General features: G+C 60.3%; 47 protein-coding genes and 1 riboswitch (2 of these 48 cut by a window edge). Of the genes, 12 read left to right on the top strand and 35 right to left on the bottom strand.

Annotated features, from left to right (window positions below):
• Positions 1-1,335: the 3' portion of an AhpA/YtjB family protein gene (locus ACM6IQ_RS23780; protein ID WP_414879987.1), read on the top strand. It extends 195 nt beyond the left edge of the window; only the last 1,335 of its 1,530 coding nucleotides appear in the window; the start codon falls outside the window, past its left edge; the stop codon is at positions 1,333-1,335.
• A gap of 234 nt (positions 1,336-1,569) precedes the next feature.
• Here the strand turns inward: ACM6IQ_RS23780 and ACM6IQ_RS23775 are convergent, their stop codons facing one another.
• The 9 genes from ACM6IQ_RS23775 to ACM6IQ_RS23735 form a co-directional block, all read right to left on the bottom strand.
• On the bottom strand, positions 1,570-2,283 hold the full coding sequence (locus tag ACM6IQ_RS23775) for a membrane integrity-associated transporter subunit PqiC (protein ID WP_017336236.1): 714 nt from the start codon (positions 2,281-2,283) through the stop codon (positions 1,570-1,572).
• Between the two features lie 177 nt (positions 2,284-2,460).
• Positions 2,461-4,728: a DNA topoisomerase IV subunit A gene (parC, locus tag ACM6IQ_RS23770; protein WP_017336235.1), complete on the bottom strand. Its 2,268-nt coding sequence runs from the start codon at positions 4,726-4,728 to the stop codon at positions 2,461-2,463.
• Positions 4,729-4,735: 7 nt separating this feature from the next.
• Positions 4,736-5,260, bottom strand: a complete 525-nt coding sequence (locus ACM6IQ_RS23765) for a TIGR02281 family clan AA aspartic protease (protein ID WP_414879986.1) — start codon at positions 5,258-5,260, stop codon at positions 4,736-4,738.
• Positions 5,257-6,246 carry an esterase-like activity of phytase family protein gene (locus ACM6IQ_RS23760; RefSeq protein ID WP_017336233.1) on the bottom strand — a complete coding sequence of 330 codons (990 nt, stop codon included), beginning with the start codon at positions 6,244-6,246 and terminating at the stop codon, positions 5,257-5,259. Before ACM6IQ_RS23760 ends, ACM6IQ_RS23765 begins: the two co-directional genes overlap by 4 nt.
• On the bottom strand, positions 6,246-8,150 hold the full coding sequence (gene parE, locus ACM6IQ_RS23755) for a DNA topoisomerase IV subunit B (RefSeq protein ID WP_017336232.1): 1,905 nt from the start codon (positions 8,148-8,150) through the stop codon (positions 6,246-6,248). The genes ACM6IQ_RS23760 and parE overlap by 1 nt, the downstream gene beginning before the upstream one ends.
• A 40-nt stretch (positions 8,151-8,190) precedes the next feature.
• A complete protein-coding gene (locus ACM6IQ_RS23750) occupies positions 8,191-8,799 on the bottom strand; it encodes a YqiA/YcfP family alpha/beta fold hydrolase (protein ID WP_017336231.1) in 609 nt (202 codons plus the stop codon).
• Positions 8,800-8,980: 181 nt separating this feature from the next.
• Entirely contained in the window at positions 8,981-9,796 is an 816-nt protein-coding gene (cpdA, locus tag ACM6IQ_RS23745) for a 3',5'-cyclic-AMP phosphodiesterase (RefSeq protein WP_031318314.1), read from the bottom strand.
• A gap of 103 nt (positions 9,797-9,899) precedes the next feature.
• Entirely contained in the window at positions 9,900-10,352 is a 453-nt protein-coding gene (locus ACM6IQ_RS23740; protein WP_017336229.1) for a DUF1249 domain-containing protein, read from the bottom strand.
• Positions 10,343-10,960, bottom strand: coding sequence for an NUDIX domain-containing protein (locus ACM6IQ_RS23735; RefSeq protein WP_017336228.1), 618 nt, complete (start codon positions 10,958-10,960; stop codon positions 10,343-10,345). Before ACM6IQ_RS23735 ends, ACM6IQ_RS23740 begins: the two co-directional genes overlap by 10 nt.
• A gap of 206 nt (positions 10,961-11,166) precedes the next feature.
• Here ACM6IQ_RS23735 and ACM6IQ_RS23730 point away from each other — a divergent pair, with 206 nt between their 5' ends.
• Positions 11,167-11,913, top strand: coding sequence for an RsiV family protein (locus tag ACM6IQ_RS23730; protein WP_414879985.1), 747 nt, complete (start codon positions 11,167-11,169; stop codon positions 11,911-11,913).
• Here the strand turns inward: ACM6IQ_RS23730 and cytX are convergent.
• Complete coding sequence (cytX, locus tag ACM6IQ_RS23725; protein WP_017336226.1) at positions 11,882-13,174, bottom strand: putative hydroxymethylpyrimidine transporter CytX; 1,293 nt, start codon at positions 13,172-13,174, stop codon at positions 11,882-11,884. The genes ACM6IQ_RS23730 and cytX overlap by 32 nt on opposite strands.
• 152 nt (positions 13,175-13,326) lie before the next feature.
• Positions 13,327-15,216 (bottom strand): phosphomethylpyrimidine synthase ThiC, encoded by a 1,890-nt coding sequence (gene thiC / locus ACM6IQ_RS23720; protein WP_150712245.1) that lies wholly within the window; start codon positions 15,214-15,216, stop codon positions 13,327-13,329.
• A gap of 168 nt (positions 15,217-15,384) precedes the next feature.
• Positions 15,385-15,490, bottom strand: a riboswitch (TPP riboswitch).
• A 192-nt stretch (positions 15,491-15,682) separates the two neighbouring features.
• Between thiC and ACM6IQ_RS23715 the strand changes: the two genes are divergently transcribed.
• Positions 15,683-17,116 carry a TolC family outer membrane protein gene (locus ACM6IQ_RS23715; RefSeq protein ID WP_414879984.1) on the top strand — a complete coding sequence of 478 codons (1,434 nt, stop codon included), beginning with the start codon at positions 15,683-15,685 and terminating at the stop codon, positions 17,114-17,116.
• Between the two features lie 174 nt (positions 17,117-17,290).
• Here ACM6IQ_RS23715 and waaA read toward each other — a convergent pair whose 3' ends face one another.
• Positions 17,291-18,571 (bottom strand): lipid IV(A) 3-deoxy-D-manno-octulosonic acid transferase, encoded by a 1,281-nt coding sequence (gene waaA / locus ACM6IQ_RS23710; protein ID WP_017336223.1) that lies wholly within the window; start codon positions 18,569-18,571, stop codon positions 17,291-17,293.
• Between the two features lie 11 nt (positions 18,572-18,582).
• Positions 18,583-19,485 (bottom strand): LysR family transcriptional regulator, encoded by a 903-nt coding sequence (locus tag ACM6IQ_RS23705; protein ID WP_017336222.1) that lies wholly within the window; start codon positions 19,483-19,485, stop codon positions 18,583-18,585.
• A 102-nt stretch (positions 19,486-19,587) separates the two neighbouring features.
• On the opposite strand from ACM6IQ_RS23705, the gene ACM6IQ_RS23700 reads away from it, so the two are divergent.
• The 4 genes from ACM6IQ_RS23700 (at position 19,588) to ACM6IQ_RS23685 (ending at position 22,977) form a co-directional block, all read left to right on the top strand.
• Positions 19,588-19,920 (top strand): DMT family transporter, encoded by a 333-nt coding sequence (locus ACM6IQ_RS23700; RefSeq protein WP_008027887.1) that lies wholly within the window; start codon positions 19,588-19,590, stop codon positions 19,918-19,920.
• A 72-nt stretch (positions 19,921-19,992) separates the two neighbouring features.
• Positions 19,993-21,168 (top strand): NAD(P)/FAD-dependent oxidoreductase, encoded by a 1,176-nt coding sequence (locus tag ACM6IQ_RS23695; protein ID WP_414879983.1) that lies wholly within the window; start codon positions 19,993-19,995, stop codon positions 21,166-21,168.
• Positions 21,165-21,977 (top strand): aldo/keto reductase, encoded by an 813-nt coding sequence (locus tag ACM6IQ_RS23690; protein ID WP_017336220.1) that lies wholly within the window; start codon positions 21,165-21,167, stop codon positions 21,975-21,977. The genes ACM6IQ_RS23695 and ACM6IQ_RS23690 overlap by 4 nt, the downstream gene beginning before the upstream one ends.
• Before the next feature lie 34 nt (positions 21,978-22,011).
• Positions 22,012-22,977 carry a hypothetical protein gene (locus tag ACM6IQ_RS23685; protein ID WP_017336219.1) on the top strand — a complete coding sequence of 322 codons (966 nt, stop codon included), beginning with the start codon at positions 22,012-22,014 and terminating at the stop codon, positions 22,975-22,977.
• Between the two features lie 12 nt (positions 22,978-22,989).
• Here the strand turns inward: ACM6IQ_RS23685 and ACM6IQ_RS23680 are convergent, their stop codons facing one another.
• From ACM6IQ_RS23680 to msbA, 5 genes are all read right to left on the bottom strand, one after another.
• On the bottom strand, positions 22,990-23,796 hold the full coding sequence (locus ACM6IQ_RS23680; protein ID WP_414879982.1) for a hypothetical protein: 807 nt from the start codon (positions 23,794-23,796) through the stop codon (positions 22,990-22,992).
• A 51-nt stretch (positions 23,797-23,847) separates the two neighbouring features.
• The gene (locus ACM6IQ_RS23675) at positions 23,848-24,552 is read right to left on the bottom strand and encodes a hypothetical protein (protein WP_031318311.1); all 705 of its coding nucleotides are present in this window, start codon (positions 24,550-24,552) and stop codon (positions 23,848-23,850) included.
• 2 nt (positions 24,553-24,554) lie between these two features.
• On the bottom strand, positions 24,555-25,529 hold the full coding sequence (locus tag ACM6IQ_RS23670; protein ID WP_017336216.1) for a glycosyltransferase: 975 nt from the start codon (positions 25,527-25,529) through the stop codon (positions 24,555-24,557).
• A 127-nt stretch (positions 25,530-25,656) separates the two neighbouring features.
• Positions 25,657-27,078 carry a bifunctional D-glycero-beta-D-manno-heptose-7-phosphate kinase/D-glycero-beta-D-manno-heptose 1-phosphate adenylyltransferase HldE gene (gene hldE / locus ACM6IQ_RS23665; RefSeq protein WP_017336215.1) on the bottom strand — a complete coding sequence of 474 codons (1,422 nt, stop codon included), beginning with the start codon at positions 27,076-27,078 and terminating at the stop codon, positions 25,657-25,659.
• A 176-nt stretch (positions 27,079-27,254) separates the two neighbouring features.
• Complete coding sequence (msbA, locus tag ACM6IQ_RS23660) at positions 27,255-29,057, bottom strand: lipid A export permease/ATP-binding protein MsbA (RefSeq protein WP_414879981.1); 1,803 nt, start codon at positions 29,055-29,057, stop codon at positions 27,255-27,257.
• 154 nt (positions 29,058-29,211) lie between these two features.
• On the opposite strand from msbA, the gene ACM6IQ_RS23655 reads away from it, so the two are divergent.
• A complete protein-coding gene (locus tag ACM6IQ_RS23655; RefSeq protein ID WP_017336213.1) occupies positions 29,212-31,074 on the top strand; it encodes a bifunctional O-antigen ligase/aminoglycoside phosphotransferase family protein in 1,863 nt (620 codons plus the stop codon).
• Positions 31,075-31,168: 94 nt separating this feature from the next.
• Here ACM6IQ_RS23655 and ACM6IQ_RS23650 read toward each other — a convergent pair whose 3' ends face one another.
• From ACM6IQ_RS23650 to ACM6IQ_RS23570, 17 genes are all read right to left on the bottom strand, one after another.
• A complete protein-coding gene (locus tag ACM6IQ_RS23650) occupies positions 31,169-32,053 on the bottom strand; it encodes a glycosyltransferase (RefSeq protein ID WP_414879980.1) in 885 nt (294 codons plus the stop codon).
• A complete protein-coding gene (locus tag ACM6IQ_RS23645; protein WP_017336211.1) occupies positions 32,050-33,204 on the bottom strand; it encodes a glycosyltransferase family 4 protein in 1,155 nt (384 codons plus the stop codon). The genes ACM6IQ_RS23650 and ACM6IQ_RS23645 overlap by 4 nt, the downstream gene beginning before the upstream one ends.
• On the bottom strand, positions 33,201-34,085 hold the full coding sequence (locus ACM6IQ_RS23640; RefSeq protein ID WP_017336210.1) for a DUF6625 family protein: 885 nt from the start codon (positions 34,083-34,085) through the stop codon (positions 33,201-33,203). Before ACM6IQ_RS23640 ends, ACM6IQ_RS23645 begins: the two co-directional genes overlap by 4 nt.
• Positions 34,086-34,138: 53 nt before the next feature.
• Complete coding sequence (locus ACM6IQ_RS23635) at positions 34,139-35,572, bottom strand: PIG-L family deacetylase (protein ID WP_414879979.1); 1,434 nt, start codon at positions 35,570-35,572, stop codon at positions 34,139-34,141.
• A gap of 8 nt (positions 35,573-35,580) precedes the next feature.
• Positions 35,581-36,477: an antimicrobial resistance protein Mig-14 gene (locus ACM6IQ_RS23630; RefSeq protein ID WP_017336208.1), complete on the bottom strand. Its 897-nt coding sequence runs from the start codon at positions 36,475-36,477 to the stop codon at positions 35,581-35,583.
• Entirely contained in the window at positions 36,477-37,607 is a 1,131-nt protein-coding gene (locus tag ACM6IQ_RS23625) for a glycosyltransferase (RefSeq protein ID WP_017336207.1), read from the bottom strand. Before ACM6IQ_RS23625 ends, ACM6IQ_RS23630 begins: the two co-directional genes overlap by 1 nt.
• Complete coding sequence (locus ACM6IQ_RS23620; RefSeq protein WP_017336206.1) at positions 37,591-39,348, bottom strand: carbamoyltransferase; 1,758 nt, start codon at positions 39,346-39,348, stop codon at positions 37,591-37,593. The genes ACM6IQ_RS23625 and ACM6IQ_RS23620 overlap by 17 nt, the downstream gene beginning before the upstream one ends.
• Before the next feature lie 172 nt (positions 39,349-39,520).
• Complete coding sequence (locus tag ACM6IQ_RS23615; RefSeq protein ID WP_031318309.1) at positions 39,521-39,856, bottom strand: YceK/YidQ family lipoprotein; 336 nt, start codon at positions 39,854-39,856, stop codon at positions 39,521-39,523.
• A 252-nt stretch (positions 39,857-40,108) separates the two neighbouring features.
• On the bottom strand, positions 40,109-41,560 hold the full coding sequence (locus ACM6IQ_RS23610) for a lipopolysaccharide kinase InaA family protein (protein ID WP_017336205.1): 1,452 nt from the start codon (positions 41,558-41,560) through the stop codon (positions 40,109-40,111).
• Positions 41,560-42,312 (bottom strand): lipopolysaccharide kinase InaA family protein, encoded by a 753-nt coding sequence (locus ACM6IQ_RS23605; protein ID WP_017336204.1) that lies wholly within the window; start codon positions 42,310-42,312, stop codon positions 41,560-41,562. The genes ACM6IQ_RS23610 and ACM6IQ_RS23605 overlap by 1 nt, the downstream gene beginning before the upstream one ends.
• Positions 42,309-43,043, bottom strand: coding sequence for a lipopolysaccharide kinase InaA family protein (locus ACM6IQ_RS23600; RefSeq protein WP_017336203.1), 735 nt, complete (start codon positions 43,041-43,043; stop codon positions 42,309-42,311). Before ACM6IQ_RS23600 ends, ACM6IQ_RS23605 begins: the two co-directional genes overlap by 4 nt.
• On the bottom strand, positions 43,043-43,849 hold the full coding sequence (gene rfaP / locus ACM6IQ_RS23595) for a lipopolysaccharide core heptose(I) kinase RfaP (RefSeq protein ID WP_017336202.1): 807 nt from the start codon (positions 43,847-43,849) through the stop codon (positions 43,043-43,045). Before rfaP ends, ACM6IQ_RS23600 begins: the two co-directional genes overlap by 1 nt.
• Positions 43,849-44,970, bottom strand: a complete 1,122-nt coding sequence (locus tag ACM6IQ_RS23590; RefSeq protein ID WP_414879978.1) for a glycosyltransferase family 4 protein — start codon at positions 44,968-44,970, stop codon at positions 43,849-43,851. The genes rfaP and ACM6IQ_RS23590 overlap by 1 nt, the downstream gene beginning before the upstream one ends.
• Positions 44,970-46,031, bottom strand: a complete 1,062-nt coding sequence (waaC, locus tag ACM6IQ_RS23585) for a lipopolysaccharide heptosyltransferase I (protein WP_414879977.1) — start codon at positions 46,029-46,031, stop codon at positions 44,970-44,972. Before waaC ends, ACM6IQ_RS23590 begins: the two co-directional genes overlap by 1 nt.
• 1 nt (position 46,032) lies before the next feature.
• Complete coding sequence (waaF, locus tag ACM6IQ_RS23580) at positions 46,033-47,067, bottom strand: lipopolysaccharide heptosyltransferase II (protein WP_414879976.1); 1,035 nt, start codon at positions 47,065-47,067, stop codon at positions 46,033-46,035.
• A 199-nt stretch (positions 47,068-47,266) separates the two neighbouring features.
• Positions 47,267-50,206 carry a bifunctional [glutamate--ammonia ligase]-adenylyl-L-tyrosine phosphorylase/[glutamate--ammonia-ligase] adenylyltransferase gene (gene glnE / locus ACM6IQ_RS23575; protein WP_414879975.1) on the bottom strand — a complete coding sequence of 980 codons (2,940 nt, stop codon included), beginning with the start codon at positions 50,204-50,206 and terminating at the stop codon, positions 47,267-47,269.
• Positions 50,203-50,595, bottom strand: coding sequence for a hypothetical protein (locus tag ACM6IQ_RS23570; protein ID WP_080995105.1), 393 nt, complete (start codon positions 50,593-50,595; stop codon positions 50,203-50,205). The genes glnE and ACM6IQ_RS23570 overlap by 4 nt, the downstream gene beginning before the upstream one ends.
• Here ACM6IQ_RS23570 and aceE point away from each other — a divergent pair.
• The 4 genes from aceE to ACM6IQ_RS23550 form a co-directional block, all read left to right on the top strand.
• Positions 50,590-53,235, top strand: coding sequence for a pyruvate dehydrogenase (acetyl-transferring), homodimeric type (aceE, locus tag ACM6IQ_RS23565; RefSeq protein ID WP_017336197.1), 2,646 nt, complete (start codon positions 50,590-50,592; stop codon positions 53,233-53,235). The two genes, ACM6IQ_RS23570 and aceE, sit on opposite strands and share 6 nt — an antisense overlap.
• An 11-nt stretch (positions 53,236-53,246) precedes the next feature.
• Positions 53,247-55,214: a dihydrolipoyllysine-residue acetyltransferase gene (gene aceF / locus ACM6IQ_RS23560; RefSeq protein ID WP_414879974.1), complete on the top strand. Its 1,968-nt coding sequence runs from the start codon at positions 53,247-53,249 to the stop codon at positions 55,212-55,214.
• A 270-nt stretch (positions 55,215-55,484) separates the two neighbouring features.
• Complete coding sequence (locus tag ACM6IQ_RS23555; RefSeq protein ID WP_414879973.1) at positions 55,485-56,879, top strand: alkaline phosphatase D family protein; 1,395 nt, start codon at positions 55,485-55,487, stop codon at positions 56,877-56,879.
• Positions 56,880-57,145: 266 nt separating this feature from the next.
• Positions 57,146-57,671, top strand: the start of a protein-coding gene (locus ACM6IQ_RS23550) for a putative bifunctional diguanylate cyclase/phosphodiesterase (protein WP_017336193.1). The gene runs 2,168 nt beyond the window's last position; the window shows 526 of its 2,694 coding nt (coding positions 1-526); its start codon is at positions 57,146-57,148; its stop codon lies off the right edge, out of view.

Here is a 57,671-nt window from a genome sequence, read left to right as displayed (position 1 = left end):
GGCGAAAGCCTGACCACGCAGACCGCCACGTCCGCCACGGAGCTGCTGGTGTCCAACGACATCCTCAGCCTCAACGTGCTGCTCAACAACCTGACCAAGAACAAGCTGGTGGCCCACGCCGCCATCTACAGCGTGGACAACCGCATCCTCGCCGAAGCCGGTCAGCGCCCCAAGCACAGCCTGCTGGGCGAAGCGGAGGGCATGTACCAGAGCAAGATCACCTTCCAGGACGTGACTGCCGGGCAACTGCGCATCAGCCTGGACATGGATCAGTTCCAGCAGCCGATGACCATCAGCCTGCAAAGCATGGGCATCTTGAGTGCAATCCTGTTGGCCTTGTCGTTGGCCTTGAGCCTGCGCCTGGGTCGGCACATCTCCACACCGCTGCTGCAATTGCGCGTGTGGCTGCGCAACATCGATGAATACACCCCGGCAACCGGGCGTCAGGACGAGATCGGCGACCTGGCTCGCCAGTTGCACGCCAACTTCGCGCCGGAGCCGGCCGAGCCAGAGCCTGAGCCGGAACCCGAGTACGACGAAAGCGATTACGAAGACGGCGACGACGAGCCGGCCTTCGAAGTGCGCAATCTGCGTGATCCGAGCTTCGACGAAACCAAGCCTGTCGCTGGCCTCAAGCCTGCGCCACGGCATATCGTCAGCACCGTAGAAGATGAAGATGACGACGATGCGTTTGCCGACCTGCGTGACGAGTCGGTAGCAAGCGCATCGAAGCCAGTGGTCAAACCGCAGGTATCGAACGTGCCGCAACACAGCGCGGTGCTGGCCGTGCAACTGGGCGCCCAGGATCAGTTGCGCCGCCTGCCGCGTGCGCGCCTGGAAGAATTGCTGAAACGCTATCGCGACTGCCTCGACCAGGCCGCGTCACTCTATGAGGGCGAACTGCATAGCCTGAACGATGGCAGCACGTTGATGGTGTTCCACACCGAAGACAGCGGTGACGACTACCTGACCAACGCCATTTGCTGCGGTGAGTTGCTGCGGGCGCTGGGCCATCAGTTGCAGATCGAAGTCGCGGACAGCGGCATCACCCTGCAATTGCAGTTGGGCCTGACCCTGGGCGACGAGTTGTTTGGCTTGAGCCAGATTGACCTGCTACTGACCGAAACCGCCCAGGACGCCCTGGCACTGTCGCAACACAGCCGCAATCTGCTGCTGGTGGAGCGCAAGATCAGTGACGACGCGCTGATTCGCCAGCGTGCGCGGATCCGTCCGATTGCCAGCCCTGAGGGTGCATGCTGTGTAGAGCGGCTGATGGAGCCTTATCCGTCGATGCTGGAGCGGCAACTGGCGCGGATGCATGAGCGCCGGGCGTAAACCTTAGGCCCTGATGTGAAGAAGCCCGCAGATGAGTGATTGTCTGCGGGTTTTTTGTTGTCTGTTCTGGCCCCATCGCCAGCAGGCTGGCTCCCACATTGGATCTATGGCGTCCACATGTCCCCTGTGGGAGCCAGCCTGCTGGCGATGAGGCCGGGGACAGGCAATGGAGATGAACCTGCAGAAACAACAAAGCCCGCATCTCTGCGGGCTTTGTGTTGGATCAATCCAGGCTTAGAACCTGAACACTTCCATATCGGTACGGATCGGCGAAGCCATCGGGATCTTCGGCTGCTTTTCCTGTTCCGTCGCTGGCGCCGCAGGTTTGGCAGCCGGTTTCTTTGGCGCTTCCGCAATCGGTGGCTGGTTAGCCAGCGGCTTGAGCGCTACCGACAACTGCTCGGCAAGTTTCTGCAACAACACACCCTGAGCCTGAACCTGCGCGGCAGTACCGCCGGCGTGTTGTTCCTGCAGATGAATGATGCGGTTATCGCGCACCTGACCACGACGGTCGATCAAACGCCATTGCGCATCAAGGATCGCCGGTTGCGACTCACCCGAGTCCAGGCGCGTGATGGTCAGCAGCACCTGAACGTCCGGCGTGAAGCCGAGCGTTGCCGGCGCCAGCACCACGCGTTGACTGTCCAGATGACCTGCCACCTGACGCAGCAACAGCTGATCGATGTCGGAAGACAGGCTTCCCGCCCAACGACCATCGGTCGAAGCCTGCAAGCTGCCATCCGGCTGACGCTGCAGCAATGTCTCACGTTGCAGATAGTCGGCGACCGTTACCGGGCCGAGCAATACCGCCATGCCCGCGCTTTGCGCAGGCTGAGCCGGACTTCCGCTGTCCAGCTGATACAGCGACACCGGTTGGTGAGTGCTGCAACCCGCCAGGCCAAGAACGCCGGCGAGCATCAAAATAAAAGGAAGGCGCAGAGCAGTCATCGTCCCATCCAGGTGGTTGCCACAAGGCTAACCACAGTGAAAATACTCAATAAATATGAAGAACGCTCGGCCACGCCGGCGCTTGGAAAGGCCATATCATCCGTGAATATGCGTTCCGACTCCAGCGGCAAAGCGTCGATCTACGCGTTAAATCGCAGATCGAGCGCTCTAGGACGCTTAATTGAGGTTTTCGACGAGCAGCGCATCTACCCTCTGGAAGCCTCGTGGAAGTTTGTTTCCACGCCGCCCACGCTCACCTTTGTAGTGTTCGAGGTCGTCCGCCTTCAGTGACAAGGTACGTTTTCCGGCCTGCAGCACCAAGGTGGCGCCTTCCGGCAGAACAGCGATGTCCGTGACATATTCTTCGCGACTGGCCACACGCTCACCGGAAATCCCGATGATCTTGTTGCCTTTGCCCTTACCTAATTGTGGCAGATCGCTGATTTTGAAGATCAGCAGGCGACCTTCGGTGGTCACCGAGGCCAGCCAGTTGTTCTCACGATCAGCCACCGGGCGCGGCAGAATGACCTTCGAGTTGTTCGGCAAGCTCAGCAATGCTTTGCCCGCCTTGTTCTTGGCCTGGAAGTCCTCACCCTTGACCACGAAACCGTAACCGGCGTCGGAGGCGATCACGTACAGCGAGTCATCATCCGGCATCAGCACGCATTCGAAACTCGCGCCGGGTGGCGGCGTCAGACGACCGGTCAACGGCTCGCCCTGACCACGGGCTGATGGCAAGGTATGAGCGGCCACCGAATAGCTACGACCGGTAGAGTCGATAAACACGGCAAACTGATTGGAACGCCCGGGTGCCAGGGCCTTGAAACCGTCCCCAGCCTTGTAGGAAAGCCCGGTGGCGTCGATTTCGTGCCCCTTGGCGGAACGAACCCAACCTTTTTCCGACAGCACGACGGTTACTTTCTCGTTCGGCAGCAGATCGTGCTCTGTCAGGGCCTTGGCTTCGGTGCGCTCGACGATCGGCGAGCGACGGTCGTCGCCATAGGTTTCGGCGTCCTTGATCAGCTCGGTGCGCACCAGTTTTTTCAGCTTGGCTTCGCTGCCCAACAGGGCTTGCAGCTTGGCTTGTTCCTTGAGCAGTTCATCCTGCTCGGAGCGCAACTTCATTTCTTCCAGGCGCGCCAACTGACGCAAACGGGTGTCGAGAATGTACTCGGCCTGGATTTCGCTCAGGGCGAAACGCGCGATCAGGGCGGCTTTCGGGTGTTCCTCGGTGCGGATGATGTGGATCACTTCATCCAGGTTGAGGTAGGCAATCAACAAACCGTCCAACAGGTGCAGACGACGTTCAACCTTGTCGAGGCGGAATTGCAGGCGACGACGCACGGTTTGAACGCGGAACTCCAGCCATTCCACCAGCAGCGCACGCAGGTTTTTCAGCTGCGGCTTGCCGTCCAGGCCGATGATGTTGATGTTGACCCGGTAGCTCGACTCCAGCTCGGTGCTGGCGAACAGGTGCTGCATCAGCGCGTCGTGGTCAAAATTCTTGCGCGCGCCCGGAATGATCACGATCCGGCACGGGTTTTCGTGGTCGGATTCGTCGCGCAGGTCCGCGATCTGCGGGGCCTTGGACGGCTTGGCCTGCATCATGGCCGCAATCTGCTCCAGCACCTTGGCACCGGACACTTGATGCGGCAGCGCGGTGACGATGATGTCGCCGTCTTCGATGTGGTAAACGGCGCGCATGCGCACCGAGCCCTTGCCGGTTTCATACATTTTCAGCAGATCGGCGCGCGGGGTGATGATTTCCGCTTCGGTCGGATAATCCGGGCCCTGGATGTGCTCGCAGAGCTGTTCGACCGTGGCTTTCGGCTCATCGAGCAAACGCACGCACGCTGTCGCGACTTCCCGCAGGTTGTGCGGCGGTACGTCGGTGGCCATGCCCACGGCAATCCCGGTGGTGCCGTTGAGCAGGATGTTCGGCAAACGTGCCGGCAACACCAGGGGCTCGTCGAGGGTGCCGTCGAAGTTCGGGCCCCAGTCGGCCGTGCCCTGGCCCAGTTCGCTGAGCAGCACTTCGGAATAACGCGACAGCCGCGCTTCGGTGTAACGCATGGCGGCGAAGGACTTGGGATCATCCGGCGCACCCCAGTTACCCTGACCGTCGACCAGCGTGTAGCGGTAGCTGAACGGTTGAGCCATCAGGACCATGGCTTCGTAGCAGGCCGAATCGCCGTGCGGGTGGAACTTGCCGAGCACGTCACCGACGGTACGCGCCGATTTCTTGTGCTTGGAATCGGCGTCCAGCCCCAACTCGCTCATCGCATAAATGATGCGACGCTGTACCGGCTTCAGGCCATCGCCGATATGCGGCAAGGCACGGTCCATGATCACGTACATGGAGTAGTTGAGGTAGGCATTTTCGGTGAAGTCAGCCAGTGACCGGCGTTCTACACCGTCCAGGCTGAGATCAAGGGAGTCGCTCATGCGGGCCTCATCGGTTCGTTGTCTGGCGCAGAAGCATGGTGCCACCGCGCTGGGTAAATTCAAGTTTGTTCAGTGCACTCATACCGAGCAGCACTTGCTTGCCATCAAGGCCTGGCACGACGATGGCGCGCACATCACGCAGCACGACGTCGCCCAGTTGCAGCCGGTCGACACGGGTTCGATAACCCTCGGTACGACCGTTGGCGGTGCTCAGGGTCACCCCGAAGCCTTTTTCAAGTTTCAGCCGTTCGGCCATTTCTGCCGGGATCGCCACATCGGTTGCCCCGGTATCCAGCATGAAATCCACCGGCTGGCCGTTGATCTGGCCGCTGGCGACGAAGTGCCCCTGGGTGTTGCTCGCCAGTTTCACTTCGATAAAACCTTCGCCCTGTTCCGAGCTGACGACGACATTGGGATTTTGCTGACGCTCCTCCCATTGGCCGAAAAACCGCGTCGCCAGAAACAGCGCTGCGCACCAGGCCAGCACCATGAACACCCGACCCGCGCGTTTCCCGGGCGTTTGCGGCGTCACGGCTTGGCACTCCAGCCACCTTCAGGCGCGGCGAAGCGCCAGACAATCGGGCGGTACTCGCCATCAGCACGGGCACCATCGTTGTTGTCGATGCCGACCCAGGCGCCATCGGCGTCGACGATCAGTGCTTCCGTCAGGCCATAGCCCTGTGGATAACGACGGTTATCCTGCAAGGCTTCGTCGGCAAACGACCAGCAACGCTCGACCTTGGCCGTCACCGCGTCACGGCGGCAAATTTCGAACGCATTGCGCTCAAGGGTAAACAGCTTGCCGTTGAACAACGACAGGTCGGCAAAGTCGCGCGACACTGCCCTGGCCTTGGGAAATTTCGCCGGCTGCATTTCCATGCCGGCTTCGCTCAGCAGTACACAACCGCCGTCGCAATCCCAGACCGTTTGCTGACGCTTGATCAACAACAGGCCACGGCGCTCACGTTCGGCGGCCAACCACAATTGATCGCCGGCCGGGTTGATCGCCAGACCTTCGAACAATGCGTTGAAGTGCAACAACATGCCACTGGCCCGGGCTTCGCGAACCAGCATCGGCGAGATCTTCAGCCAGGACGTCGGCCCAACGGGCGGCACTTGCAGTACCGCTGCGTGGGACTCGCTGACGATGTAGCGATTGCCGGCGTTGTCGCAGGTGATGCCTTCGAAATCCAGATCCCCGCCCCGCACGAACGACGCCGCCCACGTCCGCGAACGCAAACCCCAGGGCAAACCGCTGTCCGGCACAGGCGGCACACCGATACGCACGGTTTCCGCCTGCCAGACCGTATCGCCGGTCTCGAGTCGGTAGATCTGATCGTCGTCGCGATCGGAAATCGTCCACAAATCCTTGCCGCACTGCGCCAGCCCCGACAGGTTGCCGCCGCGCATGCCCTCCACGGGATGTTCGGACAACAGGCGCAACTCCGGTGCCGGTTCGGCGAACGCCGAAACAGAGGTCAGAAGTAACGCACATGCCAGGGCAAGGCCAACCCGCATCAGCCAAGAACCTCGGCCAGGTTGCCTTTGGATTCGAGCCAGGATTTACGGTCACCGGCGCGCTTCTTCGCCAGCAACATGTCCATCATTTCCGACGTCGCTTCGAAATCGTCCAGGGTCAGTTGCACCAGACGCCGGGTGTTCGGGTCCATGGTGGTTTCGCGCAGTTGCGGCGGGTTCATTTCACCCAGGCCTTTGAATCGGGTGACCTGAGGCTTGCCGCGTTTCTTCTCGGCCACCAGACGGTCGAGAATGCCATCGCGCTCGGCTTCGTCGAGGGCGTAGTAAATCTCTTTGCCGAGGTCGATACGGTAAAGCGGCGGCATCGCGACGTAGACGTGACCGGCATCCACCAACGGACGGAAATGCTGGACGAACAACGCGCACAACAGCGTAGCAATGTGCAAACCGTCGGAGTCGGCGTCGGCGAGGATGCAGATTTTGCCGTAACGCAGCTGGCTCATGTCCGCCGCACCCGGATCGACACCGATCGCCACGGCAATGTTGTGCACTTCCTGGCTGGCCAGCACTTCACTGCCGTCGACTTCCCAGGTGTTCAGGATTTTGCCGCGCAACGGCAGGATGGCTTGAAACTCTTTGTCCCGTGCTTGTTTGGCGGAACCGCCGGCGGAGTCACCTTCCACCAGGAACAACTCGGAACGCATCGGGTCCTGCCCGGCGCAGTCGGCGAGCTTGCCTGGCAGTGCCGGTCCCGCCGTGATGCGCTTACGCTCGACCTTCTTGCTCGCCTTCAGGCGACGGCCGGCGTTGTTGATCGCCAGTTCCGCCAGGAGCATGCCGGTTTCCGGGTTCGCATTGAGCCACAGGCTGAACGCGTCCTTGACCACACCGGAAACAAACGCCGCCGCTTCACGGGACGACAGCCGCTCTTTGGTCTGGCCGGAGAATTGCGGTTCCTGCATTTTCATCGACAGGACGAAGGCGATGCGTTCCCAGACGTCTTCCGGCGCCAGCTTCACGCCGCGCGGCAGCAGGCTGCGAAATTCGCAGAACTCGCGCATGGCATCGAGCAAGCCCTGGCGCAAACCGTTGACGTGGGTACCGCCCTGGGCCGTCGGGATCAGGTTGACGTAGCTTTCCTGCACGCTGTCGCCACCTTCCGGCAACCACAGCAGCGCCCAGTCGACCGCTTCCTTGTTACCGGCCAGGCTGCCGCAGAACGGCTCGTCCGGCAGGCGTTCGAATTCGCTGACTGCGTCGACCAGATAGGAGCGCAGACCGTCTTCGTAATGCCATTCGACTTTCTCGCCGGTGGCCTTGTCTTCAAAACTGACCAGCAGCCCCGGGCACAGAACGGCCTTGGCCTTGAGTACGTGCTTGAGGCGGCTGATGGAAAATTTCGGGGAGTCGAAGTATTTCGGGTCCGGGGCGAAGAATACGCTGGTGCCGGTGTTGCGTTTGCCGACGGTGCCGACCACTTCCAGTTCGGTCTTCTTGTAACCGTCGGCGAAAGTCATCTGGTATTCGTTGCCGTCACGCTTTACGCGCACACGGACTTCGGTCGACAAGGCGTTGACCACCGAAATACCCACCCCGTGCAGGCCGCCGGAGAACTGGTAGTTCTTGTTGGAAAACTTGCCACCCGCATGAAGCTTGGTGAGGATCAGCTCGACCCCGGAAACACCCTCTTCCGGGTGAATGTCCACCGGCATGCCACGACCGTCATCGCTGACTTCCAGGGAGTGATCGGCGTGCAGGATGACCTGCACCGAAGTCGCGTGCCCGGCCAAGGCTTCGTCGACGCTGTTGTCGATGACTTCCTGGGCGAGGTGATTCGGCCGACTGGTGTCGGTGTACATGCCGGGGCGTTTGCGCACCGGGTCGAGGCCCGAGAGGACTTCGATGGCGTCTGCGTTATAAGAGCTAGCGCTGGGAGTGGCCATGGGGTCTCGTCGTCAATGTTCTGTGAATAAGAGGCAAGGATCAAAGTGCAGTGAAATCAATCGCCTGATACAAATCTGCGCCGATGCCGGCAAAACTCAGCATTGCCGGCAATCGCTCGGCAAAACCCTGGAAACCATGGTCGCCGCCGGCCTGGATGCGCAAGGCACAAGCCCGGTAATACTGCTGGGCGAGGCGATAATCCAGTGTTTCATCACCGGTCTGCAACCACACCTGATAACGCTGCGGGTCCCGGGGCGCCGGCACTTCCAGCTCGGCCAGGGCCGTCACGTGGTCGTGGGTCAATTCCCAGGCCTCATCGGTATACAGGTTTTTCTGTGTCCCCAGGTGCCCGTCGAACATCCGGTGCGGACTGACGGCAGGATTGATCAACAGGGCCTTGAGGCCATGGCGCTCGGCCAAGTGAGTCGCATAGTAGCCGCCGAGTGAGCTGCCGACCAGCAGTGGCCGCCCCAGTTCGGCAATCGCCTGTTCCAGCTGACCGATGGCTTCGCGCGGATGGTGATGCAAGGCTGGAACGCGCAGGTGATCGCTCAAGCCCAGACGCTCCATCACTTCGATCAACTGCGTGGCTTTTTTCGACGAAGGCGCGCTGTTGAAACCGTGGATATAAAGGATCGAACCGGACATTTGAACTCCCTGTGCGTCGGGTAAAGAAGGCGGAGTTTACAGGGTGTCGGGGGAATCGGGGATATCCGTGGAATTGATATCGTCTGAGCGGACGCCATCGACGGCAGGCTGGCTCCCACAGGGATTTGTGCACGACGCAGAGTAGGAGCCAGCCGTCTGGCGATGGCAGCACCGCAGATATTCAGTAGCCGTTGGAGCCATAATCGACCGTGAAATCAAAGCCAGTTACACGCTCCACGCCGGTTTCAATCTGCCCATCCGGCAACAGCCGCAACCATCGATATCCCGGCGCCTGCTCCCCCACCTTGAAATCCTCGCTCCCCGGCTCGAACTGAATGCAGGTAGAAGGCGAGGCGAACAGGCGTACGCCATTACGATCCTGATCAATTTCCTGGTGCACATGCCCCCACAAGACAGCGCGCACCTGCGGGAACCGATCCAGCACCGCGAACAACGCCTCTGGATTGCGCAACCCGATCGGCTCCATCCACGCACACCCGATCGGCACCGGATGATGATGGAAACACACCAGATGATGCCGCTCGGGCGCCTCGCTCAACGAGCGGGCCAGCAGTTGCAGTTGCTCATCCTGCAGATACCCCGGCACCGAACCGGGCACCGCGGAATCAAGCAAGGTGACGCGCCAATTACCGATATCCACCATTGGTTCCAGTAAAGCGCTGTGAGTCGCGGCTTCGGCCATGATCTGCGGTTCATCGTGATTGCCAGGAATCCAGCGCGCCGGTGCATCGAGCTGTCGGGTCAGGTCGCGAAACTGCTGGTACGACTCCAGCGTCCCGTCCTGGGAAAGGTCGCCACTGGCGATGATCAGATTGATCTGCGGCTGTTGCAGCCTGACCAGCTCGATGACCTTTTGCAGGCTGTCGCGCGTATTCATGCCCAGCAACGTACCGTCGGGCTCGGCAAACAGATGGCTGTCGGACAGTTGCACCAGCAACGCCGGATCGGCGGTGGTCAATGTGGATACGCTCGGCAAGGCGATCTCCCAGGGCTGAATCACGGGATGATGAAGTGCCGCAATTATGCTGGGGGATGGTCAAAAGAGGAAACGCGCGAACCTGACGCAGTTCACAACAACGTCAACGAACGACTTCGTACTCGTGCCCCAGCGCCAGGCAATGGCTCAGCCACTCCCCCAGAAACATGTTCAGCTGGGCCTTTTCGTCCGGCTGATGCATCGCGGCGTTCGGGTAAGGATAGATGCCGCGAAAGCGTCGCGCATGTTCGGCGCTGACCACTTCGGCCATGCAGGCGTCGTGATAGACCTGCACTTCCAGTTGCGGCACCGGCAACCACGGCAGGCTGTGCTCCTGGCGCACCTGCAGGGTGGTGGTATACGGACAGACCTGCAGTACTTCCAGCGCCAGCACGCCGAGCATCTGCTCGCCATGGGTCACGGCAATGCGCCGCGCCGCCGGTTCGTTGCGCATGTCCGGCAACAGTCGCATCAGGCGCGCGTAGTTGGCCTCGCAAGAGGCTTGCAGCCCCACGAGGTCGACCCTGTAACGATCGCGCAGCTTGTTTACGACCATAGCCCCCTCACTTCAACGCGATTCAAAGCCAGCCACTGCAAGGCAATGATGCTTGGCGCGTTGGCAATACGTCCGTCGCGTACGGCTTGCAGCGCGTCTTCGAACGCCCAGACCGAAACGCGGATATCTTCTGCTTCTTCCTCCAGCCCATGCAGGCCGCCGACCCCGGTTGTCTCGCAACGCCCCAGGTACAAATGCACGAATTCATTGCTGCCGCCCGGCGATGGAAAATATTTGGTCATCGGCCACAGCGCCCCGAATACAAGCCCAGCTTCCTCCTGCGCTTCGCGGTGAGCAACCTCTTCCGGCACTTCATCCTTGTCGATCAGACCGGCGACCAGCTCGATCAGCCACGGGTTATCGGTCTTGCCCATGGCACCGACGCGAAACTGCTCGATCAGCACCACTTCGTCACGCTGCGGGTCGTAAGGCAGCACGCAGACGGCATCGTGGCGAACAAACACTTCACGATTGATTTCGCGGCTCATGCCACCGGCGAACAACTCGTGGCGCAAGTGCACACGATCAAGCTTGTAAAAGCCCTCGTAGCACTTTTCGCGCCGGACGATATCGACGGCGGTCGGAATGGCGTTGGCAAAATCAGTCATGACTATCCTCGTATGTGCAGCGAGGCTCCTGCCTCGACTTCGCGCCATCCTAACGCGCCCGTGACGTTTGATGCAGCCCCTTTCCCGTCAGCGGGATAGACGGTGAGGGCGAAACCAACTCTAATTAGCTTAGTGGCGAACTGACTGCTTCGTTGAGAGTCGAAGCGGTTAACTTTTCGCCTTTCCCTGTTTTATGAAGGACGCCCATGTCGCTTTTTAAAATCGCCTCCGTGGCCGCAATCGCCCTGACCCTGGGCGCTTGCCAGAGTCTGTTCCAGCCCAACTACCGGGCGCCGCTGGAAACCACCCGCGACGCGACCGAAACGCTGAAACCGGGCTGCACCACACCCGAGTGCCCGCTGGTAAACATTGATACGCTGCGCTTTCCCGCCGAGCCTCAGCTTGACGGCATCGTCGAAAAACGCCTGCTGCAAATGACCCGCACCTCACCCGACGCCCCCGCGGCACCGACGCTGGCGGCTTATCGCGATGAGTTTTTGCGCACTGCCGGCCCACGCTACAGCAGTTACCTGCAAGCGAAAGTACGTGAGCAGCATGACGGCTTGGTGATCGTTGAGTTTTCCAGCTACCTGGACACCGGCGGTGCGCATGGCACGCCGGGTCGCAGTTTCATCAACTATTCGCGCCAGCAGCATAAAGTGCTGACCTTGTCCGACATGTTGGTGCCGGGGCAGGAAGAAGCATTCTGGAAAGCGGCGCAGGTGGCGCACAACAGCTGGCTGATCAGCACCAAGCTCGATCAGGAGCCGGAGTTCGTGAAGCAGTGGCCGTTCCAGAAAACCCAGAACGTGGCGCTGACCTACGGCGGGGTGATCCTCAAGTACGAAGTGAGCACCATCGCGCCTTACGCGCTGGGCCACGTCGAACTGAAGATCCCCTACCCGCGCCTGAACGGCATTCTCAAGCCCGAGCTGTTTCCCGGCCGTAACTGAAGGCCCGGCCCAGCACCAGCTGCAGCAGCCCTGCCAGAATCAACGACGGCAGGGTTGCGCCGATGTCCGGATACAGATTGGCCAGCAAGTGATAGGTGCTCACCCCGCCCAACCAGGCGAGCAACGCCGGCCAGCGCAATGCAGCTGACGCCACACGAGCACTGCGTTTGCGCAAGATGAAGTGATCCACCAGCACCACGCCGAACAGCGGCGCAAACACCGAACCGATCAACAACAGGAAGTTCTGGTACTGAGCCAACGGCGCCAGCAAGGCGATCAGGGTGCAGACCACACCAATGGCCAACGCCAAGTGCTCGACTTTCAAGCGCAACAGAATCCCGCTGGAGACGGCCGCCGAATGAATGTCGGCAAACGCATTTTCCGACTCATCGAGCAGAATCAGCAGCAGCGGAATCCCCAGGCCCGCACCCGCCAGGGCCAACAGCAAGGCGTTCACTTCACCGCTCGGCGCGAACGCCAGGGTGTAGGCCACGCCCAGGCTCATCAGCCAGAAATTACCAATAAAGAAGCCGATCGCCGTACCGCCGAAAACGTTCTTCGCCCGCTTGCCGAAACGCGAGTAGTCGGCAATCAGCGGCAGCCACGACAGCGGCATCGCGATAGCAATGTCGAAGCCCACCGCGAACGGCATCGAACCGTCACCAGCCTGCGCCCACAACGCGGCCAGGTCGGCCTTGGCGAACAGGTTCCAGGTCAGCCAGATACACGCCGCCAGTAACAGCCAGATGCCCCACTTGCGCAGTATCTGCCGCACGAAGGTCAACGGACCGCTGACAGCCAGCAAAGTCGCCAAGGCACCGAAGAACAACGTCCAGAGCAGCGGACTGGTGAACAGACTGCCTTCGCTGAACGCACGGGCGCCAAGCAGGCTGGCAGCGTCGCGCATCACGATGATTTCGAACGAGCCCCAACCGATCAGTTGCAGCAGGTTCAGCACCGCGGGCAGGCTCGCGCCACGCTTGCCGAGGCTGAGTTTGAGCGCGGCCATCGACGACAGGCCGGTGTCACTGCCGATCACGCCGACAGCGGCGAGCAGCAGAACGCCGACCAGCGTGCCGAGGAAGATCGCCAACAGCGAACCGGACAGGCCAAGACCTGGCGCGAGCAATGCGCCGGTCTGCAAAACCATCAGGCCGATGCCGAGGGAAAACCACAGGGAAAACAGATCGCGTCCGCCGAAGACACGCTTGTCGGTCGGCACCGCGATGTCAGGGGAATAAGTGCTGGGTTGAATGCTCAAGGGGTGTTATCTCAGAGGGACATTTGTTGTTGTGTGGATCGCTATCGCCAGCAGGCTGGCTCCCACAGGGGACTTGTGAACACCTCAAATCCAGTGTGGGAGCCAGCCTGCTGGCGATGGGGCCCTTACAGGCCCCACCTTTTCAGGTCAGGTCAAACCTTCTTGTACAGCTGACTGCCTTCCTGCTTGAACCGCTCGGCCTGTTCCGCCAATCCCTGGGCGACTTCGGCATCGATGGTTTCGATCCGCTGGTTGGCCGCGTACTCACGGACTTCCTGGGTGATTTTCATCGAGCAGAATTTTGGCCCGCACATCGAACAGAAATGCGCGACCTTGGCCGAATCCTTCGGCAGGGTTTCATCGTGATACGAACGGGCGGTGTCCGGATCCAGGCCCAGGTTAAACTGGTCTTCCCAACGGAATTCGAAGCGCGCCTTGCTCAAGGCATTGTCGCGAATCTGCGCGCCCGGATGTCCCTTCGCCAGATCGGCAGCATGCGCGGCGATCTTGTAGGTGATGATCCCGGTCTTCACGTCATCCTTGTTCGGCAGGCCCAAGTGCTCCTTCGGCGTCACGTAGCAGAGCATGGCGCAACCGAACCAGCCGATCATGGCCGCACCGATACCCGAGGTGATGTGGTCGTAGCCCGGCGCAATGTCGGTGGTCAGAGGACCGAGGGTATAGAAAGGCGCCTCGTCGCAGCACTCGAGCTGTTTGTCCATGTTCTCTTTGATCAACTGCATCGGCACGTGGCCGGGGCCTTCGATCATGCATTGCACGTCGTGCTTCCATGCAATCTTGGTCAGCTCGCCGAGGGTTTCCAGCTCACCGAATTGCGCAGCGTCGTTGGCGTCGGCAATCGAGCCCGGACGCAGGCCGTCGCCCAGCGAGAAGCTGACGTCGTAGGCCTTCATGATTTCGCAGATGTCTTCGAAATGAGTGTAGAGGAAGTTCTCTTTATGGTGCGCCAGGCACCACTTGGCCATGATCGAACCGCCACGGGAAACGATGCCGGTCACGCGCTTGGCGGTCAGCGGCACGTAGCGCAGCAACACGCCGGCGTGGATGGTGAAGTAGTCGACGCCCTGCTCGGCCTGTTCGATCAGCGTGTCGCGGAACAGCTCCCAGGTCAGGTCTTCGGCAGCGCCGCCGACTTTTTCCAGGGCCTGGTAGATCGGCACGGTACCGATCGGCACCGGCGAGTTGCGGATGATCCACTCGCGGGTTTCGTGAATGTGCTTGCCGGTGGACAGGTCCATGACCGTGTCCGAACCCCAGCGAATGCCCCAGGTCAGTTTCGCCACTTCTTCTTCGATGGACGAACCCAAGGCGCTGTTGCCGATGTTGCCGTTGATCTTCACCAGGAAGTTACGGCCGATGATCATCGGTTCCAGTTCGGTGTGGTTGATGTTGGCCGGAATGATTGCGCGACCGCGGGCGATCTCGTCACGGACGAATTCGGGGGTGATGATTTTCGGTACGCTGGCGCCGAAGCTGTGACCGGCGTGTTGCTGGTCCAGCAACCCGGCGGCACGGGCCACTTCGAGCTTCATGTTCTCGCGGATGGCGACGTATTCCATCTCGGCGGTGATGATGCCTTTGCGCGCGTAGTGCATCTGGCTGACGTTGGCCCCGGCCTTGGCGCGGCGCGGGTTGTTGACGTGGGCGAAACGCAGCTTGGTCAGCTCGGCATCGGCGAGGCGTTCCTGGCCGAAGTTGGAACTCAAGCCAGGCAGCCGCTCGGTGTCGCCACGGGATTCGATCCACGGCGAACGCACATCGGCCAGGCCTTTGCGCACATCGATGATGACGTTGGGATCGGTGTACGGGCCCGAGGTGTCGTACACCACCACCGGCGCGTTGATCTCGCCGCCGAAGTCGGTCGGGGTCACGTCGAGGCTGATTTCGCGCATCGGCACGAGGATGTCCGGACGAGAGCCCTGGACATAGATTTTTTGCGAGCGGGTAAACGGCTGAACCGATTGTTGATCGACTTGGGCCGAGTCACTCAGGTTCGTAGTGTTTTTTAATTTTATCGTCATCACGGGCTCTCCAGACAGCTTCCAGGCAGTGGAATTTTGTCGGAGCGAACCTGTAACGAATGGACGCGACCAATCAGCCATGACATCGCTGTTGGTGCTGTGCTCAGTGCTCGAGGGGTGTTCGATTGTCGAACAACATCCCGGACGAAGCACAAGAGGACTCGCCGGGTGACGAGAAATCTTGTTCCCTACGCAGGCGCTAACCTGATCAGGTTCAACGGGATCCGAAATTATTCGATCTCAGCCTCATAGCAAGGCACCCCGACAAGAACCCGGCCAGTCTAGACACAAGTGGCAAAGAACGCCAACACCGCTGTAAACACCATGATGAATGGCGCAATTACAGGATTGTTGCGGAACGAGCGTGCAACTACACTCGCATCGGCCATGCAGCGCATTGACGCTACGTGGCCTGCGCCGTACCTTTGGCGCTCAAATTATCAGCGTAATTTTTAGGGATGGCCGCATGCTGCGCAAACTTTCACTGGCCCTTGCCGTGTCTTGTGCTTCCAATGGAATGGCCTGGGCAGCAGAAGCGCCCTTATCGACCAATACCGATCTGGTCAGCGTCTACCAGGAAGCGGTGGACAACAACGCCGACCTGGCCGCCGCCCGCGCCCAGTACGGCGCCCAGAAAGAAGTCGTGCCCCAGGCCCGCGCCGGCCTGCTGCCGAATATCTCCGGCGGCGCCCAGGTGGCCAACGTGCGCACCGACATCGATCAACCGGCGGCCATCGCCAACCGCAGCGCCAACTCCTATCAGGCGACATTGGCTCAGCCGTTGTTTCGTGCCGATCGCTGGTTCCAGTATCAGGCCGCCAAGGACGTCAATGAGCAGGCAGCCCTGCAACTCTCGGCGACCGAGCAAAACCTGATTCTGCAAACCGCTGAAAACTACTTCAACGTGCTGCGCAGCCAGGACACCCTGGCCTCGACCAAGGCTGAAGAAGCGGCATTCAAGCGCCAGCTCGACCAGTCCAACGAGCGCTTCGATGTCGGCCTGTCGGACAAGACCGACGTGCTGCAATCGCAAGCCAGTTACGACACGGCACGGGCCAACCGGATCGTTGCCCAGCGCCAGGTGGATGATGCATTTGAAGCGTTGATCACCCTGACCAACCGTCAGTACAACTCGATCCAGGGCATCGTCCACACCTTGCCGATCCTGCCGCCGGCCCCGAATGACGCCAAGGCCTGGGTCGACACCGCTGCCAAACAGAACCTGAATCTGCTGGCCAGCAACTACGCGGTCAGCGCTGCCGAAGAAACCCTGAAGCAGCGCAAGGCTGGCCACGCGCCCACGGTGGATGCGGTGGCCAAGTATGAGAAAGGCGACAACGACGCCTTCGGTTTCAGCAACCCGAATGCCTTCCGCCAGTCTTATGGCGGCCCCGTCGAGCAGCGCACGCTGGCCCTGCAACTGAACATCCCGATCTACAGCGGCGGGCTGACCAGTTCGCAGGTGCGCGAGTCGTACTCGCGCCTGGGCCAGACTGAACAACAGCGTGAAGGCCTGCGTCGGCAAGTGGTGGAAAACACCCGCAACCTGCACCGCGCGGTGAACACCGATGTGGAACAGGTACAGGCGCGCAAACAGTCGATCATCTCCAACCAGAGCGCAGTGGAAGCGACCGAAATCGGTTATCAGGTGGGCACGCGAAACATCGTTGATGTGCTCGATGCCCAGCGTCAGCTGTACACCTCGGTGCGCAATTACAACAACACCCGCTACGACTACATCCTCGACAACCTGCGCCTGAAGCAGGCCGCCGGTACGTTGAACCCGGGGGATTTGCAGGATCTGAAGCGCTATCTCAAGGCCGACTACAACCCGGACAAGGACTTCCTGCCACCGGATCTGGCCAAGGCTGCGGCAGAGCAGCTCAAAGCCCGGCCCTGAGGGAGCGTTGCGGCAGGGCTAACCTGTGGCGAGGGAACTTGCTCCCGCCGGGCTGCGAAGTGGCCCCAAACCCTGAGCACGCGGTCTGTCAGATAGACCGCAACGGCTGATTTCACGACTGCTTCACAGTCGAGCGGGAGCAAGCTCCCTCGCCACACTATTTCAGTGACAGACTCAGGGCTTGTCGATCAACCGCCCCAACCCCTCCAGCAACCGCTGCAACGCGCCCTGATTGGTGCGCATCACCTTCAACCCCGCCTGCGCCATCCGCTGCGCATCGCGCGGCAATTCGAACAGTCGCTGCACGGCCAGGGCCAGCCCTTCGGCATCCTCCACCTCCTGCAACGCGCCGGCGCTGCGCAACTGCGCGGCGATCTCGAGGAAGTTGAACAGGTGTGGCCCACTGAGCACCGGTTTCGCCAGGGCGGCGGGCTCCAGCAGGTTATGGCCACCGTTCGGCACCAGACTGCCGCCGACAAACGCGCTATCAGCCAAGGCATAAAGAAACAGCAACTCGCCCATGGTGTCGCCAAGCAACACCGAAGTCCCTGCGGTCACCGGCTCGCCGGTGGAACGACGGACCGTGGCGAAACCCTGCTGCTTGCACAAGTCGAACACCGAGTTGAATCGCTCCGGGTGACGCGGCACCAGAATCAGCAACGCATCGGGATGACCGGCCAGCAACTGCCGATGCGCCGCCAGCACCACTTCGTCTTCACCGTCGTGAGTACTGGCGGCGATCCACACCGGACGCTCCTGAGCCTGCCATTGCCCGCGGAGCTCAGCGGCGCGCAGGAGCAATTGCGGATCAATGGTCAGGTCGAACTTGATCGAGCCGGTCACTTCAACGGTTTCTGCACGGGCGCCCAACTCACGGAAGCGCTGGGCTTCGGCTTCGGTCTGCACCGCGAACAGACTCATCTCGGCGAGCATCGGCTGGGTCAGCTTGCCGAAACGGCCATAGCCTTTGGCCGAACGCTCGGATAGTCGTGCATTGGCCAGAGCGACGGGAATCCCGCGTTTGGCGCATTGATGGATATGGTTGGGCCAGAGTTCGGTTTCCATGATCACCGCCAGTGTTGGCCGGACCCGGTCCAGAAATCGCGCCGCTGCGCACGGCAAGTCGTAAGGCAAATAACAGTGCTGGATGCGCGGCTCGCTGGCGAACATCGCCTGGATGCGTTCGGAGCCGGTCGGGGTCATGCAGGTCACGGTGATCGGCAGCGCCGGATAGCGTTGCAGCAACGCGCGAATCATCGGCGCTGCGGCAATGCTTTCGCCCACCGACACCGCGTGTACCCAGATGCCGCCCGGCTTCATCGCTGGCAACCCGAGGGAGAAACGCTCGCCGATGCGTTTGGCATACGCCGGCGCCTTGCGCGAGCGCAACCATAGCCGAATCGCTACCAGTGGCAGCCCCAGGTAAAACAGCGCGGTGTAGAGAGTTCTATTCATGGCGGCGGAGTTTATCGGCTTTTCTCGCCGATCGCCTGCAAGTGCACGGCAAAACGTTCCGCCAGCCAGCGAGCCGCCGGGCCAAGGGGTTCGTCGCGCCGCCAGACCAATTCCACCACCAGCGCCGGCGGTGTCCATTCGCTGACCAGTTCGACCATCAAATTCTGATACGCCGGGTATTGCACCACGTGTCGCGGCAGCCAGGCCCAGCCGAGGCCCCGCACCAGCCATTCGGCCATCACGTAGAAGCTGTCGGCCCGCCAGACTTGCGGGCTGGCCGGCTCGCTGCCGGGGTAGACACTGGACTGCGTGGACATCAGCAGCTGTCGATGCTGCGCCAGTTCCTGACAGTTCACGGCAGCGTTCGCCGCCAACGGATGCCCGACGCCACAGACCGTAACCATTTCAACGCTGCCCAGCACGCGCCGCTCAAGCGCTTCGGGAATCTGGTCGTGATAAAACAGCAACCCCAGATCGGCCCGACGCTCCACCAGTTTGCGCGCCACATCACCCTGGGCCGCGCTGGTCAATTGCACTTCAAGGCTGGGAAATTGCTCGCCCAGTGCTTCGAAGCTTTCGATGATCGGCTGGTAGGGCATCGCCTCATCCTGAGCCACCCGCAGACGAGCCTCCTGCCCGCGCATCATCGCCAGCGCCCGACCGTTGAGTCGCTCGCACTGGCGCAGCACTTCCCGCGCCTCCTCCAGCAAGGCACTGCCGGCTTCGGTGAGTTTTGGCTGACGGCCGCTGCTGCGGTCGAACAGGCTCACACCCAAGTCCTCCTCCAGCAGCGCAATCGAGCTGCTGACCGCCGACTGCGCCTTGCGCTGATCCCGTGCGACGGCGGAAAACGATCGCTGCTCCGCTACGCTGACAAACAGCCGTAGCTGCTCCAGATTCCATTGCGTGTTCATGATCAACCCATCGCCATAACAGATAGGTAATGACTTTACCGCATCTGGAGAATCACTAAAATGCCGACCTCAGAAAGCAACACTTCACATGAGGATGCACCCATGACCGCTTACTACTACCTGGCCATTGCCATCTGCGCCGAAGTGATTGCCACTGTTTCGATGAAAGCGGTCAAAGGCTTCAGCACGCCGCTGCCGCTGATTCTGGTGATCGTCGGCTACGGCATCGCCTTCTGGATGCTGACGCTGGTCGTGCGCAGCGTTCCGGTGGGTGTGGCATACGCGGTGTGGGCCGGCATGGGGATCGTGATGGTCAGCGTTGCAGCGCTGTTTATTTACGGGCAGAAGCTGGATGTGCCGGCTATGTTGGGCATGGCGTTGATTGTGCTGGGTGTCGTCGTGATCCAGCTCTTCTCCAAAACCGCTGGGCATTGACGAAGGCTGCGATCTTTTTTCCCGTCCTAGCTCTGTATACTGCGCCCTCGTCTTGAACACTGAGGTCGCTGCATGCCATCCGTTATTTCCACCGACGTTTTGATTGTCGGCGCTGGTGTCGCCGGCCTCTGGCTGAATGCGCGTTTGCGCCGCCAGGGTTTTTCGACCGTGCTGGTGGAAAGCGCCAGCCTTGGCGGCGGGCAGAGTGTGAAGTCCCAGGGGATCATCCATGGCGGCGCCAAATACGCGCTGCATGGTGCCCTGACCGGCGCTTCGGAAGCCATCGCCGACATGCCCCGTCGCTGGCGTGAAGCCTTGGCCGGCGACGGCGAACTGGACCTGTCCGGTGTGCGCCTGCTGTCCGAAGCCCACTACCTGTGGTCTCCCGGCACGATCGCCGGCAACCTCACCAGTTTCTTCGCCAGCAAAGCCGTGCGTGGCCGCGTCGACCAGGTCAAGGGCGACCAACTGCCGCCGGCCCTGCAGGACAAGCGCTTCAAGGGCAAGGTCTACCGCCTGGCGGAGTTGGTGATCGACGTGCCGAGCCTGGTCCAGCGCCTGGCCGATCTGGCGGGCGATGGCTTGCTCGCCGGTCAGAACATCGAACCGCTGCTGGACGGTGACGTCCTGGTGGGCCTGAAGGTCGACGGGCGCGAGATCCGCGCCCAGCGCATCGTCTTGAGCGCCGGAGCCGGCACGGCGGCGCTGCTTGAAGCGCTGGGCCTGAGCCAGCCCGCCATGCAACGCCGACCGTTGCACATGATCATCGTCAAAGGCCCGAGCCTCAAACCGCTGTACGCCCACTGCCTGGGCGGCGGCACCAAACCGCGCATCACCGTCACCACGCACCCGGCCGCCGATGGCCAATGGGTCTGGTACCTGGGTGGCGACATTGCCGAAGCCGAAGGTGTTGCACGCGAACCTGCCGAGCAGATTGCCACCGCGCAGAAAGAACTCGGCCAGTTGCTGCCATGGATCGACTTGAGCACCGCGCACTGGGCGACCTTGCGCGTGGACCGCGCCGAGCCGCTGCAATCGGGCCTGACCCGTCCGGACAACGCCTTCCTTGCCGAAGAAGGCCGCTTGCTGGTCGGCTGGCCTACCAAACTGGCGCTGGCGCCGGACTTCGCCGACCGCGTGATCAACGCCTTGCAACGTGACGGCATCCAGCCAGGCCATCCGGCGCCGCTGCCCGAATTGCCGAAACCGCCGATGGGCGTCCCGGCCTGGGAGCAACTGCTGCCATGAGCCAACCCACCCTGCACGATGTGCATCGTCCACTGGGCAGCACCGGCCTGATGGTTTCGCCGCTGGGTCTGGGCACGGTCAAACTCGGCCGCGATCAAGGCGTGAAATACCCCAATGGCTTTCAGATTCCCGGCGATGACGAAGCGCGCATGTTGCTCAAACTCGCGCGCGATCTGGGCATCAACCTGATCGACACCGCCCCCGCCTATGGCCGCAGCGAAGAACGGCTCGGCCCGTTGCTGCGGGGGCAGCGCCAGGATTGGGTGATCGTCAGCAAGGTCGGCGAGGAATTTGCCGACGGTCTGTCCCGTCATGATTTCAGCGCTGCGCATACTCGCCTGTCGGTGGAACGCAGCCTGCAACGCCTGGAAACGGATTTTATCGATCTGGTGCTGGTGCATTCCGACGGCAACGACCTGGCGATCCTCAACGACAGCGAAGTCTATACGACCCTCGCCGCGCTCAAGGCCGAAGGCAAGATTCGCGGCTATGGTTTCTCCGGCAAAACCGTCGAAGGCGGTTTGAAGGCTCTGGAGCAAGGTGATTGCGCGATGGTCACCTACAATCTGAACGATCAGAACGAGAAGCCGGTCATTGACTATGCTGCTGCACACGGCAAAGCCATCCTGGTCAAGAAAGCCCTGGCCAGCGGTCATGTCTGCCTGAGCCCGGGTGTAGACCCGGTGCGCGCCAGCTTCGAGTTGTTGTTTGAACATCCGGGTGTCGCCAGTGCTATTGTCGGGACCATCAATCCGCTGCACCTCGCCCACAACGTCGCGACCGTTGCCCAGGTCCTACGTAGCAACTGATGCCGCCCCTCGCGGCCTTAAAGCAGGAGCCGACATGCCGCGTACGCTCATTAGAAAGAATCCGAGCAACTTCAAGACCCTGCCGTTATTCGTCGAAGCGACTCCCGAAGGCTTGAACTACCAGAGCGTCGGGATGCCGCTCAATTTTTCCCAGACCCTGCAGCGTCGCCGCCCGGTGACGGTGGCTGACAACGAGCGGTTCGCGCTGGAGCTGGCCAACCTCGGGGTCTCGGTGCGCCTGACCCTGCATTGGCAGAATCGCGATTACTGGGTGCTGGTACGCCAGCGTCGGCAGGATCGTGGCGACGTGGTGCTCAAACTGATCTCCGGTTACGTACCGGCCCACGAGCTGAACCTGCCCCTGCACACGGCGATTCAGGAGATAGCCGAAGAGTGCCTGCTGGAAACTCCGGAAGGCTGGCTCGGTGGACGTTTCAACGACACCTGGCTGCCAGCGCCCTACTCGTCTGCGCTGCACTATCGCGAGGCCTTGCCCTTTCGCCTCACCCCGTTTTCCGGCTCGGCGCGGCCGGTGCGTTGCGCCAACATGCAACTGATCGAGCGTCCGCGGGCTTACGTGCACCTGCCGACAGCGTCGCTGCAATTGATCTATGACTTGCGCCTGGATGTGCCCAGGGAAGCCAAGTCCCTGAGCCTGTTTCATGTCGACGAACGACTGGAAGGCGACCAACTGGTGGCCCGCCTGGATCGCAAACGTCCGGATCTGTACTTGATGCCTCTGGAAGATGGCGTCCCGCGCCCCGAGTTGTACACGCTCAAGCGCGACAAACTTATACCCGCCAGTACCCGTGGACTGTATCTGGCGGAGAGCTTTGCCATCCAGGAAGGCTGGACAGTGCGCGAGGAGCGTATTCGCTGGAAGGACTGGGTTGCACAACAAGGGCTGGAAGCACCCAAAGCCCCGCGACGGGGACTGAAGAAACTGAGCGTCAAGGCCTTGCGCCTGGTGCGGTTGGTACAGGGAAGCTTGCGCAAATAAATCAGGTTCGATCTAACCGGCTCGTTGTTTGTCCATGAAGGTGCGTAACCGCGCAAAAAAATGGAAATAGCGATTCTCGCGCTTGCCCATGCCGCGCTTGGGAGAGAACGACTCTTCGGCAAAGGCGCCGTTGATACGAACACGCGACGCCTGGGTCTCCAGGGTGCAGATCTTCGCCCCTGCCTGTTGCAGTGCAAATTTGAGCAGCCGCTCGGAGTGCAACTTCCTTCCCGTCACTTTACTGAAATCAAACATGCGCTCGATCCTTTTGCCGTACGCGACGTAGGTGTCGCGACCACAAATGGCAAAACGATCATTCAGCCCGCCCCACCACTGCCAGTCGGGAATGTAGGTATTACGTCGCCGGGCTTCTGCGTGCTTGAACACATAAGCGGGAAGCGGTGTATGAAAGAAAATGTCCGGCCGCACGTAGACGACGAAATCAGGATTGAAAGACTCCATCATGGTCGTAACGGTGTGCAGCGAATTGAGTTGATAGATCAGGTTTCTGAGTGAGGCGTAGTCATCAGCCCAGGTATCGCCCAGCGCTTTCACTTGTTCAAAGTTCCAGCGCGCCAGCACACCCTCGGTCGAGGTCAGTTGCCCGGTCATGGTTTCGAAGGGCTCGTAGTTGTCAGCCTTCAGCTCACCTTGCTCGCCCGAACGGGAGTTCTGCACTTCGTCGATCTTGTACAGGTGATAAAAGCATTTTACGTTGCTGTCGGAAGGAAGCAGCGCCAGGACGTTTTCTTGAATGGAAGGAAAGCAGATCTGCGAATTTCTCGGGATACCAAAAAAAGCCACCGCAATATTCAACACTACAGCACCCCTTGAAAAATAATCAGGCCCCTGTGGGCAACCGGCGACAAATCATCCGCGATCAAACAGCTTCTGCCACCAACGTCGACGCCGCAGAGGTATCACGATAACGTCTGAGTTTTTCAGCCAGTCACGCTCATAATCCCAGGCATGCCCGCCCCAGCGTTTACCCGCCTCGTCGGAAAAACCTAACGTCATGAGCTGATAGTCATACCCTGCCTGCCCGCGCAGCCAGTCGAACAGCACCAGCGCATTGAAACCGGTGGTGGGTCCGACATAGCGTTTACCGCCCGGGCGATCGACCGGGTAGTTCCACAATGCCGGCAACGGGATACGCTCCCAATAGAGCGCCACCTGTGGCAAGGGACACATGGCCCCGGTGCAACCGACTAGCATCGTGAAACACCGCGCGTCGGCCTGCCGGAAAAGCCGCTGCACTTCAGGCCCGTAAGGAAGACCAAAAAAATAGGCGTCCGGCGAATTGAAACCATGAACGAAGAGATTAACGCTTTGTGGGGAAAGCAGCGGCGCCAGGACACACTTGTTGAAGCTGACGACGACATCGTCGGCGCCGATGTTCAGCGCCTGGAAATCGTCCCGGGTAATCGCTGGATTGTTGGCAACCAGCAGAACCCGCGGCGCCCTGCGCAGACACTCCTTCAGTTCCTGCGGCAGCCCGCCCGGAACAGACTGATGACCACCGGGCAATGCGTCCAGCGCCATTGGCTCATCGGCTTGGGACGGAGGATTTTCCATGGTTACTCTGGAACCTGCATACCGTAACGCAGCTTTACCCACAGGCGAGTCAACAATGAAGGTGGCTGCCAGGGACGCATTTCACGCTGAATCTCGGCAGCGAGCGTGCGCCCCACCCGAGCAAAGGAATACTGGCTCTCGGCGAATGCCTGCCCGTTACTGGCGATACGAGCCGTCAGCAACGGGTCGCTCTGCAGCAGCTGGAGTTTTTCCACGGCCTCATCTTCAGAGCGATAGAAAACCGTGTTGTGCATGTCCTGGAAACCCAGCAATTGGTCTTCTTCGCCCTGACTCCAGGCCAGCAATACACAGCCACACGCCATTGCTTCAAAGTTCTTGATCATGAATTCATTCATGCCGATATCGGCACTCACGAAAATCTTGATGCGATTGAGCATTTCCAGATACTCAGCGCCTGATTTGGTGCGGCCCACCAACATGCCGGTACGCCGGGAAAGGGACTCCAGAAGCGCCCTGCGCTGCGCGTATTCAGTACTTTTCAGACTGCCCAGAAAAGCCACCGGGATGTCCCGGACACTGTTGGTGTTGTGCAGCATTTGTTCGTCATATCCCTTCGAAACGAACACTGCATCAATGTTTTCAGCTTGCATCCGACGCGCTACGACAGCGCCGGAAACCAGCGCGCGAGAGCTGGGCAAACGACTGTAAAGACGCGAGTAAACCCGAAGGTATTTACTCGCGGGCATGTAATTCTGATAAGCGTCATGTTCGAGAAACACCAGGCCCGGAATACATTTCAGGACCCTTAGTTGCGGGACGAGGCGCTTGACCCTGGAAAAAATCACGATCCGGTCGAATGTCTGGTAGTTGACTGTCGCGAGAAACGAACCAAGTTTCAGCTGCTGCTTTTTGCTCAGGCGATAGACAACACACTCGTCGCAGTTCTGCTGCACGATTTCATACAGTCGATCCAGAATGACGCGCTGCTCGTCCATTACCAGGAGCATCACTTTCATAAATCTTTTACCACAAGACAAAAGCGGGTAAGAGCATTGGGTTAATTCCGGCCAACATCGTCTGGGACGGTTATATCCTCACGATAAAACCCGTTCACACACTGTGTGAAACGGAGTCTAGATCTCATCAATGACTTCGAATCTTCTCGACAATCGCTGTCGTCGAGCTGTTTTCCACCAATCCCAGCACCTTCACAGTACCACCGTAGGCCGTCACGATGTCGGCACCGACCACTTGATCGATCCCGTAATCGCCCCCCTTCACCAGCACGTCCGGCTTGACCTCGCGCAGCAGGTTTTCAGGAGTGCCTTCAGGGAAGCTGATCACCCAATCCACCGCGCCCAGCCCCGCCAGCACAGCCATGCGACGGTCAACGCTGTTGATCGGACGTCCCGGCCCTTTCAGACGGCTTACCGATGCATCGTCGTTGACCGCAACGATCAAGCGATCCCCTTGGGCCCGTGCCTGCTCGAGGTAGGTCACATGACCGGCATGCAGGATGTCGAAACAACCGTTAGTGAAGACGATTTTCTCTTTGTGCGCACGCGCATCGTCTACCGCCAGCAGTAACTGCTCCAGACCCAATACACCGCGCTCGGAACCTTCCTCACGCTGGATGGCACGCCGCAGCTCCGGAGCGCTGATGGCCGCCGTACCGAGCTTGCCGACCACGATGCCCGCCGCCAGGTTGGCCAACGCCACTGCGTGGGGCAATTCTTCGCCAGCGGCGATCGCGGCCGCCAGGGTGGAAATCACCGTGTCGCCGGCACCGGTCACGTCGAACACTTCCCGCGCGCGCGCGGGCAAGTGCAACGCGGGATGATCCGGACGCAGCAGGGTCATGCCGTGTTCACCACGAGTCACCAGCAACGCGCCAAGGTCCAGGTCGTGCATCAGTTGCGCGCCCTTGCTCACCAGTTCGTGCTCATCGGCGCAACCGCCGACGATCGTTTCGAATTCGCTGAGGTTCGGGGTAATCAGGCTCGCCCCCCGGTAGATCGAGAAATCCTTGCCCTTGGGATCGGCCAGCACCGGAATGCCACGGGCACGGGCGGCCTGGATCAGTACCTGATGATTTTTCAGCGCGCCTTTGCCGTAGTCGGACAACACCAGCACCTTGATGCCTTCAAGCAACTCGTCAACTTGCTCGCCCAGCGCCAGGGCGTCGGTAGCAAAGGGTTCTTCGAAGTCGATACGCAGCAACTGCTGGTGTCGACTCATGACCCGCAACTTGACGATGGTCGGCTGGTGCGCAATACGCTGGAACAATGCGCGCACACCAGCACCCTTGAGGCTGTTGGCCAGGCTGTCGGCAGCTTCGTCGTCGCCGGTCACACCGACCAGCGAGGCCGGTGCGCCAAGCGCGGCAATGTTCAGGGCAACGTTAGCGGCACCGCCCGGGCGGTCCTCGATTTGCTCGACCTTGACCACCGGTACCGGCGCCTCAGGGGAAATCCGTGAGGTACCACCATGCCAATAACGGTCGAGCATGACATCGCCGACCACCAAGACAGGGGCTTGATCGAATCGCGGCATGGACAACTTCATGGAGCATCCCACATACAAAATGAACAAGGGCGGGATATTAGCACAGGGTTGGCGCAGGGCTTGCGCATGGCATGAACGAGGGTGCCAAAAGCAAAAAAATCGCAGCCTGTAAACGTTCTAAAACGACAGACTGCGACTCTTTTCAGTCGTTCACGACGAACGAACGTCGACAGGAATCAGGCGATATCTTCAGCCGGGGCATCAAGCCCCATGGCATTCAGGCGGGCGTAATAACCATTTTGCGCCAACAGTTCGGCGTGCGTGCCGCGCTCGACGATCCGGCCCTGATCCATGACCAGGATCAGGTCGGCTTTTTCGATGGTCGACAGACGGTGAGCAATCACCAGGGTCGTGCGGCCTTTCATCACTTGATCCAGGGCCGCCTGAATATGCCGTTCCGATTCGGTGTCCAGTGCCGAGGTGGCTTCGTCGAGAATCAGCAAAGGCGCGTTCTTCAACAGGGCCCGGGCAATCGCCAGACGCTGGCGCTGGCCACCGGAAAGCAATACGCCGTTCTCGCCGACCTGAGTGTCCAGGCCTTCGGGCAGTTGTGCGATGAAGTCCATCGCATAAGCGTCTTTCGCCGCTTTTACGATGTCTTCACGGGGCGCACCGGCCAGATCGCCGTACGCGATGTTGTTGGCCACGGTATCGCTGAACAACGTCACGTGCTGGGTGACCTGGGCGATGTGCTTGCGCAGGTTCAGCAGTTTGTACTGTTCCACCTCGACGCCATCGATCAGGATTTCGCCCTTGTCGTGGTGATAGAAACGCGGAATCAGGTTGGCCAGGGTCGACTTGCCGCTGCCAGACCGCCCGACCAGCGCCACCATTTGCCCGGGCTCGACCGAGAAACTGATGTCGTCGAGTACCTGACGCTCGGTGCCAGGATAGGTGAAGCTCAGATGCCGCACATCCAGGCGTCCGGTCACCGCATCGCGTTCGACGGTACCGGTATCGACTTCCGGCTCAACGTCCAGTTGTTCGAAGATGCTTTCGGCGCCCGCCACGCCTTTTTGAATGGTCGAGCTGACTTCGGACAATTGACGGATCGGCTTGGGCAGCAGGCCCGCCAGGGTGATGTAGGCCACCATGTCACCGGCGGACGCATCGCCACGCAGAAAAAGGACCAGGAACATCAGCACGGCCATGGCGCTGTAGATCACCAACTGCAGCAGCGGCGTGTAGATAGCGCCGGTGCGGGTCATGCGCAATTGCTTGTCGGTGTTGCCCTGGCTGGCATTGAAGAAACGCTTCTGTTCGTAGACTTCGCCGCCGAAGCTGCGCACCACACGATAACCCTGGATGGTTTCCGACGCCACGTGCGTCACGTCGCCCATGGCCGCCTGGATCTTCTTGCTCTGCTTGCGGAATTTCTTGCTCGCGGTACGGACCATCAACGCGATCAGCGGCAGGATCGCGACCATGACCAGAGTCAGGCGCCAGTTCATGAACAGCAGCGAGGCAAACAGGAAGATTACCGTCATGCCTTCACGGATTACGACCTTGATCGCATCTGTGGCCGCCCCGGTGACCATGGTCACGTTAAAGGTGATACGGGAAATCAGGTGACCGGAGTTATGCTTGTCAAAGTATCGGTTGGGCAGGACCAGCAGGTTATTGAACAACTCAACCCGCAGGTCGTGGACCAGCCCGAGAGAAACCTTGGCCAGGAAGTAGTTGCCCAGATAAGATCCCAACCCCTGCCAGGCGGCGATCAAAATGATCAGCAACGGCACGGCTTGCAGCAGTTGCAGGTCGCGCAGGTAGGGGACACTGGGAAAGAGCACCGCTTCGGGATTGGACAGGCCATCGACGAAGTACTTGAGGATGTAGCCGAGCATTGGCTGCGTCGAAGCGAAAATCAGAAAACCGACGATGCTGATCAGGAACAGGCCGATGTACGGCCGGACATAACCGAGCAGACGGAAGTAGATTTTCAAGCTCGAGGGGCTTGCGGAGAGACTGGAGTCGGCCATATCACGCGAATGTCGATAAAAAGGACGCTGACTTTAGCACAGCTTCCCCAGGGTTCTGGCAATCCCATAAAGGCTGTTATTGTTAGTCGGCGCAAACAGTATCATATAGCCACCATCGGAATGGCCGATCAACTTCAGGATTGAATTTCTCAACATGCGACTCAGTGGTTTCAACAGTACGTCCAATCGAGTCTTCGATTTCATTTGCCTGTGGATACTTCCACTGGGCTATCTTTTACTTCTGTGTTCGCTGTTTTTCCTGCCGGACCGCAGTCTGCTTCACAAGCTCTACTATGGTTTGTTCAGCATTCCAGCGCTGATGGCGCTTTGCCTGCGACCACGCGAGCTCAAAGAGTTGCTGCGCGAGCCGATCTTCATTGCGATGCTGCTGTTCGCCGGGTGGGCGCTGTTGAGTCTGTGCTGGAGCCCGGGCGATGAAGGGTTTTCCGGCAAGTTCAAGCCACCGCTCCACACGCTGATGCTGTTCGTCGGGTGCTACCTGCTGGTGCGCTATCGCAACGATATCGTCCAGCCCCTGCTGTTCAGCGCCGCCATGGTCGGTCTGGTTGCGTCGGTCTACAACCTGTACGTGTTTGCCCACATCTATGAGCCGGGCCAACGCCTGATTGGTGGCGGCGCATTCGACAATCCATTGTTGAGCTCGCACTTGTTCGGCTTCTTCTGCGCCTATTGGCTGAGCCTGAGCATGACCTGCAAGCGCCCGCAGATACTCTGGTTGAGTGTCCCGGCAATGGTGATCATGTTCATTGCGGTGATCGCTACCGGCTCCCGGACACCGCTGGTGGCACTGACACTGGCGGCGTTGTGGCTGAGTTTCATCTGCTGGAATCGACGGTCAATCGTATTACTGGGCATCATGCTCGTCGGCGGAGCGTCGGTGATTGCATTTTTTTCGAACATGATTTTCGGACGAGGCGACTCCTACCGTTTCGAAATCTGGCAGATGGTCCTGCAAAAAATCGCCGAACACCCCTGGATCGGTCATGGCTACGACGCCAGCCTGAACGTCGATCCGGGCCTGGGCTACACGCTGGCAGAACCCCACAGCTTCGCTTTGGGGGTTCTTTACTACGTCGGTATTTTCGGCTTTATCCCATGGCTGTTCTTCCAGGCCTGGGGCCTGCTGAGCAGCTGGCGCCATCGCGTGCAACCGCTGTTCATCATCGCCTCCACCTGGCTGGTGTTCGGTATCGGTGCGGGCCTGACCGAAGGCGGCGGGATCATTTCACGCCCCAAGGAACACTGGTTCCTGTTGTGGATTCCTCTGGCACTGATCGCCGCGCTGAGTATCAACCAACGCGCTGGTCGCCTGCTGGCCGTTTCGATCAAGAGACTGACGCAACCGGCCCTGCAAGCGTTGACCACCCACGCACGGGTGATTGAAGAAGATGGCCTGGGGCCGAAGGTCCTGCGCTTGGCCGATGACAGCTTCCTCAAGTTGTTCCGACCTCGTCGCTGGTACACTTCGGGCAGTTTCAACGCCTACTCCGAACGCTTTGCCGTCAATAGCGAGCGACTGCGCAACATGGGATTCCCGACGCCGCAGATCCTCGACCTGTACCGCCTGGACGATGGCGGCAGTGCCGTGCACTACACCCCCCTGCCGGGAAATACCCTGCGCCAGGTCCTGCAAGCAATCACGGCTCCGGACGTGCGTCAGGCGCTGGTGGAACGCTTCGGCAAGTTCATGGCGCAGTTGCATGAGCAAGGGGTGTATTTCCGCTCCCTGCATCTGGGTAATGTGCTGGTGCTGGAGGACGGCGAGTTCGGTCTGATCGACGTGGCGGACCTGCGCATCTACCCTTCGTCACTGAGCCTGTCTTTGCGTCAGCGCAACCTGCGTCATATGCAGCGATACACCGTCGATCGACGCTGGTTGTTCGAGGATCATTTCCAGGCATTGCTGCAAGGGTATGCCGTGACAGCATCGAAATCTGCGGTGGACACCCTGCACAAACAAGTGCTGGCTGCGAGCTCACCCGCCCAGGTTCACTGATTAGCAACGCGCAACGAAAAAGAGCAGCCTCGGCTGCTCTTTTTGTTTGGCCAGTCCTGGCACACCGGACTGCGGCCCGGATTCAGCCAATGGCTCAATCCTTTTCCAGAGGCGAGAAATACAAGCGCCCCAGACCACGCCAGGTCTTCTTGTTCCACGCCTTGAACGGAATCTGCGCCAGCAGCTCACGCGCCAGTTTTCGGTCTCGATTGGCAGTCTTCAGGAACATCGAACTGAGAAACTTGTAGCGCACGTGATCGTACAGCGGGTGATCGCTGAACAAGGCATAGGTGCGCAGAATGTTGTCGATCATGAAACGGTGATTCTTGTAGGAATTGGTGGCGTGCTTGCGATAGCGCGCCATCAGCACGTTCAAACCATCAATGAAGTAGCCGGCATGGGTCACCTTCAGTTCGATCAGCAAATCTTCCAGGCGAATGTTCGGATCGAACCCGCCGACCTTGTCCAGCGCTTCGCGGCGGATCATCAGGGTCGGTGCCGGCGGATAGGGCTTGCGCTCGAGGAACATGTCATCGAAGTCCAGGCGGCGGAACGGCACATCGCGGCGCTGGCGCGACTCCGGGTACGCAATGCCGTCAGCGTCCATCAGCTCGATATTGCCGGCGCAGATGCCGACCTCGGGCTTGCCATCCATGTGCGCGACTTGCGTGGCGATGCGCTCGGGCAACATGATGTCATCGGAACCGAAGGGCACGATCAGACTGCCCTTTGCGCGCGCAATCGCACCGTTGAGGGTATTGGTCAGCCCCTGATTCAGCTGAACACGGAAATCAAAACCGTGTTGCGCCTGCAAGGCGTTGATCCGCTCGACACTGTCATCGCTGGAACCATCATCGACCACCAGCAGCTCGATGTTCGAATAGGTCTGGTTGAGGACGCTGAGAATGCTCTCCTCAATATAACGACCGTGGTTATACGACGCGATGATGACCGTGACGATGGGTTGTGCGTCGCTCATGATTGTTCCTTGCGGGCCTTGCTCAAGCCGGAGTCGATCAGGTTCAGGTATTCCTGGCGGAACACCTCGATATCGTGCTGTTCCTGGAGATAACGGTAGGCTTGTTCGCCCTTGGCCTTGAGCGCGTCATCCGGTAGCTCGAGGTAAGTATCCAGTGCCGCGACCAGACTCGGCACATCCTTCGGCGTAATCGCCAGACCGCCCGCGCCCTGAATCAACGGCAGCATCGCCGGTACGTTGGAGGCGATCACCGGAAGGTGACCGCTCATGCCTTCGAGCAATGCCAGCCCGAGACCTTCGGCCAGCGATGGCATGGTCCAGATGTCAAAGGCGCGAACGTACTGCAAGGCGTTTTCCTTGAAGCCCAGCAGGTGCGCACGTCCGCTCAGGCCCAGACGCTCGATCTCGGCGGCCAGGCGCGACTCTTCGCGGCCGGCACCGATGATCGCCAAATGAGTATTCGGGTATTTGTCCTTGAGTGCCGCAAACGCCTGCAACAGGTAAGTGTGCCCCTTGACCGGCACCAACCGGCCCAATGCGCCGATCAGTCGCACCGACGGATCAATCCCGAGCAGTTCACGGGCGCGCTCGCGGCTGTGTTGCAAGCCTTCGGCCTGTTCGATGTCGATCGCATTGGTAATGGCGTAGGTATTCTGGTCGGTGAAACCGCAGTCACAGTCCAGCAGGTACTGTTTGACCGCCGGCGACACACCGACAAATCGCCAGTGACGATCGATCAGACGCTGGGTCTGGCGACGTCGGTAGAATCGGTCGTACTCACCAAAGCCATGGGAGATGCCGATGCACAATGGCACTTTCAACCAGCGGTTGAGCGTCAGCATCATGTTGACCGGCTTGAAGCGGTTGCAGATCACCACATCGAATTTTTCTTTACGGCAAAACTGATACAGCCGCCACATGGCGCGCAGGCGCATGCCCTTGAGCGACTTGTCGGAAAACTCAAAATAAACGGAACGCGCGGCACGGCTCACGGCCTCGCCCGGCCCGGGCTTGCCGCGCAGAAACGCCGCGGTCACCTCATAGCGATCGCCCGGCAAAGCCTTGACGATCTGCTCTGCCAGGTCGGCAAAGTCATGGGCTTTGACATTGTAGTCAGGCTGCAACTGCAGAACCTTTGACCGTTGACTCATAACTCTCCCCGGTGAAAACCAGTCGCGTCGATGACCCAGGCGGGTTCAGCGGCGAGGCGCTTGATCTCCGCCGGATCGGGTTGAGGCAACCGTGGCCACTCGTTGCGTTTCCAGCAAACGAAATGGAAATACGGAAACCGGCGATCGCCATCGCGATCATTGGTCAGATGGCCATCGCGCCAAAACCATTGGTGCGGGAAATTATCGGTCCCGTCATGCCACTTGATGCAACCACCGGGCGTACTGAATGCCTCGGTGAATTCACTGCGTCGACGCCACGGGTTGAACTTGCCGACCAGCTTGAACAAGGGCTGGGGGAAATTCTTGCGCCAGAGAAAGATCCGACTGAATGCACCTTCGTCGATCGCATGATGTTTCTGATCGGTGAAACGCGCTTCCCAGTCCTTGATCTGCCTGAACAACTCACGCTTGCGGGGGGTGTTCCTGATCAGGCAAAGATGCCCGGCCACTCGCCGCTCGTGAGTGGAGTACAGGTCGTACGAAGCGAGGCGATCTGCGGTGAAGTAGCTGCGCAAGTCGCCGTACACCAGGTCAATGTCGCCGAAGGCCCAGAAATCATAGCCCTCCAGGCGGTCGGCATGAATCAGTCCGAACGCAGGCCTGATGTCGCACAGTTTGTAAGCCTGGGTCGGCGCAAAATCGATACCCAGCCGCTGGGACACCAATCCACAGTAATCGCTGAACATCATGCATTCGATGGTCACGTTGGGCGGCAGATTCTCGGGAACCCCGCAGTCGGTGAAGAACAGCCAGTCGATGTCCGGATTGCGACGGCAGCTCTCCAGAAAAAACGGCATCCAGAAGGGCCAGCTGCCGAAATAAGGCATCAGAAACAAAATACGCGGGCATGGATTAATCACGGATAACTCGCTGTCAATGCTGGGAACGCCACCATGCTAGGCAGAGTTCTGCTTCAATTCTGCTTCACAGGTGTTTCGTCATGCTTCAGAAGCCAGAACAATTCCTGGCGCCTGACCGCCTTGCGAAAAAATTCATTTTCGCCATAAGGGGGCGGCACTCTACTGGCCAAAAGCCACTGTATCAACCGCCGCAGTCGCCGCTTGAAGGGCATGCGCGGCTGCAGGTCGTGCATCATTCCCAGCGCCATGGCTTTATCACGCTGAAGCTCCGGGGAAACCGGAAGGCAATAAGGCTGCATCGGCACCGACGAATCAAAGGCCGGCGGCAGCGCGATGCCATGACCGGCATCCCCCATGGGCCAGCGATCATTGTCATGCAAATGGTTGGCATAACCGAGCAACGTGGTCGGCTGCCACTCCAGACCTCGCAGTGCTTCAAGGATCGCTTGTTGGGCGCACAGGTGATCCGGGTGCGGATCGAGCGTGGGGTGCGGCAACACGATGACTTCAGGTCGTGCCCGCAACAGCAACTCGCGCAGGTCGGCCAACAGGTTGTTCCAGGTCGGCGCCCCATCGACATCGCCCGGCAGTGCAAAGGGGTTCAACTGGCGAAACAAGCGGGTGTCGTCCATCTCCGCTTCCCGTGAACCCACTGGCCGGGACGGTGCTGCCTGCATCGCCGCCAGCTGCAGGCAGAAATAGCCCAACTGCACACAATGGGCTTCGGGCACTCCGGCCCAGCGTGGCACGGCGATGCTGTCCCAGGCCCGCAGCCGCCCCTTGAGGCGCGCTGCTTCGACCTTGTTCAGGCCGATCTGCTGATAGTGTTCCGCTTCGATTTCGCCGGCGGTGAGGGTGACGATCCAGGCTTCGTCGGCCTGACTGTACAAACCATAAGCCGCCAGCTCGGCGTCATCGGCGTGTGGCGCAATGACCATTACCCGCTGACGGCGGTAATCCGGTTGTTCGAACGCCCAGAGCACGGGCTCGCCCAGCACTCGGCAAAAACGTCCACGCAGACGCAACTCGCCTCGCGACAGCACTTGCGCCTGACCACTGAGGTTGAGGTAGCGCAGCCCGTTGGCGCCACGCTCGAAGGTTTGTCGATCGGGATTATCGCCACCCGACAATTCGACTGCCGGGTCGATGAAGCGTCCAAGCCAGGTGCTCTTGATCCGCAGGGCCAATACCAGCGCAGCGTCGTCCACCAGCATGACGCCGTCATCCAGGCGCAAACGCTCGCCGTCCAGGTGAATCTTGGGTTGCGGGGTGTAAGGCGGGAAGCTGTACGCGTAATCGTCCTTGGGCGAATAGAACAAATGATCGGCAAACCAGGCTTCATGAGCAATCCAGCCCAGCACCGCCAGCACCAGCGGCAGCCACCAGGCCACCAGCACGCCGATGACGATCAACAGCATCAAGGCGATCAGCAGGCCGATGCGTTTGTTGCGCCGGTGCCGCTTGAGCAATTGCTGTTTTCGACTCATGGGCTCGCTCATACGGTGAACACCGGCACAGGATTACACCAGCGGTCCTTGTATTCACGGTCGGCGCGACCGAAGGAAAAACGCAGCGGCTTGTCCAGCGCGCGTGCATGCTCCCAGGCGCTTTGGGTATTGAGAAAGCTCAAGACGCTGCCGGGGCTGAATTCACGGGTCTCGGGATCGACGCCACCGTTGATGTACTCGACGCTGATCCATTGCGGCGCTTCGACGCGGTACACCAGTTGAATCGCGATCGGCGCATCGTTCAGGAAAATCACCGAGCCGATCAGCAAGTCACGCAACAACTCGATCACCTCGGCCATGCGCTCGGCACCGGTCGCCGGAAAGCCCCAGCGACGCTGGAACAGGTCGCAGTAAATCGCCGCCAGTTCGCCGCTGGAAAAGTCGCTGACCGGCCGCACCACGCCGCCCGCTTCTTCCAGCAGACGCAATTCGCGACGCTGGTTATAGCGAAATTTTTTCGACAGTTCTTCGGGCGTACGGGCCATGGCCAGTTGTTCTGCCTGCAGCCTGATGCCGCTGAAGCGGCCTTCATTCAGTGCGGACAAGTAACGCGCGCGATGGCGCAGGGGCGCTTGCGTATCAGCGGCGGCCGGCAGGATCAACTCAGCATTGCCGAGATCGAACAGGCCCTTTTTACCGTTGCGCTTAAGCACGTCCTTGGACAAGGCAAGGTCGCGACCCCAGGTTGGAATCGCCGCCTGGACTTCGCCATTGGGCGCCCAGGCCAGGTAACGCACCGGAATATCGGCCAACTGCGCCAGGCGCTCGACCACCAGCGGATGAGTGGCGACGCTGCCGCCATAACGGTGCCAGGCCTCGGCGTATGTCGAGGCATCGACCACCGCCCAGCCACGTTCGCGCCATCCTTGAAATCGGTTGAGCATCAACCCCTCGCCGCCAGTTCGGTGACGGCGGGCAAATGCCAGAAAGCATCGCGTACCGCGCGGTCGGAGAAGCGCTCGCGTAAACGATCGAGCATCAACTCGGCACACTGGCGACGCTGCTGATCATCCATCGCAGCCAGGTGTTGCAGCCCTTGAGCCAAGTGCTCGGCGTCGCCCAGCGGGAATAGAATCCCGACGCCCTCGACCACTTCCTTCGCACCGCCGCATGCCGTCGCGAGCAACGGCACACCAGCGGCCATGGCTTCCAGCAGCACCATGCCGAACGGTTCATGATCGGAGCTCAAGGCAAACACATCGAATGCACGAAAATAACGACGGGCTTCGGGCACCTGACCGAGGAACAGCACGCGGTCGCCGATCCCCAGTTCACGGGCCATGGCCTTTAGATCCTGTTCCAGCCGACCGATACCGAGAATCACCAGCTGGCTGTTAGCCGGCAAACCCGGTAACGCCGCGGCAAAACCGTGCAGCAACGTGGCTTGGTCCTTGTCCGGGTGCAGTCTGCCGACATTACCGATAATCCACGCATCCATGGACAGACCCAGGGTTTCCCGAGCTTCGCGAACCGACACGTGACTGCCTTGCAAGGCTTGCACGTTGATGCGGTTGTAGAGCGTCTGAATCCGTGCAGCCGGCCAATTCGGCAGGCAACTGCGTATGTCGTCGCGTACCGCATCGGAAACCCCGAGCAGACTCAAACGCTTGCGGAAAAAATTCACAAAGAGTTTGCGGGTGCCGCGCTTGTAGTCGTCAAACGCGTGATGCACGCCGATCACCGGCAACGACGTGCCAAGCAAGGCGATGTAGATCGGTTTGAAACGGTGAGCAATGCAGAAACTGAAATTGCGCGAAGCGGCGATCTTGCGCAGATCGCCGATGGCACCCAGCTTCAGGCCACGAATAGCCTTGGAGCTGTATTCCATGAACAGCACTTCATCGGAGGCGCAGGCCTCGGCGACTCGGGCATCGGCAACCCCGGTCAGAAACACCGTGGTCACTCGATAACCGGTCCCCGCGAACAGGCTGGCGTACTGCCGGGCGCAGTCCAGAAACGGACCGTCATAACCGTGGCAGAACTGCAGCACATGGCGTTCAGCCGAGCGTGTCATATGCGTCCGCGCCCTCTTTGACCACCAGAATGTCTTCCATGATCAGATACTGTAGGTCGGAACCGAAGAACATGTTCAGGGCATCCGTCGGCGAGCAGATCATCGGTTCGCCACGACGGTTGAGCGAGGTGTTCAGCGACACACCGTTGCCGGTCAGTACTTCCAGCGCCTTCATCATGTCGTAGTAGCGCGGATTGTATTCGCGCTTGAGCACCTGGGCCCGGGACGTCCCGTCTTCATGGACGACTTCCGGCACGCGGGTCTTCCACTCTTCCGCCACTTCGAAGGTGAAGGTCATGAATGGCGCAGGGTGATCGATCTTGATCATCTGCGGTGCGACGGTGTCGAGCATCGACGGGCAGAAAGGCCTCCAGCGCTCGCGGAACTTGATCTGGTGGTTGATGCGGTCAGCCACGCCGGTCGCGCTCGGGCAACCGATGATCGAACGACCGCCCAAGGCACGCGGACCGAACTCCATACGCCCCTGGAACCAGGCCACCGGGTTGCCATCGACCATGATTTTGGCGATGTTTTCCGGCATGTTCTCAAGCTTTCGCCATACCGGCTTGCTCGGGTGTCGGGCACATGCGGCGAGCACGTCTTCGTTGCTGTACGACGGGCCGAGGTAGACGTGTTCCATCTTCTCGACCGGCACGCCACGGGCGTGAGACACATAAGCCGCCGCGCCGACCGCGGTGCCGGCGTCACCGGACGCAGGCTGCACGAACAGCTCCTTGACGTCGTCGCGGGCGATGATTTTCTGGTTCAGCTTCACGTTCAATGCACAGCCACCGGCGAAGGCCAGTTTGCCGGTTTCCTTGAGCACGTCGCCCAGATAGTGGTCGATCATCTGCAGCGAGATCTTTTCGAACAGCGCTTGCATGCTCGCGGCGTAGTGGATGTACGGCTCGTCGGCGATGTCGCCTTCGCGCTTCGGACCCAGCCACTCGATCAGCTTCGGCGAGAAGTAGAACCCCTTGCCCTTCTCTTTATAGCGACGCAGGCCGATGACGTTGGCGTAGTCGGTGTTGATCACCAGCTCGCCGTTTTCGAACGAGGCCAGGCGCGAGAAATCGTACTTGCTGGCGTCGCCGTACGGCGCCATGCCCATGACCTTGAACTCGCCGTCGAGCATCTCGAAACCGAGGAACTCGGTGATCGCGCCGTACAGGCCGCCGAGGGAGTCCGGATCGAAGAATTCCTTGATCTTGTGGATCTTGCCGTTTTCGCCGTAACCGAAGAAGGTCGTGGCGTACTCGCCCTTGCCGTCGATCCCGAGGATCGCGGTTTTCTCTTTGAAACCCGAGCAGTGGTAAGCGCTGGAGGCGTGAGCCAGGTGGTGTTCGACCGGCTCGATCTTGATCTTCTTCGGATCGAAGCCCAGTTGCTCCAGGCACCAGACGATTTTGTTGCGGTAGCGCTTGTAGCGGCGATTGCCCATCAGGATCGCGTCAAGTGCGCGGTCCGGGGCGTACCAGTAACGCTTGGCGTAGTGCCAGCGTGCCTTGCCGAACAGGCTGATCGGCGCGAACGGAATGGCGACCACGTCAACGTCGGACGGCTTGATGCCGGCCTGCTCGAGGCAGAACTTCGCCGATTCGTAAGGCATGCGGTTCTTTGCATGTTTATCGCGCACAAAGCGCTCTTCTTCAGCCGCCGCGACCAGCTTGCCGTCGATGTACAACGCTGCGGAAGGATCATGGCTAAGGGCGCCGGACAGGCCAAGAATCGTCAATGCCACAGGGGTCTAGCCTCTTTAGTCTGCATGCAGGCGCAAGGCGCCTCAAAATGAATGTGCCCTCGCAAGAGGGCGAGAGACAGCTAAAGGGCGGGATTATAGCGTAAACATAGTAGGAATGACCCTACGGTTATCAGCGGCGCAATGATGGCCTGCACGACGCCGAAACCCTGGGCTAACCGCGGCTCGCCCGCCAGTAGATCCTGATATTGCCATCCACCCCTTGTCGGTAAATCGTGTAGGGCAGGGAAACGGTATCCAGCGCACCCGACAACGCCAGATCCAGCAGGACCAGCGGGACGAGAAAGCCCGTAGGGTCAGGCGGGGCATTCAAGACGCAGAAATCGTAGGCCAGGCCGCTGTAGATACGCGGGATGGACTGGCAGTAGGTTTTTTGCTTGCGCAGGCTGCGCGCCGCGTCTTCGTCATTTTGCAGGACTGTGACAGCGGTGCCGCAGCCGGAGAGTGCCAATGAGCATGCGATGAATAGGACAACCGTTTTTATAGTCAAGACCTGCCCTCCGAGGAACGTCAGGCAAACTAGCATCGCGACTATTCAGGGCACAGTTCATGGGGTCTGGAGATCATGTAGGACATTTCATAAGAACTTGTCCCTTAATCTCGGGTGACTGGCCTGACGCAATCGTCGCAAGGCCGCCCAGACCACGCCCGCTCCCACAGTTTCCTGGCTTTGCGCATAATCTGCGTAAGGCCCGGAGCAGTGTGGGAGGGGGCTTGCTCGCGATAGGACCGCAGGTCCGATTCAGCCAGCGCCTGAGATATCTTTGGGCAAACGCTGATCAATCACCTGATGCAATGCACTGCTTTCAGGCCAGTTACGCATGAACCGCGCCCGATCCCGTGCATAGGCCGGGGCGAAACTGTGGAACGAGCCATGCTGGCACATCGCATCGAGATCGATCAGCGCCCAGCGATCCTCTTGCCAGAACAGGTTATGGCCCTTGAAGTCGCCGTGGCTGATCCGCTCGCGAATCAGCTCCGCAAACAGGTGATCCAGCGCCACCAGCTCGGCTTCGGGCGCATCACCGCTGTCAACGTACGGCGCGAACCGTTCGATGATGTCCGGCCCCGGAAGGTGCTCGGTCACCAGATAAGCCCGACTGCGCAACCAGAGAAAACGCTTTTCCAGCACCGCCAACGGTTTCGGCGTGGCGATCCCGAGGAACGCCAATCGATTGCCTTCGCGCCAGGAATGCCAGGCACGGCTCGGGCGCCAGAAGCGTTTGAGCCAGTGGGCGAACCCCTTGATGTTGTAGCGTTTGATCACCAGGGTACGACCGGCCACTTCGACCTTGCCGACGCTCGCCGCACCGCCGGTCTTGTACAGATGCCCTTGATCGAGCAACGCATCGGCCTGTTCCAGCACCGGCAACATCGCCGCTTCTTCTTCGCGGCGAATCGCCCGTAAACCGAAGGCGCCACGCTGCACGCTGAACAGCGTGCATTCGCGGCCGACCTTGATCAGAAAGTCCTTGAGGCGCCAACTGCGCACCTTGTCGATCTGCTTCTGCAACGCCTCCATCGGCAAGGCATGTTCGCCATTGCTCAGGAGGTAATACACCAGCAATTCTTCAGTGAACGGCTCCAGCGACCTGGGCAACTGAGCAAAAAACACCCCGAGGTTTTCCAGGACTTTCTGTCGCGACAGCGGCTGGCCGGGGGTTTCACTGCAAATCCCGGCGCCATCGATCAAATACAGGCGGCCGCGCTGGCGCAGCAGGTTGTCCAGGTGCAGGTCTTCCTGCCACAGCCCTTTGCGGTGCATCTGGCCGATCGCGCCCAGCGCCTCGGCCAACACGGCCCCTTGCCCATCCGAGAGCACCGGCAAATGCTCGACCCGTTTCCAGGTATCCCCCAGGCTTTGCGCACCTTCGAGGTAATCGAACAGCAGCCAGCCACCTTCGCCGTCCTTCAGGCCATCGGCCAACAGCTGCGGCGTAGTCAGCCCTTGGTCCGCGAGCAAGCGCACGCCGCTCAGCTCACGCTGGAAATGCCGCGCCGCTTTGCTGCCGACCAGCAACTTGGCCAATACCGGCCGGCCACGCCAGACACCGGCGCCGACATAGCGCTGGCCCGGCAACACCCGCAACAGGCTCAACAACTGCAACTCGGCAGGCCCGGCGGCATCGGCCAGCGAGATACTCAGCGGCAGCACCGGGTCGCGTCCCGCCTCCTTCAGTTCGGACAAACGCATCAGTTGGACCTCTTGTAACTGCGCCGCGCGGTCAATTTCGCCAGCCAGCTGTCGATCAGCGAACTGTCCGGCGGTTGATCCAGGTAGGTGGCCAACAGCTCGCGCAGCTGTGCATCGCTCCACTGGGGCGAGCGCCGGGTCAGCGGTTCCAGATCCTTGATCCGGTCACGCTGACCGAACAGCAGCGGCCGGGTCTTTTCCAGGTCGATGAGCTGGGCCATGTAACCGTCGCCGGTGGCCTGGAGAAAAATGTGCTTGGGGTAGAAACAGCCGTGGACCTGACGCGCACCGTGCAGGCGCCGAGCCAATAGCCCGCAGGCCTGCAAAATGGCCGAGTGCTGCGCCGGGCTCAGATCCGACCAGCGCTGCAACAGCGAATCCAGGTCATCCCAGCCGTCCAGCGCACGGGTCAGCAAAACCGCGCGGACCTCGCCGTCGACCTTGCGCTCACCGAAAAAAACCGCTTTCAGCGCCGGAATGCCAAGCTTTTCATAACGGCTGATGTTGCGAAATTCCCGGGCAAAACTCGGCTCGCCAAAGGGCGCGTGCAAGGTGCGCATCTGGTAGTTGCTTTGGCGCTTGAGGTAGAAGCCGTGACCTTCAAGATCCAGCCGAAACACGCTGCTCCAGCCACCGCGCGCGGTGTTGGGCTCATCCACAGCCTCAAGCTGCCGGGCCCACAGTGCATCGAAGGTGCCGAGGCCGTGACGCTCCAAAAGCGCCCGGTCTTCAGCGGCCAGAAAATCAGTCATTCGCGCCCCTCGAAAAATCTCACCACGTGCCGGATCCGTTTTTTATCGGCCGCATTGAGCCGCGTCCGTTGGCGGTATTGCAGGTAAAAGCGCAGTCGCTGGGTGGCCGACAGGTGATACTTGGCGACCTTGTCGAGACACGCCAGATCCTTGGTGATGCGGTACTTGAGCCAGAAGCCGCTCCAGAAGTCACCGTTGGGGCAGTCGATCAGGAACAGTTGTGCCTGATCGTCGACCAGCAGGTTGCGCCACTTCAAATCGTTATGGGTGAAGCGATTGTCATGCATGATCCGGGTGTAACCGGCCAGTTGCCGACTGATGTGATCGACCCAGGCGCGATCCGTCAGTTTCGGGTCACGTCGTTCAGCCAGGGCATTCAGGTCTTCGGTATTGGGCAGTTCACGGGTGATCATCGCACCGCGAGCGTAGGCTGCACCGCGCCGTTCCAGCCCCCAGGCCACCACCTCTGCAGTGGGAATGCCCCACTTGGCAAAGCGCTTGAGGTTTTGCCATTCCATCTTCACCCGCGGCTTGCCGAGGTAGCGGCGCAGGCCCTTGCCTGCGCCCACGTAGCGCTTGACGTAATAGTTGACGCCCTTGAGCTGGACGCGGACAACCTCGGACAACGGGTCGCGGGTCAACTGCTCGCCCTGAAGGGCAAACACCGCCTCAAGGCTGCCAAAATCATCGGCCAGGTCACTGTAAGCAGGTTCCAGTCTCCAGCCCGACATCAGAGCGCATCCCCGTATCGCTGTTTACGGTCATAGAGTTTGCTGGCCTTGCCTTCGAGCCAGGTGAGCAACCCGGCTTCTTCGCCGAGGATCTGGCGTAGGGGTTGCTGGAAATAACCCTTGAGGAAACGCAGCTTGTCGCGTCGGGTCAGGCCGATGTCCAGGGCCGAAAAGTACAGCGCCGCCAAATCCTTGTTGCGCCAGCGTTGGGTAATCGTCGGGCGGGTCTGGGCGCGGTGCAGGTCGATCACCGAGAGCTTGAAGTCGTCAGCAGTCACCGGTTTGTCAGTGTGCAGCAGGAAGTGACAGATGTAGCAGTCGCGGTGGTTGACCCCGGCGCGGTGCATCATGCCGGTCATGCGTGCCACTTCGGCGATCAGCGCGCGCTTGAGTCTCGGCTCCGGCGGGTTCTTGACCCAGTCGATGCTGAAGTCTTCGAGGCTGACGGTCGGCGCCAGTTCTTCGGTGACGATGAACGAATGCTGATCCGCCGGGTTGCTGCCCTTCTCGCCGTAGGCAACCGCCGTCATGGTTGGCACGCCGACTTCCTGCAGGCGCTGAATGGCTTTCCATTCCTGACCCGCGCCGAGCACCGGCAGCTTGGCCGTCAGCAGGTTTTTGAAGATTTCGCCCCAGCCAATGCCACGGTGGATCTTCACGAAAAACCCGTTGCCGTTCACCTCGGTGCGTAACGTGCGGCGAGCTTCCAGCTCGCGGTACACCTCGCCCTGAAGCCCTTCGACCTCGGCGAATGGATCGCGTCCGGCCCAAAGGCTCTTGAACGGTTCAGCCAGCATCAACTTCATTAAGCGTGCTCCGCCAGAATCACATCGGCCGCGTGTTGCGGCATGCTGTAGAGGTCTGCCGTCTCGGCGAAGGCCAGACCGTTGCGGCTCCAGGCCGCCCGTGCTTGAGCGTCGTTCAACATACCGGTCAGGTATTGCGTCAGTTGCGCCTGATCGAAGGGTTCATCCAGCACCAGACCGGCGTCGGCCTCGGCAATGTAATGGGCGTAACCGCACACCGCACTCACCAGCACCGGCAAACCGGCCACCAGGGCTTCGAGCAGCACAGTCCCGGTGTTTTCGTTGTACGCCGGATGGATCAACAGATCGGCCCCGAGCAGGAAACGCGGAATATCGCTGCGGCCCTTGAGGAACGTCACGTTGTCGCCGAGCCCCAACGCAGCGCTCTGCATCTGGAACAATTTGGGGTCATCCTGGCCAATTACAAACAGCCGGGTGCGTTTCCTCAGATCAGCGGGCAACGCGGCCAGCGCCTTGAGGCTGCGATCCACGCCTTTGGTCTTGAACCCGGAGCCGATCTGCACCAGCAGCAACTCGTCGTCCTTCAGGTTGAATTCACGACGGAACCCGGTACGAATCTCAGCCGCATTCGGTGGCGCGCGCCGATCCTGAGAAATGCCCGGTGGCAGCAAATGGAAGCGTTCCAGCGGCGTGTCGTAATGCTTGATGAACAGCGGCTGCTGGACCTCGGAGATCATCAACACTTCAGTCTTGGCGTCCCTGGCAAACACCGCGCGCTCGTACTCGGCGAAGTGCCGGTAGCGGCCCCAGCGACGGTACAGCGAGTTGCGCAGGTTTTGCGCCTTGTCTTCGAAGCAACCGTCGGCCGCGTAGTAAACGTCCAGGCCCGGCATTTTGTTGAAGCCGATCAGGCGATCCACCGGACGCTTGGCCAGATCGGCCTCCATCCACTCGCTGAGCTTCTCGTTACGCCGATGATTGAAAAACGCCTTGACCGGCGCCACCAGCACTTCGAAACCCGGCGGAATATCGCCCTCCCAGATCAGCGTGTAGACGCGAATCTGGTGGCCGCGCTCCTGGCATTCCAGGGCGATGCGCATGAAATCACGCTGCAACCCCCCGAATGGAAAGTACTTGTACAAGACGAATGCCAATTGCATCAGCGCAGCTCCTCAGCCAGTAACAACGTGCTCAGTCGGGTCGCGACACGCTCGGGATTCAGACGCGTGAAGCACAGCGGCCACTCGCGTTTCAGGTCGAACCGGCGGGCATCTTCGGCCGTCGGTTGATAGGTGCATTTCTTTTGCAGGCATGGAGCGCAGGGGAAATCGCTGGCCATGTGGATCTGGGCCTTGCCGTAAGCGCCGGTCAGGCCCGGATTAGTCGGGCCGAACAGCGACAGCGTCGGCACGTCCAGTGCAGCGGCCAGGTGACCGAGGCCGGTGTCCACCGCCACGCACGCCTGCGCACCGGCCAGCACTTTGCCGATGCCCGCCAGATTCAGTTTGGGCAGCACTTCGACGTGCCGCATGTCCTTGGCAATGCGCTCGGCCCGGGCTTTTTCCGCCGGATTGCCCCACGCCAGCTTCACGCCGACGCCCAGGTAGCCGACGCGCTCGGCCAGCTCGCGCCAGTAGGCTTCAGGCCAGTGCTTGGTGTCCCAGGTGGTGCCGTGCAGGAACAGCACGTAAGGGTTCTTGCGCGGCAATTCCACCAGGCGCTCGACGTTCAGGCCGTAGTCGCCCAACCCATTGGGCAGGTCGTAGCCCAGGGCGATGGCGAACAACTGACGCACTCGCTCAACCGCGTGCTGGCCACGGGCAACCGCCAGACGCCGATCGTAGAAACGCGCGGCGATCGGTTCCCGTGCCGAGCCTTTGTCGAGGCCTGCCACCGGCGCCTTGACATAGCGGGTCAGCAAGGCGCTTTTCAGCAGGCCCTGCGCGTCAATCACCAGATCATATTTCGTGGCGCGAAGGCTTTGCTTGAAGCGCTTCCACTCGCCACTCTTGATGGTCTGCCAGATGTTCTTGCGCCAGCGACGGATCGCCACCGGAATCACTTTGCCTACAGCCGGGTGCCAGGTCGGGATCTCGGCGAAACCTTCTTCCACCACCCAGTCGAACGTGATGCCGGGAATCGCCCGGGCCGCGTCGGTCAACGCCGGCAACGCATGAATCACGTCGCCCAGCGAAGAAGTCTTGATCAGCAGAACCCGCAAACTATTTGACCTCGACCACAGTGCCCTGCAACCGCTGCAAGGCTTCGTTCACCGCTTGCGGCATCAGCTGGCGCAGGCAGTTGTAATGACCGAAGCGGCACGTGCGATCGAAGCACGGGCTGCATTCGATGCCCAGGCGCACGATCTCGACGTGCTCGGCCAGCGGCGGCGTGAAGCCCGGTGACGTCGAGCCGTACACCGCCACCAGCGGGCGATTCAGTGCCGCGGCAACGTGCATCAGGCCGGAGTCGTTGGACACCACCGAATGTGCGCAGGACAGCAAATCGATGGCTTCGGCCAGCGACGTGCCGCCGCTGAGGTTCACCGATTCTTCACGCAGGCCGGGAATCAAGCGCGCGCGGATGTCTTCGCCTACGGCGTGATCGTTTTTCGAACCGAACAGCCAGACTTGCCAGCCTTCGCGAATTTTCGCTTCGGCGACCTTGGCGTAATGCTCGGACGGCCAGCGCTTGGACTCGCCGAACTCGGCACCGGGGCACAGCGCCAACACCGGGCGGTCGAGGGCCAGACCGAATTTGGCCAGCGCCGCTTCGCGGGTGACCGGATCGATCTGCAAGCTCGGGCGCGGGTACGGTTTCGGCAGCTCAAGGCCCGGCTCGTAAGCCAGCGCCATGAAGCGCTCGATCATCAGCGGGTAACGTTCTTTGTCCAGCGTACGCACGTCATTGAGCAGGCCGTAGCGGAATTCGCCGCGCCAGCCGGTGCGTTTCGTGATGCCGGCAAAAAACGGCACCAATGCCGACTTCAGGGAATTGGGCAACAGGATCGCCTGGTCGTACTGGCCGGCCAGGGATTTGCCGATGCGCCTACGCGTCGCCAGCTCCAAAGCACCGTGACCGAGCGGAAAGCTCAAGGCCTGACGAACTTCGGGCATGCGTTCAAGAATCGGCCGGCTCCATTCGGGGGCCAGGACGTCGATTTCGCACTGCGGGTGGCGTTGCTTGAGACACTGAAACAGTGTCTGCGCCATCACCATGTCACCGACCCAACTGGGCCCAACGATCAGAATTTTCATGTGGTTTCCAAAAACGAACCGGGGAGGCATACGCCTCCCCGCCTCGAGAATTCTACAAAACACTGCAGATCTACTGTGGGGGCGAGCCTGCTCGCGAAAGCGGCGTGACAGTCAGCATACATGCCGGATGTGACGGCCTCATCGCCGGCAAGCCGGTCTCGCTCCCACATTTGAATCTCGTCGTTCCAACGGCCACGTTTCAGCTTAGACCCAACTCGCGCCAGATCCGCAACACCTGCCGTCGTTCGTCCACGAACTGGTCGCCCGGTATCACCCCGGCGTCCTTCTGCAAGGCCTGCCGGTGCGCGGCGGAGCGGTAGGCTTTATAGGCCTCGCGCAACAGGCTGGCGTCTTCGGCGGGCATCAGCCCTTCGTGTTCCAGCTCTTCCAGAATGCGGATATTGTCGGTCCAGCGCAGCAATGGCGGGTGTGTTTCGGACCACGCCAAGGCCGCGTATTGCACCATAAATTCAATATCGACGATACCTCCGGCGTCCTGCTTGAGATCGAACGGCGCCGTGGCCTCGAAGGCATTCGCCCCGGTGCCGGCCGCGGTGCTCTTGCTGCCGAGGTTGTCGCGCATCTTGGCGCGCATCTCGCTGACCTCCTGGCGCAAGGTCGGTAAATCCCGGACTTTGCCCAAAATCGCCGCGCGAACCTTTTCGAACGCCTGGCCGACGTCCTGACTGCCCACCAATACCCGCGCCCGCACCAACGCCTGATGTTCCCAGGTCCAGGCTTCGTTTTCCTGATAACGCGCAAACGCGCCAAGCGAACTCACCAACAGACCGGAAGCACCGGACGGTCGCAGGCGCATGTCCACTTCATAGAGCTGGCCGGAGTTGGTCTGGGCCGTGAGCAAGTGAATGATCCGCTGCCCGAGCCGGGTGAAGAATTGCGCGCCATCAATCGGTTTCGGGCCGTCGGTTTCAGCCTGCGGGTCACCGTCATGAATGAACACCAGGTCCAGGTCCGAACCATGCCCCAATTCCAGCCCGCCGACTTTCCCGTAACCGACAATGATGAAGCCCGGATCGCACAGCGTACCGTCACTGCGCAGCGGCGTGCCGTATTTGGCTACCGTCTGGCGCCAGGCCAGGGCCAGCACCTGTTCGAGGATCGCTTCGGCGAGCCAGGTCAGGTAATCGCTGACTTTCATCAACGGCAGGCTGCCGGCGATCTCCGACGCGGCGACGCGCAAGCGGTGCGCCAGCTTGAAATGGCGCAGGGCTTCCATTTGCTGCTCGAGGTCGCCCTCGGGAATTCGTGTCAGGCGCTCGCGCAACTCAGCGGCCAGCTCCGGCGCCAGGGGCGGTTTGAACAGCCGGCCTTCGTTGAGCAATTCGTCGAGCAGCAGCGGGAAGCGGGTGATCTGTTCGGCAATCCACGGGCTCGCAGCGCACAAGGTCAGCAAGCGTCGCAGCGCGCCGGGGTTTTCGGTCAGCAGCACCAAGTACGCGGAACGCCGGGCCACCGCTTCAACCAGCGGCAGCACGCGTTCCAGCACCAGATCCGGATTGGCGTGTTCGACCGCCTGCGCCAGCAACCGTGGAATAAAGGCATCAAGGCGTTCGCGCCCCAAACGCTGCATCGCGCGCAATTGCGGGCTGCTGCGCAGGCTGGCCAGGGCTTTCAGGGCTTTGGTGGCATCGACGAAACCGCCCTCCTCCAACTGGCGGCAAGCGGCCTCTTCGTCCTGCGCCTCTTCCCACAGTGGCAGCCATTCACCGCCGACCACCACTTCGCTTTCAGCCCCTTCCTCTTCGTCGGGATCGGCGATCACCTGGCCGAAGTGCCACGCAACACGACCGCGCCAATACATCAGTTGCTCATGAAAGGCGTCCCAATCGGCAAAGCCCAACATAAAGGCAATACGCGCCTGATCCTGCGCACCGTCCGGCAACATCTGGGTCTGGCGGTCTGCAATCGCCTGAATGGCGTGCTCGGTGTAACGCAGGAATTCGTAGCCTTCGCGCAGTTCGCTGACCACCGCCGGCGGCAGGTAACCCTGACCTTCCAGGGTGCTCAATACTTTTAATAGAGGACGTTGTTGCAGGCTCAGGTCGCGGCCGCCGTGGATCAGCTGAAATGCCTGGGCGATAAACTCGACTTCGCGGATGCCGCCGGAGCCGAGCTTGATGTTGTCGGCCATGCCCTTGCGCCGGACTTCCTGCTGGATCAACTGCTTCATCGTGCGCAGCGCTTCGATGGCGGAGAAGTCCAGGTAACGCCGGTAAACGAACGGCCGCAGCATTTCTTGCAGCTGCGCACCCGCCACTTGATCGCCGGCCACCACCCGCGACTTGATCATCGCGTAGCGCTCCCAGTCGCGCCCCTGATCCTGGTAATACTGCTCCAGCGCGTTGAAGCTCAGCACCAACGCACCGGCCGAACCGTAGGGTCGCAGGCGCATGTCCACGCGGAACACAAAACCGTCGACGGTCATCGGGTCCAGTGCCTTGATCAGGCGCTGACCGAGGCGGATGAAGAATTCCTGATTATCCAGCGAGCGTTTCACGCCGACAGTTTCGCCGCCCTCGGGGTAGGCGAAGATCAGGTCGATGTCCGAAGACAGGTTGAGCTCGACCGCGCCGAGCTTGCCCATGCCGAGGATGACCATCTGCTGCGGCTCGCCGCTGCGTCGACCGGTCGGCACGCCGAACTGCTGGCAATGGCGCGAGTACAACCATTGATAAGCCTGATCGATGCTGGCGTCGGCCATGTCCGAGAGGTCGCGGCAGGTCTGGATGAGGTCGGCCTGACGGGTCAGGTCACGCCAGATGATCCGCACTTGATGACGGGTACGCTGGCGACGCAAGACGCGGCCGAGTTCGTCTTCGGTCTGCGCGGCATTCACCGCCGCCGCAATCTGCGCGCACAACTCGCCGGGGGCAAAGCCGCGATCCAGTTCGCCGGACTGCACCAGTGCCAGCAACATCAAAGGGTCACGAATGCTTTGTTCAATCACGAAGTCGCTGGCGGCAGTGACACGGGCGAACTGCGCCCAGCGTTCAGGTGTCCACGAAGACAGGCCATGATCATCATCGAGCGCCTCGACCGCTGCACGGAACGACTGCTCGGCACGGGTGACAAACGGCAGGAGAATGCCAGGCAGTTCGGCAAGCGAAGGGAGGCTCATGGTCTATCCTTGATCGGCGTGTAGAGGGCTGCATGTAGTGAATTTTCAAATTGCACTACGTGATCGACTGTCGAACAAAGGTTAGAAATAGCTGAAATTTCTTCATTTTTGGTAGACAGCATCAAGCTTTCACCTTTTTTGGTTGGCAAAAGACCAACCTTAACGATTATTCTCACAACGCAGCTGGAGGCCACAAGCCGCTCATCTGTAGTTTTACTACTCGTATATACATTCGAAAGGCTGAAATGCCCGATGATTTGTAGTAAAACTACACGCCGCCGGAACAACCTCTCGGCAATCCAAGAATTTATATCGTCTGCCCACAAGGCCAGTCGCAAACTCAGGCAACCGATTCTGGAAGCCTTTCCGCCCTGGAGCAAGCCATGCAAGACCTCGATCCCGTCGAAACCCAGGAATGGCTGGACGCCCTGGAATCGGTTCTCGACAAAGAAGGCGAAGACCGTGCTCATTATCTGATGACCCGTATGGGCGAACTCGCAACCCGCAGCGGTTCGCAATTGCCTTACGCCATCACCACGCCATACCGCAACACCATTCCCGTTACCCACGAAGCACGCATGCCTGGCGACCTGTTCATGGAACGCCGCATTCGCTCGTTGGTACGCTGGAACGCGATGGCCATGGTGATGCGTACGAACCTGAAAGATTCTGACCTGGGCGGTCACATCTCCAGCTTCGCCTCCAGCGCCACCCTGTACGACATCGGCTTCAACTATTTCTTCCAGGCCCCGACCGACGAACACGGCGGCGACCTGATCTACTTCCAGGGCCACACCTCGCCAGGCGTTTATGCCCGCGCGTTCATGGAAGGCCGCATCACCGAAGACCAGATGAACAACTTCCGCCAGGAAGTAGACGGCCAGGGCCTCTCGTCCTATCCGCACCCTTGGCTGATGCCTGATTTCTGGCAGTTCCCGACCGTATCCATGGGTCTGGGCCCGATCCAGGCGATCTACCAGGCTCGCTTCATGAAGTACCTGGAAGCCCGTGGTTTCATCCCGGAAGGCAAGCAGAAAGTCTGGTGCTTCCTGGGCGACGGCGAGTGCGACGAGCCGGAATCCCTGGGCGCGATCTCGCTGGCTGGCCGCGAGAAGCTCGACAACCTGATCTTTGTCATCAACTGCAACCTGCAGCGCCTCGACGGCCCGGTTCGTGGCAACGGCAAGATCATCCAGGAACTCGAAGGCGTGTTCCGTGGCGCTCAGTGGAACGTGACCAAAGTCATCTGGGGCCGTTTCTGGGACCCACTGCTGGCCAAAGACGTCGACGGTATCCTGCAACGTCGCATGGACGAAGTCATCGACGGCGAGTACCAGAACTACAAAGCCAAAGACGGCGCGTTCGTGCGTGAACACTTCTTCAACTCGCCAGAACTCAAGGCGATGGTTGCTGATCTGTCCGACGACGAGATCTGGAAACTCAACCGTGGCGGTCACGACCCGTACAAGGTCTACGCGGCGTACCACGAAGCGGTCAACCACAAAGAACAACCGACCGTCATCCTGGCCAAGACCATCAAGGGTTATGGCACCGGTGCCGGCGAAGCGAAAAACACTGCGCACAACACCAAGAAAGTCGATGTCGACAGCCTTAAGTTGTTCCGTGACCGCTTCGACATCCCGGTCAAGGACGAAGAGCTGGAAAACCTGCCGTTCTTCAAACCTGAACCGAACAGCGCCGAAGCCCGCTACCTGAGCGAGCGCCGCACTGCACTGGGCGGTTTCGTGCCACAGCGCCGCGCGCAGAGCTTCAGCGTACCGACCCCATCGCTGGATACTCTCAAGGCTATCCTCGACGGCTCGGGCGACCGTGAAATTTCCACCACCATGGCGTTCGTGCGGATCCTCGCGCAGCTGGTCAAGGACAAGGAAATCGGCCCGCGCATCGTTCCGATCATCCCGGACGAAGCCCGTACCTTCGGTATGGAAGGCATGTTCCGTCAGTTGGGCATCTACTCGTCCGTCGGCCAGCTCTACGAGCCAGTCGATAAAGACCAGGTGATGTTCTACAAGGAAGACAAGAAGGGCCAGATCCTCGAGGAAGGTATCAACGAAGCGGGCGCCATGAGCTCCTTCATCGCGGCCGGTACTTCGTACTCCAGCCACAACCAGCCAATGCTGCCGTTCTACATCTTCTACTCGATGTTCGGCTTCCAGCGTATCGGCGACCTGGCCTGGGCTGCCGGCGACAGCCGTACCCGTGGCTTCCTGATCGGCGGCACCGCCGGCCGGACCACGCTGAACGGCGAAGGCCTGCAACACGAAGACGGTCACAGCCACATCCTGGCTGCCACCATCCCGAACTGCCGCACCTTTGATCCAACCTACGGCTACGAGCTGGCGGTGATCATTCAGGACGGCATGAAGAAGATGACCGAAGAGCAGCAGGACGTTTTCTACTACATCACCGTGATGAACGAGTCCTACCAGCAGCCAGCCATGCCGGCCGGTGTAGAGGAAGGCATCATCAAGGGCATGTACCTGCTCGAAGAAGACACCCGCGAAGCGGCGCACCACGTTCAGCTGATGGGCTCCGGCACCATCCTGCGTGAAGTCCGTGAAGCGGCGAAGATCCTGCGTGAACAGTTCAACGTCGGCGCCGACGTGTGGAGCGTTACCAGCTTCAACGAACTGCGTCGCGATGGCCTGGCCGTTGAGCGCACCAACCGTCTGCACCCTGGCCAGAAGCCTAAACTGAGCTACGTCGAAGAGTGCCTGAGCGGCCGTAAAGGTCCGGTCATCGCCTCTACCGACTACATGAAACTGTTCGCAGAGCAAATTCGTCAGTGGGTACCGTCCAAGGAATTCAAAGTCCTGGGCACCGACGGTTTCGGCCGCAGTGACAGCCGCAAGAAGCTGCGTCACTTCTTCGAAGTCGATCGTCATTTCGTGGTGTTGGCAGCCCTGGAAGCATTGGCTGACCGCGGCGACATCGAACCTAAAGTGGTGGCTGAAGCCATCGCCAAGTTCGGTATCGACCCGGAAAAACGCAACCCACTGGACTGCTGAGGAGACACTCTGTGAGCGAACTCATTCGCGTACCTGACATCGGCAGCGGTGAAGGTGAAGTAATTGAACTGTTTGTGAAGGTCGGCGACCGCATCGAAGCCGACCAGAGCATCCTGACGCTGGAATCGGACAAGGCGAGCATGGAAGTGCCTGCGCCGAAGGCCGGTATCATCAAGAGCCTGAAAGTGAAGCTGGGCGATCGCCTGAAAGAAGGCGACGAACTGCTGGAGCTGGAAGTCGAAGGTGCCGCTACTGCGGCCCCAGCGGCTGCCGCTGCGCCAGCTGCAAAAGCTGAAGAGAAACCGGCTGCTGCTCCTGCCGCCGCTGCTCCAGCGCCAGCCGCCGCGCCTGCCGCCGCTTCGGTTCAGCAAGTGCACGTGCCGGACATCGGTTCGGCGGGCAAGGCCCAGATCATCGAGATCCAGGTCAAGGTCGGCGACACCGTCGCCGCTGATCAGTCGCTGATCACACTGGAATCCGACAAGGCCAGCATGGAAATCCCATCGCCTGCCGCTGGCGTGGTCAAGAGCATCAGCGTCAAGCTCAACGACGAAGTCGGCACTGGCGACCTGATCCTGGATCTGGAAGTGGCGGGTGCTGCGGCCCCTGCCGCTGCCGCGCCAGCACAGGCTGCTGCTCCTGCGGCCGCTGCTCCGGCGCCTGCCGCTGCTGCTCCGGCTGCACCGGTTGCCGACAGTGTTCAGGACATTCACGTCCCGGACATCGGTTCGTCGGGCAAGGCCAAGATCATCGAAGTGCTGGTCAAGGCAGGCGATACCGTCACCGCCGACCAGTCGCTGATCACCCTGGAATCCGACAAGGCCAGCATGGAAATTCCATCGCCTGCCGCTGGCGTGGTGGAAAGCGTTTCCATCAAGCTGGATGACGAAGTCGGTACTGGCGACCTGATCCTGAAGCTGAAAGTCAAAGGCGCTGCGCCTGCTGCTGCCCCGGCTCCGGCCGCTGCGGCACCGAGCGCTGCTGCGCCTGCTCCAGCCGCCGCGGCTCCTGCTGCTCCGGCACCGGCCGCACCTGCAGCGGCACCGGCCAAGCCAGGCGCCAAGGTTCATGCTGGCCCGGCCGTACGCCAACTGGCCCGCGAATTCGGCGTCGAGCTGAGCGCGGTCAGCCCAAGCGGCCCGCACGGTCGCGTGCTGAAAGAAGACGTGCAGGTTTACGTCAAGGCGATGATGCAGAAGGCCAAAGAAGCACCGGCCGCTGCTGCAGGCGCAACCGGTGGCGCGGGCATCCCGCCGATTCCGGTCGTGGACTTCAGCCGCTTCGGTGAAACCGAAGAAGTGCCGATGACTCGCCTGATGCAGATCGGCGCGTCGAGCCTGCACCGCAGCTGGCTGAACATTCCACACGTGACTCAGTTCGACTCGGCTGATATCACCGAGCTGGAAGCGTTCCGTATCGCTCAGAAAGCCGTTGCAGAGAAGGCCGGCGTCAAGCTGACCATCCTGCCGCTGCTGCTCAAATCCTGCGCGCACCTGCTCAAGGAACTGCCGGACTTCAACAGTTCGCTGGCACCTAGCGGCAAGGCGATCATCCGCAAGAAGTACGTGAACATCGGCTTCGCGGTCGACACCCCTGAAGGCCTGCTGGTACCGGTCATCAAGAACGTCGACCAGAAGAGCCTGTTGCAACTGGCAGCCGAAGCCGCTGCGCTGGCCGCCAAAGCCCGCGACAAGAAGCTCACCGCTGACGATATGCAAGGCGCCTGCTTCACCATTTCCAGCCTCGGCCACATTGGCGGCACCGGCTTCACGCCGATCGTCAACGCGCCGGAAGTGGCGATCCTCGGTGTTTCCAAGGCAACCATCCAGCCAGTCTGGGACGGCAAAGCCTTCCAGCCGAAACTGATGCTGCCACTGTCGCTGTCCTACGATCACCGTGTGATCAACGGCGCCGCTGCTGCACGCTTCACCAAGCGCCTGAGCGACCTGCTGGCGGACATCCGCACCATCTTGCTGTAACACCGGCCGGCCCTCCTTCACCGGAGGGCCTGTCGCGTTCCACGTTTTCCGAGCGCCACGCTCGTACCTCAACCCCGCCAATTTGGCGGGGCTTTTTTTGCCTTGAAAAAGACTCTTTCCTACGCCCGCGGCTGAGTTCACCCACAACTCGAATCCACTTCGGCACGATATTTTTTTCCGGCCAGCCTCTAGGCTTAGTTACACAAACAACTGACGAAAAGTTAAACAGACTTAATTGATTAGTTAGCACTCCTTCGAATGGATTCGAATATGTTCAAACCTACAGTCGGCCCGATCATTGGCCACACTACAGCTCATCACGCACGTATCTTTTTACGTGGAGGACTTCAAAAAGACACGCTGGTATTTGGTGGAGTTCGTTATCGACGCAGCGGCGACACGCCCTGGTCCAAAGGAATGTTCATTCAACTGACTGCCGCGCGAGACATGTGCGACGTCTTCGCGCTCAACGGCCTCGCCGCCGATACCGAGTACGAATACCAGGCGGGCTGGTTCAGCCCCATGAGCCCGGTGCACACCGTCGAGACGATTCAGGAACTGCCGTTGCAATGGCCCCGGACTGTCTACCGTTTCAGCACCCCGTCCAGCAATCCCGCCGTGCCACGGGCTTACATCGTCGGGTCATGCCGCTACCTGCGGATGACGGTCGGTGCGCCTTCGCTCCCGCATCTGGGCGACCGGATCTTCGCTTCCATCACCCATCTGGCACAGCGCACCGAAACGCCCATCAGCGCACTGTTGATGACGGGCGACCAAGTCTATATCGATGACTTGAACATCATCGCCCCGGATCGGGAATACAAGGAAATACTCAGTAAGTACCGCATCGCTTTTTCCCAGCCTCATATTGCAAAGTTGATGTCCGGCACGCCGACTTACATGATCCTCGACGACCATGAAATCGAAGACAACTGGCCCGCCAATAAAAACAAAAACGACGACGATCTCTATAACAATGCCATCGCCGCCTATGAGTTATATCAAGCCAGCCACAGCCCCGCCCGAGAGTTGCTGGAAGATGGAAACATCGAACGACACCTGGAGCGCTATTGGTATCAATTCACCCATGGTGATATCGAATGGTTTGTCACCGACAGCCGAACCCGACGCAATCTATCGGCCAGCGACCGGCGGATCCTCGACAACGAGCAGGAAACAGCCTTGTGCAATTGGCTGATCCACAGTCCGGCCCGGGTAAAATTCGTCGTCACCAGTGTGATGTTCTATCCCGATCGCAAGCGCCTGGGCAATGACGCCTGGCAAGCCTTCCCGGAACAACGCCTGCGGTTGCTGGAGATTATTCGCACACAGCGCATCAAGAACGTCTTCTTCGTGTCCGGCGATGTGCACGGCTCCCTCACCAGCCGGCTGACACACAGCGAAGACCCGCATTTCGAGGTTCACACCATCGTCTCCTCGCCGCTGTGCAACAGCAAACTGCTGCCCTACGCCAAGGCCTCCACCTTCATCCTCGATCAACCACTGGCGCAGGCTGCCGCGGGAGTTTATCGGCATGAACTGACCAGCGAGGTGATCAGCCAGGACAACTTTGCCCATCTGATCGTAGAGTCAGAGCGGATTCGCGTCAGTTATCACGACCGGGAAGGCAAACCGCTGCATTCGACAAACATCAAATTGCGTTAATCGCAAAAAGATCGCAGCCTGCGGCAGTTCCTACATGAGATTGCATTCCTCTGCAGGAGCTGCCGAAGGCTGCGATCTTTTGGGTAAAAACATTACTTTTCGGCCCACGCTGAAGAAATCTTCGCCTCTGCCGACATATTCTTATAGCACTTGGCCTTCATGTCTCTTGTCAGTCAGTGTCGCAATGATGCAACCTTGCCGCAGGCAACAGTAAAGAGGGCGAGAGCCCGGCGCGATCAGCACATTCGAAGCGAGTTTCCCTCCATATGAAGAGCCAACCCGATGCCGCCAGCCGTATGGTGGCCGAGGTAGTGACGCAGTTGCCTGTGCCCTCGCGGCTCGGCATGCTGCGTTTCGAACGGCTGAATGAACCAAGCTGGGCGCTGCTGTTTCTCGATCCCAATTGCGAGCGACAGTTCGGTCTGCCGGCAGTGGAGCTCTGCGCCCTGGTCGGCTCACCCTACGCCAGCCTGATGGAGCCCGAAGCGCGCTATCAGCTGCATGACGCCATCCAGCAGCAACTCACCGAGTGCCCGCATTACCTGATCCGCTACTCCCTGCACACCGCCGCCGGCACGTTGAGCCTGCTGGAAATGGGCGAAGCCTACAAACAACACAACAGACACCTGCTGCGCGGCTACCTGCTGGTGGTCGACGGTCTGTTCGAGGGCGAACCGCTGCTGCCGGCGCTGGACCTGGAAACCCAGAACTCGCGCCTGCAGATCGCCCTTGAACTCAATCAGCGCGCCCAACAGGAGCAACTCCTGCACCTGGATCGCGTGCGCGCCCAGC

This window comes from Pseudomonas sp. IT-P100, assembly GCF_949767185.1.
GTDB lineage: Bacteria > Pseudomonadota > Gammaproteobacteria > Pseudomonadales > Pseudomonadaceae > Aquipseudomonas > Aquipseudomonas fluorescens_B.
This window is presented reverse-complemented; position numbering and strand designations above follow the sequence as displayed.

Coding starts and splice junctions, on each gene's coding strand:
- ACM6IQ_RS23650 (WP_414879980.1), bottom strand. CDS start 32,053: ATGAGCGACGCACAACCCATCGTCACGGTCATCATCGCGTCGTATAAC.
- aceE (WP_017336197.1), top strand. CDS start 50,590: ATGCAAGACCTCGATCCCGTCGAAACCCAGGAATGGCTGGACGCCCTG.
- ACM6IQ_RS23705 (WP_017336222.1), bottom strand. CDS start 19,485: ATGAACACGCAATGGAATCTGGAGCAGCTACGGCTGTTTGTCAGCGTA.
- ACM6IQ_RS23675 (WP_031318311.1), bottom strand. CDS start 24,552: ATGGAAAATCCTCCGTCCCAAGCCGATGAGCCAATGGCGCTGGACGCA.
- glnE (WP_414879975.1), bottom strand. CDS start 50,206: ATGAGCCTCCCTTCGCTTGCCGAACTGCCTGGCATTCTCCTGCCGTTT.
- ACM6IQ_RS23625 (WP_017336207.1), bottom strand. CDS start 37,607: ATGACACGCTCGGCTGAACGCCATGTGCTGCAGTTCTGCCACGGTTAT.
- parE (WP_017336232.1), bottom strand. CDS start 8,150: ATGGCCACTCCCAGCGCTAGCTCTTATAACGCAGACGCCATCGAAGTC.
- ACM6IQ_RS23685 (WP_017336219.1), top strand. CDS start 22,012: ATGCCGCGTACGCTCATTAGAAAGAATCCGAGCAACTTCAAGACCCTG.
- ACM6IQ_RS23590 (WP_414879978.1), bottom strand. CDS start 44,970: ATGCAATTGGCATTCGTCTTGTACAAGTACTTTCCATTCGGGGGGTTG.
- ACM6IQ_RS23715 (WP_414879984.1), top strand. CDS start 15,683: ATGCTGCGCAAACTTTCACTGGCCCTTGCCGTGTCTTGTGCTTCCAAT.
- ACM6IQ_RS23730 (WP_414879985.1), top strand. CDS start 11,167: ATGTCGCTTTTTAAAATCGCCTCCGTGGCCGCAATCGCCCTGACCCTG.
- ACM6IQ_RS23635 (WP_414879979.1), bottom strand. CDS start 35,572: ATGAGTCGAAAACAGCAATTGCTCAAGCGGCACCGGCGCAACAAACGC.
- ACM6IQ_RS23630 (WP_017336208.1), bottom strand. CDS start 36,477: ATGCTCAACCGATTTCAAGGATGGCGCGAACGTGGCTGGGCGGTGGTC.
- ACM6IQ_RS23775 (WP_017336236.1), bottom strand. CDS start 2,283: ATGACTGCTCTGCGCCTTCCTTTTATTTTGATGCTCGCCGGCGTTCTT.
- ACM6IQ_RS23700 (WP_008027887.1), top strand. CDS start 19,588: ATGACCGCTTACTACTACCTGGCCATTGCCATCTGCGCCGAAGTGATT.
- ACM6IQ_RS23655 (WP_017336213.1), top strand. CDS start 29,212: ATGCGACTCAGTGGTTTCAACAGTACGTCCAATCGAGTCTTCGATTTC.
- ACM6IQ_RS23695 (WP_414879983.1), top strand. CDS start 19,993: ATGCCATCCGTTATTTCCACCGACGTTTTGATTGTCGGCGCTGGTGTC.
- thiC (WP_150712245.1), bottom strand. CDS start 15,216: ATGACGATAAAATTAAAAAACACTACGAACCTGAGTGACTCGGCCCAA.
- ACM6IQ_RS23690 (WP_017336220.1), top strand. CDS start 21,165: ATGAGCCAACCCACCCTGCACGATGTGCATCGTCCACTGGGCAGCACC.
- parC (WP_017336235.1), bottom strand. CDS start 4,728: ATGAGCGACTCCCTTGATCTCAGCCTGGACGGTGTAGAACGCCGGTCA.
- hldE (WP_017336215.1), bottom strand. CDS start 27,078: ATGAAGTTGTCCATGCCGCGATTCGATCAAGCCCCTGTCTTGGTGGTC.
- ACM6IQ_RS23760 (WP_017336233.1), bottom strand. CDS start 6,246: ATGCGGGTTGGCCTTGCCCTGGCATGTGCGTTACTTCTGACCTCTGTT.
- ACM6IQ_RS23555 (WP_414879973.1), top strand. CDS start 55,485: ATGTTCAAACCTACAGTCGGCCCGATCATTGGCCACACTACAGCTCAT.
- ACM6IQ_RS23735 (WP_017336228.1), bottom strand. CDS start 10,960: ATGACTGATTTTGCCAACGCCATTCCGACCGCCGTCGATATCGTCCGG.
- ACM6IQ_RS23610 (WP_017336205.1), bottom strand. CDS start 41,560: ATGCGTTTGTCCGAACTGAAGGAGGCGGGACGCGACCCGGTGCTGCCG.
- rfaP (WP_017336202.1), bottom strand. CDS start 43,849: ATGAAGTTGATGCTGGCTGAACCGTTCAAGAGCCTTTGGGCCGGACGC.
- waaF (WP_414879976.1), bottom strand. CDS start 47,067: ATGAAAATTCTGATCGTTGGGCCCAGTTGGGTCGGTGACATGGTGATG.
- ACM6IQ_RS23645 (WP_017336211.1), bottom strand. CDS start 33,204: ATGAGTCAACGGTCAAAGGTTCTGCAGTTGCAGCCTGACTACAATGTC.
- msbA (WP_414879981.1), bottom strand. CDS start 29,057: ATGGCCGACTCCAGTCTCTCCGCAAGCCCCTCGAGCTTGAAAATCTAC.
- ACM6IQ_RS23750 (WP_017336231.1), bottom strand. CDS start 8,799: ATGTCCGGTTCGATCCTTTATATCCACGGTTTCAACAGCGCGCCTTCG.
- ACM6IQ_RS23605 (WP_017336204.1), bottom strand. CDS start 42,312: ATGACTGATTTTCTGGCCGCTGAAGACCGGGCGCTTTTGGAGCGTCAC.
- ACM6IQ_RS23600 (WP_017336203.1), bottom strand. CDS start 43,043: ATGTCGGGCTGGAGACTGGAACCTGCTTACAGTGACCTGGCCGATGAT.
- ACM6IQ_RS23670 (WP_017336216.1), bottom strand. CDS start 25,529: ATGAAAGTGATGCTCCTGGTAATGGACGAGCAGCGCGTCATTCTGGAT.
- waaA (WP_017336223.1), bottom strand. CDS start 18,571: ATGAATAGAACTCTCTACACCGCGCTGTTTTACCTGGGGCTGCCACTG.
- ACM6IQ_RS23740 (WP_017336229.1), bottom strand. CDS start 10,352: ATGGTCGTAAACAAGCTGCGCGATCGTTACAGGGTCGACCTCGTGGGG.